This is a genomic window from Arthrobacter sp. CJL-S3 (genome assembly GCF_056711635.1).
Genome location: NZ_CM160046.1, coordinates 1,078,147 through 1,135,817 on the forward strand (window position 1 = coordinate 1,078,147; position 57,671 = coordinate 1,135,817).

Here is a 57,671-nt window from a genome sequence, read left to right on the forward strand (position 1 = left end):
AGTGACGCCCTGGCCGAACTCGGCAGCCTCGTCAAGAAGCCCGAAGCCAACATCATCAAGCTGCCCAACATCAGCGCCTCGACGCCGCAGTTGAAGGCCGCCATCGCGGAACTCCAGGGCCAGGGCTACGCCCTCCCGGACTACCCGGACAACCCCTCCTCGGACGAAGAGACGGACATCCGCTCCCGCTTCGACAAGATCAAGGGCTCCGCCGTCAACCCGGTGCTGCGTGAAGGCAACTCCGACCGCCGCGCACCGCTCTCGGTCAAGGCCTACGCCCGCCAGAACCCGCACAGCATGGGGGCCTGGACCGCCGAGTCCAAGACGAACGTCGCCACCATGGACGCCGATGACTTCCGCTCCAACGAGAAGTCCGTGGTCATCAAGGCTGACGGAAACGTCAAGATCCAGCTGGTCAAGGAAGACGGCACGGTCAAGGTCCTCAAGCGGGCCTTCCCCGTCCTCGCCGGCGAAATCATCGACGGCACCGTCATGCGCGCCGCCGCCCTGGACACCTTCCTCGCAGCCCAGGTGGCCCGCGCCAAGGAAGAGGGCGTGCTGTTCTCCGCCCACCTCAAGGCGACCATGATGAAGGTCTCGGACCCGATCATCTTCGGTCACGTCGTCAAGGCGTACTTCGCCGAGCTCTTCGACACCTACGGCGCCCAGATCGCCGCCGCCGGCCTGAGCCCGAACAACGGCCTGGCCTCCATCCTCAACGGCCTCGAGGACCTCCCCGAGGAGATCCGCGCCGACGTCGAGGCGGCCATCAAGAAGGGCCTGAACGACGGCCCCGAGCTGGCCATGGTCGATTCCGACAAGGGCATCACCAACCTGCACGTCCCCTCCGACGTGATTGTGGACGCCTCCATGCCGGCCATGATCCGCAGCTCCGGCCACATGTGGGGCCGCGACGGGCAGGAAGCCGACACGCTCGCCGTCCTCCCGGACAGCAGCTACGCCAGCATCTACCAGGTCGTCATCGACGACTGCCGCGCCCACGGCGCCTTCGACCCGACCACCATGGGCACCGTCCCGAACGTCGGCCTGATGGCGCAGGCCGCCGAGGAGTACGGCAGCCATGACAAGACCTTCGAGATCCAGTCAGCCGGCACCGTCCAGCTGGTCGACGACGCCGGCACCGTGCTGATCGAGCACCAGGTCGCCCCGGGCGACATCTGGCGCGCCTGCCAGACCAAGGATGTCCCGGTCCGCGACTGGGTCAAGCTGGCCGTCACCCGCGCCCGCGCCTCCGCCATGCCGGCCATCTTCTGGCTGGACAAGACCCGCGCCCACGACGCCCAGATGATCGCGAAGGTTGAGGAGTACCTCAAGGAGCACGACACCGAGGGCCTGCAGATCGGCATCATGTCCCCGGCGGAGGCCACGGCCTTCACGCTGGAGCGCATCCGCAAGGGCGAGGACACCATCTCGGTGACCGGCAACGTGCTGCGCGACTACCTCACCGACCTATTCCCAATCCTGGAACTGGGCACCAGCGCCAAGATGCTCTCGGTGGTTCCGCTGATCAACGGCGGCGGCCTCTTCGAAACCGGCGCCGGCGGCTCTGCCCCCAAGCACGTCCAGCAGCTGCTCAAGGAAAACCACCTGCGCTGGGACAGCCTGGGTGAGTTCCTGGCCCTCGCCGTCAGCTTCGAGCACCTGGCCACGTCCACCGGCAACGCCCGCGCGCAGATCCTTGCCGACACGCTGGACCGCGCCACCGGCACCTTCCTGCTCGAGGACAAGTCCCCGAAGCGCAAGGCCGGCGAGCTCGACAACCGCGGCAGCCACTTCTACCTGGCCAAGTTCTGGGCCCAGGAACTGTCCCGCCAGACCGACGACGCCGAGCTGGCCGCGGCGTTCGCCGCCGTCTCCGGAGCGCTGGACTCCGGCGAGGAGACCATCCTGGGCGAGCTCCTCGCCGTCCAGGGCTCCCCGGTGGACCTCGGCGGGTACTACCACCCGGACGAGGCCAAGGTCACCGCGGTCATGCGGCCCTCGGCGAAGTTCGGCGACGTGCTGTCCCTGCTGGGCTAGGTCCACGGGCCGGCGTCGTGCCGGCAGAGTCTTACCAAGACTGCGTTCCACCCCGAACGGCGTACCGGAGATTCCCGGTGCGCCGTTCGGCGTTTCCGGGGCCGGCCACCGGACGACTGTTGCCTGGGCCGGCGCCGTCATTTAGGGTACTAAGCACGCTTAGTTTCGGCTGGCGCGCCCCAGGGCCGCCAGTGCGGGGCCAAGGTTGCCTACCCTGAGGAGTCGTCGCATGCCAGCAGAGAGCAACATCCAGATCCCCGGTGCAGTGTCCGTGGAACCGCCCGCGCTGGAGGAGCCCACCACTCCGCGGGAACCGCTTCCACCCAAGCCTGACCAGCAGGGACCCGAGGCCGTCTCGCCGACCGGCACCCCCACGGGCGCCCCGGTGAACTCGCGGGCGCAGTCCGGCGCCTACCTCACCACGGCCCAGGGGCTCCGGCTCTCCGACACGGACCACTCGCTGAAGGCCGGCCGGCGCGGCCCGGTGCTGCTCCAGGACCACCACCTGCGCGAGAAGATCACCCACTTCGACCACGAGCGCATCCCGGAACGCGTGGTCCATGCCCGCGGCGCCGGAGCCCACGGCGTTTTCCGGTCCTACGGGTCGGCATCGAACATCACCCGCGCCGGGTTCCTGGCCAAGGACGTCGAGACGCCCGTCTTCGTCCGCTTCTCCACCGTCCTGGGTTCCCGCGGCTCGGCCGACACCGTCCGGGACACCCGCGGCTTCGCCACCAAGTTCTACACCGACGAGGGCACCTTCGACCTCGTCGGCAACAACATCCCGGTCTTCTTCATCCAGGACGGCATCAAGTTCCCGGACATCGTCCACGCCGCAAAACCGCACCCGGACCGCGAAATTCCGCAGGCCCAGAGCGCCCACGACACCTTCTGGGACTTCGTCTCACTGCACACCGAAGCCCAGGCCCACACCATGTGGAACATGTCCGACCGGGCCCTCCCGCGCTCCTACCGGACCATGGAGGGCTTCGGCGTCCACACCTTCCGCTTCGTCAACGGCGACGGCGCGACCAGCCTCGTGAAGTTCCACTGGAAGCCGAAGCAGGGTGTGCACTCACTGCTCTGGGAGGAGGCGCAGCTGATCAACGGCATGGACCCGGACTTCCACCGGCGGGACCTGGCCGACGCGATCGAGGCCGGCGCCTTCCCGCAGTGGGAACTGGGCGTGCAGGTCTTCCCGGACACGGAGGAGGAGTTTTTCGAGGGGATCGATCTGCTCGACCCCACGAAGTTCGTCCCGGAGGAACTGGCGCCCGTGCAGCCGATCGGCATCATGACCCTGAATGCCAACCCGGTGAACTACTTCGCCGAGACCGAGCAGGTCGCTTTCCACCCCGGCCACCTCGTCCCGGGCATCGACGTGACCAACGATCCGCTGCTGCAGGTCCGGCTGTTCTCCTACATCGACACCCAGATCAGCCGGCTCGGCGGCCCCAACTTCGGCCAGCTCCCGATCAACCGGCCGCACGCGCCCGTCAACGACATGCTGCGCGACGGCATGCACCAGACGGCCGTGCACGGCGGAGCGGCGCCGTACCACCCGAACTCGCTCGACGGCGGATGCCCCTTCCTGGCCGGCGCCGACCTCGGGGCGTTCATCGACGTCCCGGAAGAACTCGCCGCCGCTGTCAAGGAGCGGAAGTCGCCCGCATCCTTCGATGACCATTACAGCCAGGCGCGGCTGTTCTTCCGCAGCCTGGCCCCGGTGGAGCAGGACCATGTGATCCAGGCGTACACGTTTGAACTGGGGAAGTGCCGCGAGGAGAGCGTCCGCCAGCGCCAGCTGCTGGCGCTGGCCAACATCGACCCCGCCCTGTGCGCGGCGGTGGCCGCCGGGCTCGGTATGCCCGCCCCGCAGGCCAGCGAATCCGTGAAAGACGCCGCCCCGAGCCCGGCGGTCTCCCAACTGGGAGGCTCCTGGCCGGTGGCCGGCCGCGTGGTGGGAATCATCGCCGACGAGGACAGCGACCTGGACGCTGTCCGGGCTGCCCGGGCCGCCCTCGACGCAGCCGGGATCGTACCGCTCGTGATCGCTCCGGCCGGAGGCTACCTCGGCGGATCCGACGGCGGCATCCCGGTTCAGCGGACGTATCTCACCGCCCGCTCGACGGAGTTCGACGCGGTCCTGGTGGCCGCGTCGGGGGCCCCGGCGGCGGACGCCGCGCAGGGACGGGACGCGAAGGCCGGTGAGCCGGGGGCGTCGCTGGATCCCAGAGTCGTGCTGCTGCTGTCGGAGATGTTCCGGCACGCCAAGGCGATCGGCGGCTGGGGCCCGGCCGTCACGTGCCTGGACGGGGCGAGCATCCCGCCGGACGCCGCGGGCATCGCCCTCGGGGACGGGCCCGACGACGTCGTGGCGCAGCTCACCGGACTGCTCGCTGCCCACCGGGCCTGGGAACGCTTCCCGGCGGCCGGGGTCTAGCACCCGGCGGCCCTAGTCGTCGTCGTCCTTGCCCTTGCCCTTCCCCTTGTTACTGTCAGCCGGCGGCGCCGGCGCGACGGCGGGCGGGGGAGCCGCCGCTGCCGCTGCTGCCGCTGCCGCCGCCGCAGCGGCGGCGGCGTCGGCTTCGGCCTGGGCGGCGGCTGCGGCCTGCGCTGCCGCTTCCTGTTCGGCGGCAACCCGGGCGGCCTCGGCCTGACGGGCATTGAGGTCCACGCGGACGGCGTCAACGGACTTCCGGATGCTCTGGTGCCGGACAAAGGACACCTCGCCACGGGCGGCCGCTTCGTCCAGCTTCAGGACGAGCTCGTCGAGGTGTCTCAGCGACCCGGCCGGATCATTGGCTGCGGCGGCCTCGGTCACGGCAAGGACCTGGGATTGCAGTTCCCGGGCGGCAGCGCGGTCCAGCTCCGGCGCCGGGGCACAGCCGGCCAAGGCGCCGGTGAGCAGTGCCGTGCCGAGGAGCCAACCCGCAAGGAGCGGACGGGTGCGGCGCGGACGGAACGGGGACCGGGCACTGCGGTCCAGCCGGGTGCTCAGGTTCATGGCTCCACACTCTTCTGCAGCTCTTGGAGGTGCTGTCCCAGGTCCCCGGTCACGGCCGGATAGGGGACGACGGCGGGTGGTTCAGGCGCTGCCAGGGCAACGGCAGCCGTGACGGCACCCGTCACGAGCGCCAGGAGCGCGAGAGACAGCAGGACTTGGGTGCGGCGGCCGGCCCGCCGGAAGCGCGAGGCGGTCCGGGACCGCCAGGAGCCGCGGTTGGCCTCCGGGGTGGTGACGGCGTCCGGGTCCAGCAGGTACCCGGGCCGGGCGCCGGTGCTGGCACGGCCGCCCGTGCTGGCAACACCGCCGTCGCCGGTGGCGGTGGCGGCAACTGTGGTGGCGGCCGGGTCGCCAACGGGCATGGCAAGTGTCCCGTGGTTGGAGTCTGGTCCGGCCGGGGACAGCAGCGGGGGCCTGGCCGGCGGGGCCGGCAGCACGCGGGTGCGTTCTTGGGCGAGGAGCCCGGGGAGTGACTCGGGCGAGACCAGGGCATGTCGCAACGCCACTTCGAGGTCCGCGGCCGACGGACGTTCCAGGGGATCCAGCCCTGTCATGGCCCGGATCAGTTTGGTCCATTCGGCGGGCACGGAATCCGGGATTGCCGGGGCCCGGTGCAGTCTCGCGACGGCGGATTCCACCGCACTGCCGGGGTATTCGAGCTCACCCTTGATGCATTCCAGCAGGACCAGGCCCAGGGAGTAAATGTCGCTTGCCGGACCAAGGTCGGCGCCGCGGGATTGTTCAGGACTCAGGTACGCGGCGGTCCCCACCATGGTGCCGGTGGCCGTCAGCCGGGTCCCGTCCATCATGCGGGCAATCCCGAAGTCGGTGAGCTTCGGCCGCAGGGGCTCCCCGGGACGGACCGGAACGAGCAGAATGTTTGCAGGTTTGATGTCCCGATGGACGATGCCCAGCGAATGGACGTAGGCCAGGGCGTCCGACACACCGGCGCCGATGACCGCGATGTCAGCCAGCGGCAACGGACTGTGCCGGATCCGGGCCCGGAGGTCTTGCCCGTCCACCAGCTCCATGGTCAGGAACGGCCGGGGTTCCTCGGGGATGCGGGCGTCCGTGCCGGCGTCGAAGAGAGTGACCAGGCTCGGATGGTTGAGGGTGGCCAGGAGTTGAATTTCCGCTTCCTGACGCCTGAGTTCGTCAGGATCGGCGGATTGCGGGGCAAAGAGCTTGAGAGCCACGTCGCGGCCGAGGTTCACGTCCCTGGCGCTGTAGACGGACGCCATGCCGCCCCTGCCGATCAGTTCCCCCAGCCGGTAGCGGCCGCTCAGGAGCTCTGCCGCGGTGCTATCGGGCGAAGTACTGTCCACGTTGTCCCCGTTCCTTCTCCCCGTGCGCCACGGCGGCGCCCCTGAAGAATGATACCGGGATGGGTATCGGCTCCTCGCACTGCGGCCGCGGACCGACGGCCGCAGTGCGGTGGACTCGCGCATCCTGCGAGGCCGTTGAGTCCCCCAGCGGACCCAACGACGGATTTGCTTTTCCGGAGCCTGCAGCGTCGTTGAGTCCCCCAGCGGACCCAACGACGGAATGCCTTGCCGGAGCTGCGACGCCGTTGAGTCCCCCAGCGGACCCAACGACCTCACCCCGGCCTCACAAGACCTTAGCGGAGGCGGGAGCGGCCCCTAGGGCGGGCGTTCCTGGTAGTGCGGGGAGGGTTTGCGGCGCGCCGGGAATCCGGCGGGGCGGGGCGGGACAGTGTGCAGCGCGGGCGCTGACAGTGCCCGTTCCTTGGCGGGGGAAGCGAGGGGGCATAACGGTGCGCCGGAATACCGGCAGCGGACGGTGCCGTCCATTGGGGATCTCCTGAATGACTGTTGACGGGCGCCCAAGGCAGCCCGATTGGCCGTACTCTGTGGAGGGCAGAGACGGCTAACTAGTCAGGAGATGAACCGGGGTCAGCGGCGACGGCTGAGTGCACGTGCTGCAGCGGACCACGGATTGGATCAGCGCCGGCTGTGGGAATGACGAGATACGGGCTGGGAAGCCACGCGGCCCCACCGGCCGGTCCACCGGACGAAGCGGTATTGCCGGAGCCGGAGCCGGGCGCCGCGGGCAGGGCGTCGGGAGCGGGCAGACCTGTCCCGTTGGGCCACGGTGTGGGACTGTCATTGCCGGCCGGTGCTGGCGGCACAGTGCCTTCCGGGGTGGCGCCCGCCGGGGGCGCGCTGCCTGTCTGCTGGCCGTCCGCTCCCGGCCGGGCAGCAGTGTCCAGGGCCGGGAGGTACAGCGGGGTTCCGAAAACCTCGATGTCGGGTGCGGGCGCGGGTTCCTGCAGCGCGGTCAGGCGATCCTCGGTGACGTTGCAGTCCGCCGGGACGTCGGGTTCCGTGGTGGATACCGGGTCCGGGGCCGTCACGATCGGGAGAGCCGCGTCAAGGAGCGCCAGGTCAGGAACCGCCGGTTCAGTCGGTGGCACCGCGTCCGTGACCGTGGGCCCGTCCAGCAGCGGGTCCGTTGTCACCGCGTCGGCTGGTGCCGTTGCCGTGGGCGACGGGCTAGGTGCCGTTGTCGTGGGTGACGGAGTGGGTGCCGTTGTCGTGGGTGACGGAGTGGGTGACGAAGTGGGCGCCGTTGTCGTGGGCGACGGGCTGGGTGCCGTTGTCGTGGGTGACGGGCTGGGTGCCGTTGTCGTGGGTGACGGGCTGGGTGCCGTTGTCGTGGGCGACGGCGTGGGAGTGGTGGCCGGGTCAGTGGCGGGGATTGTTGGCTCGGGATCGGAGACGGGATCGGCCACGGGTGCGGTCGGATCAGGCGCGGGAGCCGGGTACGTGACGGCCGGGTCCGGAGCGGGCGAGGGCGTGGGGCCGGAATCAGTCCGCGTGGGGGTCGGCGTTGGATCGGTGACCGGCTCGGTGACCGGATCGGGTTCCGGCGGGGTCGTCGGCAGGGCGGTGGTCTCCGCTGCCGGTGCCGACGTGTTGGTCGGCAGGACGGTGGCCTCCGCTGCCGGTGCCGTCGTGTTGGTCGGCAGGACGGTGGCCTCCGGCGCGGGTGCCGGCGCGGGCTCGGTGGGCAGTACAGAAGTCGCCGGGACGGCGGGGTCCGGCGTCGGCTCCCCGGTGGGGGCCGGGGCCGGAACAGTCGCCCATGACGTTCCTTCGGGCGTGACGCCAGCCGCCACGGTGGCTTCAACCGTCGCCGGGGCGGGGGACGCGGAAAGTGTCGGAGTGGGGACGACAGCAGTGAGGGTGATGGTTCCGGCGACGGTGACGTCGGCGGTTGGAGTGGGGTCCGGGGCATCGTGCGCGCTGGCAGCCGTCGCAGAGAGGGCAATCCACGCGAGTCCGGCGGCGCCGCCTAGGATGACCCTCCGGAGTGGACGGCGCGAGCGTAACGGGACTGTTGCTGGGTCCACTCGCACACCCCATTTCCCGGATAGGTCGACGGTTCCCTATAGGGTAAGTCCGCGCGCGGGGGCGAGTCCAGAGCCCAAAGTAACACGGGGCGGGTTTACCGGGCGGAAACGGCCGTCACCGCGTGTCATTCGGGTAGCTGACACCCAGTTGGGCGCGCACGCCGTCGAACAGCCGCATGGTGTTCAGGGAGTCCTCGAGCGGCATCACGGGGCTCTCGGTGAGTCCGTGCTGGATGCACCGCGTCACCTCGCGCAGTTCATAGCAGTAGCCCCGGCCGACGACGTCGAAGGACTCGCTGCGGGTCTCGTCGAAGCCGACCCGTACTTGGAGTTCCTTGGGGTTGTTGATCGATCCGATGGCCTGCAGGAACCCCTGGCTGCCGGCCACGGTCGCCGTCCGGGGGCCGTGCGCCAGCAGGGATGAGGTCAGTTGCGCCTGGGCGCCGTGGTGGTAGCCGAGGGTCAGGGCGTTCTGGGCGTCCACGCCGTCGTCGTTAAGCCAGCCGGTGGCGCTGACGGTCTGCGGGAAGCCCAGGGTGCCCAGGGCCCAGAGCAGCGGGTACACCGTGATATCCAGCAGCGCGCCGCCGCCGTCCTTCGGGGCCCACAGGCGGGAGGTGGGCGAATACGGCGCCGGGAAGCCCAGGTCCGCTCCCACCCACTTGACCTCGCCGATCTCACCGGAAGCGGCGATCTCGAAGGCCCGCTGCATGCTCGGCAGGAACCGGCTCCACATCGCCTCCATCAGGAACAGGCCCTTGTCCCGCGCCAGCGAGACCAGCTCGGAGGCCTCCCGCGCGTTGACGGTGAGCGCCTTCTCGCACAACACGTGCTTGCCGGCGTTCAGGGCCGCCAGCGCGATTTCGTGGTGGTGGGCGTGCGGCGTGGCGACATACACGACGTCGACGTCGTCATTGGCGAGCAACCGAGCATAGCCGGTCTGCCCGTTGAGGTCACCGTATGCCCGGGCGAAGCCGAAGTCCGCGGCGAACGCATCCGCTGCCGCCTGGGTGCGCGAACTGACCGCGTACAGCTCGGCGTCGGGGAGGAGTTCCAGGTCGCGGGTCACGGACGCCGCGATGCCCCCCGTGGCGATGACGCCCCAGCGCAGCCTGGCGCCGGTGGCTGTGCGGGGATCGGGGTCCGGCTGGCTGAACAGCCAGGGTGTGGCGATGTGGGCGGTCATGGAGTCATCCTCTCACCCGGCGGGGGAGGTCCTGGGTTGCGCACGCCGGAGGTGAGGGAGGTCCCGGGTTGCGCACGCCGGAGGTGAGGGAGCGTCGGGGTTGCGCACGCCGGAGCTGAGGGAGCGTCGGGTTGTGGGCCGCGGAGGCCGGCGACGGGATGGGGGGTCCCGCCTCCGGCGTCCGCGGCGGCTGTGGGGGAGTGCCGGGCGGGGCGCTACGCGGGAGCGCCCGCTGCGACCCGGCTGCGCGCTGCCTCCTCGGTCAGCCGGCCCTGCTGGAGCCGGAACCGCCGGTCGGTCTTGTTGGCCAGCGAGCGGTCATGGGTGACCACGAGGATGGTGGTGTTGTGGTCCCGGCTGAGTGAGCTGAGGAGCTCGATGATGTGTTCGCCGGTCTGCTCGTCCAGGTTGCCCGTGGGCTCGTCCGCGAGGATCAGCCTGGGGGAGTTGGCCAGCGCGCGGGCAATCGCCACCCGCTGCTGCTCGCCGCCGGAGAGCCGGTTGATGCGGCGCCCGTGCTTGTCCGGGTCGAGCTGCACCCGTTCCAGCAGCTCCCGGGCCCGTTCCCGGCGGGCGGCCTTCCGGATCCCGGCAAATTCCATCGGCAGCATGACGTTGTCCACCGCGGAGAGGTTGGGGATCAGGTTGAACTGCTGGAACACAAAGCCGATGTCCCGCCGGCGGTACTCGGTGAGCTTGCCGTCGGGCATGCCGGCCAGGCTCACGCCGTTGACCAGCACATCCCCGCTCGTGGGTTTGTCGAGGGCGCCGAGCAGGGACAGCAGGGTGCTCTTGCCGCTGCCGCTCTTGCCCACAATCGAGGCCAGAGTCCCCTGCTCGAGCATGAAGCTGACATCGTTGACCGGCTTGATGGTGCGGTCGCCGGACTTGAACGTGCGGACCAGGTTCTTGACTTCGATCATGGCTACTCTCCTCGGAGGACTTCGATGGGGCGGATGCGGGCGGTGAGCAGGGCAGGTACCAGGGCCCCGATGACGGCGACGCCAAACACGGCGGCAATGCCCGCGGCGATGACGCCGGGGGAGGCGCTCGCGGTGACGGAGGTCAGCAGCTGGCCGGCCCCGCCGAGGGGATTCGCGCCGGGCATCCCGCCGGGCATCCCGCCGGGAAGTCCCGGGCCCCCGCGCTGGCCGGCCATGGTGGTGGCGGTGGCCGTGGCGGTGTTGGAACTGATCAGCGCGGAGGCGATGCCGCCGCTGGCGAAGGACGCGACGGCGGCACCCACCACACTGCCCAGGGCCACGAGGACCAGCGCCTCCAGCACGAACTGCAGGCCGATGGTGCGGTTGGGGGCGCCGATTGCCTTCAGCACCCCGATTTCCCGGCGGCGCTCGCGGACCAGCATGACCATGATCAGCAGGATGATCAGGCCCGCGGTGGCCAGGGCCGCCACGAAGGCGATGAAGGAGATGTTCTTGACGCTGCCGAGTGAGCTGACCGCGGTTTCGAGGTTCCGCTCGCCCTGGCTGACATCCGCCGCGCCGGTGCCGAGCGCGGCCTGGAGGGCCGTCTTGGCGGCGTCGACGTTCTCCAGGGAATTGACCGTGACGATCATCGTGGACAGCTCGCCGGGGAGTTCCGCGAGCGTCTGGGCCGTGGGGAGCGTGAGGTAGAGGGCGTTGTTGCCGAAGGCCGTGCCGGCGTCGAACAGGCCCACCACGGTGAAGCTCTGGTCCTTGACGGTGAACGTCGAGCCGACGGTCAGACCGTTCTTCTCGGCCAGGGTGGTGCCCAGCAGGGCGCCGGCGGAGGCCACCGTGTAGTCGCCCAGGCCGGTGCCCTGCGTCAGCGCCAGGGCCTTGCCGGTGGTGTCCACCTCGGCTCCGATGCCGGTGGCAGTGACGGGTACGGAGAAGGCGGGTGCAGCGGTGGCGGTGCCGGACGCTCCCGTTGCGCCCTCCGCGGCCTGGTTGCGGGTGCCGAGTGTTCCGGCGTCGACGGCGGCCGTGAGGCTCGTGGTCACGGTGGTGGCGGACTGGCCGCCGGGACCGCCCTGGCTGCCTGGACCTCCCTGCCCGCCGGCCCCGGTCTGGGCGGCGGCCGCCGCGGCGTTGCGCAGCCTCAGCGCCTTGGTGCCGACGACGGTGCTCACGTCGGGCACGGCGGCCGCCGTCGCGGCCTGTTCGGCGGTCAGCGGCTCGCCGCCGCCTTCGAAGCCCTGCCCGCCGGCGGGATTGACGGTCAGCACGGTGCCCACCGAGGCGTTGAGCTCCGCGACCTTCCCCGCGACGGCCTGGTTGGCCACCAGCATGGCCAGCGCGAGTCCGATGGCAACCGCCAGCACGGCCACCACGGCCGCTGTTCTGACCTTGTTTCTGAAGGCGTTGCCTATACTCCGGGCAAGGACGCTCACGTGACTCCTAGGGATCTTGGGCCGGCCGGAAGGGCCGGCGGCTGATCCCACACTGGTACGGGCTGCTGTGCGGACCGCCATGCGGAGCTATGGATCCGCTGTGAGGGGCCGAGCAGGAAGATTTCGGGCAGCAAAAAGCCCCGGCCCGCCAGGAGGCGGAACCGGGGCTCTTTGAGGTGCTGTTCGGACAGGAACTACTGCTTGGTGATCGGTCCGAGCACCGGATCGTTGACGTATTCCGTGTAGACGTTTTCCTGCGTCACGATGACCGGCTCCAGCAGGTACGCCGGAACAACCTTGACCGTGTTGTTGTAGGACTTGTCATCGTTGATCTCGGGCGTCTTGCCGGCCTGGAGGTCCTTGACCATGGTGATGGCGTGATCCACGAGCTTGCTGGTGTCCTTGTTGATGGTGGAGTACTGCTCTCCGGCCATGATGGACTTCACAGACTCAACTTCGGAGTCCTGCCCGGTGACGACCGGAATCGGCTTGCCGGCAGCCTTGACCGAGGTGATGATCGCCCGGGCCAGGGTGTCGTTCGGGGACAGCACACCGTCGAGCGGTGCGGTGCTGTAGGTACCGGCGAGCAGGGTGTCCATGCGGCGCTGGGCGTTCTCTGCCTTCCAGCCCTGGGTGACGGCCTGCTCGAACGTCGTCTGGCCGGACAGCACCTTGAGGGTGCCGTCGTCCATCTTCGGCTTCAGGACGCTCATGGCGCCGTCGAAGAAGACCTTCGCGTTGGCGTCATCCGGGGAGCCGGCGAAGAGCTCGATGTTGTACGGGCCCTCCGGCTTCTTGGCCTTCATGCCCTCCAGCAGCGCCTGGCCCTGGAGTTCACCGACCTTGAAGTTGTCGTAGGCCACGTAGTAGTCGACGTTGGCGGTGTTCAGGAGCAGACGGTCATACGCGATGACCGTGGCGCCGGATTCCTTGGCCTGCTGGAGCTGGGTGCCCAGCTGTGCACCGTCGATGGCGCCGACGATGATGACCTTGGCGCCCTTGGTGATCATGGCGCTGATCTGGTTCTGCTGTTCCGAAACGCCGCCATTGGCGAACTGCACATCCGGCTTGAAGCCGGCGGCGGTGAGGCCGTCGTTGAAGAGCGTCTCCGCCAGGACCCAGTTTTCACTGGTCTTCTGGGGGAGCGCGACGCCGATCAGGGAGTCTTTGGGGAATGCTTCCCCGCCGGTGGTGGACCCGCCGGTGGTCCCGGTGTCGGTGCGGCCGCAGGCTGTCAGCGCCAGTGCCGCAATAGCAGCGATCGCTGCTGCCTTTCCTGCTTTACCAATCAGTCGCATTGTTTGGTTCACTTTCTTTAGATGGTGTGCGGAGAATCGTGATGGAACGGATCAGGGAGTGGATTAGATGCCCCTGGAGATGACCTCTTTGGTGGAGGTCGTCTCGTCGGGCTTCAGCTCGCTGCTGCGGCCGAAGTTCTTGAACATCAGGCCGATGATGGACTTCTTGCCCTGGGACTTGTTGTAGACGTCGAAGGCGACGGCGATCAGGAGCACGAGGCCCTTGATGATCTGGGTCAGGTCGGCGCCGACGCCGAGCAGCTGCAGGCCGTTGTTCAGCACGGCCATCACCAGGCCACCGACGATCGAGCCGATCACGGTGCCGACGCCGCCGGTCACCGCGGCGCCGCCGATGAACACGGCCGCGATGGCGTCCAGTTCCCAGCCGACGCCGTCGAACGGGCCCGAGGCGGTGGAACGGCCGACGAAGATCATGCCGGCGAGGCCGGCCAGGACGGACATGTTCATCATCACCAGGAAGTTGACCTTCTTGGACTGCACGCCGGAGAGCTCGGCGGCGTGCCGGTTGCCGCCGACCGCGTAGATGTGGCGGCCGATGACGGTCTTGGAGGAGATGAACCCGTAGATGATCACCAGCGCAGCCAGGATCAGGCCCGGGATCGGGAAGGACGTGCCCGGCCGGCCGGTGGCGAACAGGTACGTCGCGTAGAGGATGGCGCCGCAGATCAGGATCAGTTTGACGATGCTGACCCAGGCTTCGGGCACCTCGGCGCCGAGGGCCTTGGCGTTGCGGCGGGAGCGGATCTCACTGAAGACCACAAACGCGACGCCGAGCAGGCCCAGCAGCAGGGTGAGGTTGTTGTAGCCGACGTTCGGCCCGACCTCGGGCAGGTAGCCCGAACCGATCTTCTGGAAGTCGGCCGGTACCGGGATGGTGTTGGACTTGCCGACGTACTGGTTGGCGCCGCGGAAGATGAGCATGCCGGACAGCGTGACGATGAACGCCGGGATGCCGACATACGCCGTCCAGAACCCCTGCCAGGCGCCGATCAGCACTCCCAGCCCCAGCCCCATCAGGATGCCCAGGTACCAGGGGATGCCCCAGTCCCGGATGAAGAGGGCCACGCAAACGCCCACGAACGCCGCAACCGAGCCGACGGAGAGGTCGATGTGGCCGGCAATGATCACCAGGACCATGCCAATGGCCAGGATCAGGATGTAGGAGTTGCCGTTGAAGAGGTTGATGACGTTGCCCGGGGTGAGCGTCCGGCCGTCGGTTGCAATCTGGAAGAAGATGATCAGGGCCACCAGGGCGAAGATCATGCCGAATTGGCGGGTGTTGCCGCCAAAGAGCTTCTTGAGCGCGTTCATTGTTTCAGTCCTTGTTTCCGGAGGGTACGGAGCAGTTGGCCACAGCGGGTCAGGCGGTCTTGCGGGCCGAAGTCATGAGTTTCATGAGCGTTTCCTGGCTGGCTTCGTCCTTGTTGAGCACGCCGGTGATGGCGCCTTCGAAAATGGTGTAGATGCGGTCCGAGAGGCCCAGCAGCTCGGGCAGCTCCGAGGAAATCACAATGATGCCCTTCCCCTGGTTCGCCAGCTGCTGGATGATGCCGTAGATCTCGTACTTGGCGCCGACGTCGATCCCTCGGGTGGGCTCATCCAGGATCAGGAGCTCGGGGTCGGTGAACATCCACTTCGCCAGCACCACCTTCTGCTGGTTGCCGCCGGAGAGCTTGGCGACGCCCTCCTCGACCGACGGGGCCTTGGTCCGCAGGGACTTGCGGTACTGCTCGGCGACGGTGAACACCTTGTTGGCGTCAATCACGTTGTGCTTGCTGACCTTCTTGAGGTTGGCCGAGACCGTGGTGGCCTTGATGTCATCCAGCAGGTTCAGCCCCAGGGACTTGCGGTCCTCGGTGACGTAGCCCAGTCCCGCGTCGATCGCCTGCTTGACGCTCTTGAGTTCGACGTCCTTGCCGTCCATGTGGATCTGTCCGGAGAGGAACCGGCCGTAGGACCGGCCGAACACGGAGCGGGCGAGCTCGGTGCGCCCGGCGCCCATCAGCCCCGCGAAGCCGACGATCTCGCCCCGGCGGACGAAGAAGTTGGAGTTCTTGCAGACCATGCGGTCCTGGACCTGCGGGTGGCCCACATTCCAGTTCTTGACCTCGAAGAAGACCTCGCCGATCTTCGGCTCGTGCTCCGGGAAGCGGGATTCCAGGGTCCGGCCAACCATGCCCTTGATGATGCGGTCCTCGTCGACGCCGTCGGCCTTGACGTCCAGCGTCTCGATCGACTTGCCGTCACGGATGATGGTGATCGAGTCCGCGATCTGCTCGATCTCGTTCAGCTTGTGGGAAATGATGATGGACGTGATGCCGCGGCCCTTCAGGCCGAGCATGAGGTCCAGCAGGTGCTGGGAATCGGATTCGTTCAGGGCGGCCGTGGGCTCGTCGAGGATGAGCAGCTTCACCGACTTGTTCAGGGCCTTGGCGATTTCGACGAGCTGCTGCTTGCCGACGCCGATTTCCTTGATCGGGGTCTCCGGGTCCTCCCGGAGTCCGACGCGGGCCAGCAGTTCGGTGGAGCGGATCCGGGCCTCGGCCCAGTCGATCACACCGCGCTTGGTGGGTTCGTTGCCCAGGAAGATGTTCTCCATGATGGACAGCTCGGGGATCAGCGCGAGCTCCTGGTGGATGATCACGATGCCGGCGTGCTCGCTGGCCCGGATGTCCTTGAACTGCTGGACTTCGCTCTGGTAGACGATGTCGCCGTCGTAGCTGCCGTAGGGGTAGACCCCCGAGAGTACCTTCATCAGGGTGGACTTGCCGGCGCCGTTCTCGCCGCAGATCGCGTGGATCTCGCCGGCCTTTACCCGCAGGTTCACCTCGGACAATGCTTTAACGCCGGGGAACTCTTTGGTGATGGAGCGCATCTCGAGAATAATCGGATCGCTGTGCGTGTTGAGGGACGTCATCTGCCCTTACGCCTCCAATGCATGACTTCGTTGTCCGCCCCTGCAAACCGCAGGGTCGTCTGATGGAAAAGTAAACTGGATCACGGGCCTTGTCGTCAAGTCTTTAACGCAACAGCCCGATAACGAAAAGCTCAGCCGCGCCGGATTCCGGCGTGCTGGAAGACCAGGGCGGTCGCGCCCAAGGCCTCGGCGCGGTCCCCCAGGGAGGACATCGTGAGCGTCGTCGTCTCCCCGATCACGGGCACGGCGTGCCGGACCAGGCCCCGCCGGATCGGGTCCAGCAGCAGCTCGCCGAGGCCCGCCAGCGGGCCGCCCACCACGATCACTTCGGGGTTGATCAGGTTGGCCACATTGCCCAGCGCGCGGCCGACGGCGAGCCCGGCGTCGTCCACCACACGCAGGGTCGCGGAGTCCCGGGCGAGGGCCTTGCGGACGATGTCCTCCGGGGTGAGCGGCGCGTCCTCCCCGCGGCCCAGGAGCTCGATCATGGTGGTGGTGGAGGCGATGGTCTCCAGGCAGCCGCGGTTCCCGCAGCGGCAGACCAGCCCGTGCTCGTGGATGGTGGCGTGGCCGATTTCGCCGGTGATCCCCACGTTGCCGTAGTAGGGCATCCCGTTCAGGATCAGCCCCGCGCCGATGCCGGATCCGATCTTGAGGAACAGCAGGTTGCTGATGCCGGTGTGCGGCCCCCAGGTCACCTCCGATAGGGCCCCGAGGTTGGCGTCGTTGTCGAGGAAAACCGGGAGATCCAGCGCCTCCTCGAGGCGTTGCAGGATGTTGATACCCACCCATTCGGGCAGGATGGCGCCCTGCGCCACCGTCCCGGTGCGGCGGTCGATGGGTCCCGGGATGCCGACGCCGGCGCCCACGACCGCGCTGCGCTCCACGCCGCTGCTGGCCAGGAGCCGGTCCAGGAGTCCGACGGCGGCGGTGATGCCTTCCTCGGCGTGGTGGCCCAGGGGGAGCAGGACCGATTCCTCGGCGATCACGTGGTAGCTCAGGGAGGCGAGGACGACGCGCAGGTGACGGCGGCCGAAGTCGATCCCGACGGCGACGGCCCCGTTGCTGTTGAGCCGGACGTTCAGGGCCCGCCGGCCGGAGCTGGTGATCGGTTCGGTGGAGGCCAGTCCGGCGTCCTGCATGATCTTGACGATGTTCGAGACCGTGGCCGTGGAGAGGCCGGTCTGCCGTGCCAGTTCCGCCTGCGTGGAGGGCCCGGCGAGAAGGCATTCAATGATCCGCTGTTGGTTCAGATGCCGGAGCGCGGATTGCGATCCGGGGTTTTTGGTTCGGCTCCTCGTTGAGCGCGTTGGTGAGGGCATGCAATGAAGATTGCCCCATCCGCGTCTTGTAGTCAAGAAGTTAACGCATGATAGCTCCGGAAGTAGGCTGGCGGGGCCGGTGCGCAGCTTGGCGCCCGTGTCGGACGGGGCCCCTGGCGGGGCCGGCGCGGGGCGCGGCGCCGTGTCCGGCGGGGCCCCTGCCGGGGCGGAAAGGGCATTCCGTCCCGCTTCCCGGACGGCCGGGCGGAAATGCACCGAAGCGGCGATGCCTGCGGATGGCTACGCTGGAGGAGCGGGAGTCCGCCGCCAAGGGCGGACCCTAAGGACGCTGAGGTGGTAATGGTGCTACTGGCCCTGATGCAGGCGAACGCCGCCGTGCTGGACGTTGATGCCAATTGCGCTGCGGTGGATGCCGCCGCCGGGAGGGCCGCTGCGGCGGGCGCCCGGCTGCTCCTCACCCCGGAGCTCTTTCCGGTGGGCTATGCGCCCCTCCGGCTGCGGGCGGAGCTTGACCCGGCGACGCTGCCCTCCCTTCGGACGGCCCTGGCGGAGATTGCCCGCCGGAACGGCATTGCGCTGGTCTACAGCCTCCCCGCCGTCACCGTGGCGGGGGCATGGCAGATCACGGCCACCCTCGTCGATCACACCGGCGAGGAGCTCCTCAGCTACGCCAAGGTCCACCTCTTCGGGCCGGAGGAGCGCCAGGCGTTTGTCCCCGCCGCGGCCAGTCCCGGCGTCGTTGACTTCCTCGGGGTCAGGACCTCACTGGTGATCTGCTACGACGTGGAATTCCCTGAAGCCGTCCGTGCCGCCGCGGTGCGCGGCGCCGAACTGCTGCTGGTGCCGACCGCCCTCGCGGAGGGATTCGATGCCGTGCCGCAGGTGCTGATCAGGGCGCGGGCCCTGGAGAACCATCTGACGGTGGCCTACGCCAACCACTCCGGAACGGAGGACGGCTGCGACTTCCTGGGCGGCAGTGTCATCGCAGCCCCGGACGGCAGGCTCCTGGCCGCGGCCGGCACCGGCGCCGAGCTGCTGTTCGCCGAGCTGCCGGAGCCGGGCGCGGCCGGGCACGAGGTGGCGTACCTGGAAGATCTCCGGCCGGAGCTCTACCGCTCCTGGGGCAGCTGACCGGAACCGGGCTCCGGGGCATCCGGCGCGGCAGGTGCATCCGGCGCGGCAGGGACGTCGGGCGCGGCAGGGGCGTCCGCCGCCGCCGCCATCCCCGGCAGCTCGTCCGTGTACTGCAGGGCGATCCAGAGCTCGGCCCGGGCCTGGGCCTGGTTGAGATCCAGTTCCAGCAGCTCCGCGAGCAGGCCGATCTGCCGGCGGATGCTGTTGCGGTGCAGGCCGGTGGCTTTGGCCGTGGCATCCCAGCTGCCGTTCTCGCCGAGCCAGGCGCGGAGGATCCCAAGCAGGGCGTCCCGCCGCTCCGGTGCCAGCGCCAGCACGGGTGCCAGCAGCCGGGCGGCCAGCATGGCGCCGGCCTCCTTGCCGAGCAGCCCGGCCACGGACCACGTCACGTCATCCACCCGGACGCTGCGTCCGGTGGTCGCGACGCGGCCGCGGAGGGACCAGGCCCGCTGGTAGGTTTCCGCGAGCCCGGACAGCTCGGTGGCGCTGCCGACCACGAGGCGCCAGCCGAGCCGTTCCACACCGGCGAGCAGGGCGTCGTCGACCTTCAGCCGGGTGATGGCGGCAAAACCGGAGTCGGTGAGCTCCACCAGCTTGGTATCAAACATCCGGCGCCATTCCAGCAGCTCCCGCACGGGACTCTCGACGGGGCGGCCGGCGCGGCCCGGAGCGGCGGCCGCCCCTGCCGGCGCGGCGGTGCCGGCCGGGACCGCGGTGCCGGCCGGCGGAACGGTGACTGCGGAGGCCGCCGGGGCGTCGGGAGTTCCGGGCGCCTCCGGGCGGAGGCCCAGGACCACGCGCAGCTGCCCGGACCGGGTGGAGGAGACGCTCTGCGCCAGCAGGTCCTTGAGCGCGTTGAGGTGGCGGGTGCCTCCGGAGACCAGACTGTCCGGATGCAGCAGCAGCGCGGTGGCCAGCTGGCTGGGGGCCAGAGAGCCGCTGGTGCGCTGGCGCACCAGCAGTTCCAGCAGCCCGACGGCGGTGGAGACGACGCTGTTCTGGGCCGGGGTGAGCGGGGCGTCGGTGCCGAGGACCAGGGCGCCCAGGTTGGCGTCCCGAGTGCTGCGCAGGGGATACCCGAACACCAGCGCCGAACCTGCCGTGCCGAACGAGTCCAGTTCCACGCGCGGGCCGCTGCCGGAGAGCAGCCTCGCCAGCAGGGGCTGCAGCGTTGCCGTGTCCACGCCCGGCGTGGCGGGGGCTCCCGCTGCGCCGGCGGTTCCGCGGGCACGCACCCGCCCGTCGGCGCCCACCAGGACCGCCCAGACCGGAACCCGCTGCACGAGGGCGGCCAGGAGTTCGTGTTCCGGCCGTGCCGACAGCACCGCGCGCATGAGCTGCCGGTTCGTGTCCGCGAGCTGCCGGAACGTCGTGGCGTTGTCCGATTCCAGCAATTGCGAGAAAGCCAGGCCGACGGCGGCGAAGGGAACGGTCTTCGGGACGGCCACGAGGGTCAGGTTGTGCCGCCGGCAGGCCTGCACCACGGCGTCGGGCACCGCGTCGAAGTACGGCTCCAGGCCGAAGCCCAGGGCGGAGACGCGCGCCTCGACCAGCCGCCGCACGTAGGTGTCCACGAGTTCCGCGGCGCCGCCCCCTCCCAGGAACGGGAGGCCGGCGGTGAGCAGGAACTCGCCGTCGAGCAGGTACGGGGTGGGGTCCTCCAGCTCGCTCGGCTCCACCCAGCGCAGCCGCTCGGCCCCGTTGCCGCCGTCGTGCAGGACCGTCAGCTCCGGCGGCAGCTGGCGCAGGAACTGCGCCAGCGTGACGAAACCCAGCCGCTCGGCACCGTCAGCAGGGTTGCCGTGGAGGTCCAGGGCTGAGTGCTTCGGTGCATTAAGTCTCATGACTGAAGACTATAGGTCATTCTGCACAACCGTGAGAGCTGGCTCACAAGCCTAGGCTGGACCGGGGAAAAGACCACTACTGAAGAACGGACGTCAACGATGACTGTGCCAACTCTTATTGGAGAACGGCCGCCGGCCACCACGGGCCGTCCCGGACTGACCGCGCAGCTGCTTCGCCGCAAGCCGATCGGACAGCTCGTCAGCGAAGCCGAAAACGGCCACGGCGGCACGCGGCTGGTCCGCAGCTTCGGCGTGCTGCAGCTGACGATGATCAGCGTCGGCGCCACCCTCGGCACCGGCATCCTGGTGATCCTGGGTGAATCCGTGCCGCTGGCGGGTCCGGCCATCTGGGTCTCCTTCGCCATCGCCGGAGTCGCCGCGCTGCTCTCCGCCGTCTCGTACGCCGAGATGGCCGGGATGGTGCCCGCGGCAGGATCGAGCTACTCCTACACGTACGCGACGATGGGCGAAGGCATGGCCTGGATCTGCGGCTGGTGCCTGGTGCTCGAATACGCCGTCTCCGTGGCCGCCGTCGCCGTCGGCGCGGGCCAGTACGTCAACGAAGCCCTCCACGTCTTCGGCCTGGCGCTGCCGGACGCCCTCTCGCAGCCGCCCGGGGACGGCGGAGTGCTGAACGCGCCTGCGATCGTGATCGTGGTCCTGGCCATGGCGCTGCTGGTCCGCGGCGCCAAGGAAAGCGCCTGGATCAACACGGCCATTGTGGTGGTCAAGGTCGGCATCCTGGTGTTCTTCTGCGCCGTGGCGTTCACCGCCTTCAACGCCGCACACTTCGAACCGCTGCTGCCGATGGGCGCCGCCGGCGTCTCCGCCGCCGCCTCCCGGGTGTTCTTCTCCTACATCGGGTTCGACGCCGCCTCCACGGCCGGCGAGGAAGCCCGCAACCCGAAGCGCGACCTGCCCCGGGCCATCCTGCTCTCCATGCTGATCGTCACCACCATCTACGTGCTCGTCGCGGTCGCCGCGATCGGCGCGCGGCCCTGGGGCTGGTTCGACGGCACCGAAGCCGCCCTCGTGAAGATCCTGGAGGAGACCACCGGGCAGCCCTGGATTGCGCTGGTGTTCGCCGTCGGGGCCGTGCTGGCCATCGCCAGCATCGTGCTGACGGTCCTCTACGGCCAGACCCGCATCCTGCTGTCGATGTCACGCGACGGCATGGTGCCCAAAATCTTCGGCCGCGTCTCGCCCCGCACCGGAACCCCGGTGGCCGGGACCCTGATCGTGGGCACCGCCGTCGCCCTCACCGCGGGCCTCGTCCCGCTCGGGGCGCTGGCGGACGCCACCAGCATCGGCACACTCTTCGCCTTCGCCCTGGTCAACGTCGCCGTCATCCACCTGCGGCGCCGCCGGCCCGAACTCACCCGGAGCTTCCGCGTCCCGCTGTTTCCGCTGACCCCCATCCTCGGCGCCGCCATGTGCGGATACCTCATGCTCAACCTCGGCGCCGACACGTGGGTGGTCTTCGGACTGTGGATGCTGGTGGGACTGGCCGTCTACTTCGGCTACGGCCGCCGGCACTCCCGGGTAGCGGCGCTCAGCCACGAGGAATACCGTGAACTATCCGGCGCAGCCCCCTCCGACACCCCGCCCACGCCCGAACCGATGAAAGCACACCACTCATGACAACCGCCACAGAACTCCCGGCCCCCCGGCCGGCAGCGCCCGGCGCCGGCGACCAGGCCCCCATCACCATGCTGAATCCCGACTTCCCGTTCAGCTACGACCACTACCTGGCCCACCCGGACGGCCTGGGCGCCATCCCGGCCGGGCTCCACGGAGCCGAAGTGGCCGTCGTCGGCGCCGGTCTCTCCGGGCTGGTGGCCGCCTACGAGCTGATGAAACTGGGCCTGCGCCCGGTCCTCTACGAGGCGGACCAGATCGGCGGCCGGCTGCGGACCGCGAGCTTCCCCTCCGCCGCCGGCATCGTGGCCGACCTCGGCGGGATGCGCTTCCCCGTCTCCGGCAAGGCGTTCTACCACTACGTCGAGATGCTCGGGCTGGAAACCCAGGAGTTCCCCAACCCGCTGGCGGCGGCGACCTCCAGCACGGTAATCGAGCTCGCCGGGCAGAAACACTACGCGCGCACCCCGGCAGACCTGCCGCCGTTCTTCCGGGAGGTCGCGGAGGCCTGGAAGGCTGCCGTGAACGACGGTGCCAAGTTCGCCGAGATGCAGGACGCCATCCGCGCCCGGGACACCGCCCGGATCAAGGAGCTGTGGAACGCGCTGCTGCCGCTGCTGGATGAACAGACCTTCTACGGGTTCATCGCCGGCAGTGACTCGTTCAAGCAGGCCGGGTTCGCCCACCGCGAGGCGTTCGGGCAGGTGGGCTTCGGCACCGGCGGCTGGGACACGGACTTCCCCAACTCCATTCTGGAGATCCTGCGCGTCGTCTACACCGACGCCGACGACGCGCACCGGCTCATCGCCGGCGGGGCGCAGCGGCTCCCCGAGGCACTCTGGCAGCACGCGCCGTCGGGCATGGTCCACTGGCCCGAGGGAACATCACTGGCCTCGCTGCACGCCGGCGCCCCGCGGGGCGCCGTGGACCGGATCGCCCGGGACGGCAGTGGCGACTTCCGCATCCGGGAGCGGTGGGGCCGCGAGGCGGCCTATCCGGCCGTGATCACCACCTGCCAGTCGTGGCTGCTCTCGACGCGGATCCACACCGAGGAAACCCTGTTCCCGGCGGAACTGTGGACCGCGATCGAACGCTCCCACTACATGCAGTCCTCCAAAACCTTCGTGATGGTCGACCGGCCCTTCTGGAAGGACATCGACCCGGCGACGGGCCGGGAGGTCATGTCCATGACGCTGACCGACCGGCTGAACCGGGCCACTTACCTGCTGGACAACGGGCCCGAGCAGCCCGCGGTGATCCTGCTCTCCTACACCTGGAACGATGACGCGCTGAAATGGCTGTCCCTGGACGCGGACCAGCGGGTCGAGCTGATGCTGCACTCGCTCGAGCAGATCTACCCGGGCGTGGACATCGCCGGCCACATCGTCGGCCAGCCCATCACCGTCTCCTGGGAAGCGGACCCCAACTTCATGGGGGCCTTCAAGGCCAACCTGCCCGGACAGTACCGCTACCAGCAGCGCCTCTTCAGCCACTTCAAGCAGGACCGGCTCCCGGAGGGGCAGCGCGGAATCTTCCTAGCCGGCGACGACGTGTCCTTCACCGCCGGGTGGGCCGAGGGCGCCGTGACCACCGGACTGAACGCCGTCTGGGGCGTTGTCAACCACCTGGGCGGTTCGGCGGCGGCCGGGAACCCGGGACCGGGCGATCTGCTCGACGAACTGGGCCCGATCTCGCTGGACTAGGTCCGCAGCCGTCCTCAGCCGTCCTCAGCCGTGCAGTTCGCGGTGCGCCCGGGCCAGCTCCTGGTAGTGCACCGCGTTCTGCTGCACGCCCGAGAACTCCTCGTCGGTCAGCTCACGGCGGACCTTGGCCGGCACCCCGGCCACCAGCGAACGGGGCGGAACCACAGTGCCTTCCAGCACGACGGCGCCGGCGGCCACAAGCGAGCCGGCGCCGATCACGGCGCCGTTGAGGATGGTGGCGCTCATGCCGATCAGGCAGTCGTCCTCGACCGTGCAGCCGTGCACGACGGCGCTGTGCCCGACGCTGACCCGGGCGCCGACCGTGCAGGGGAAGCCCGGGTCGGCGTGCAGCACCACGTTGTCCTGCAGGTTGCTGCCGGCGCCCACGCTGATCGCGGCGGTGTCGGCCCGGACGGAGACGCCGTAGAAGGCGCTGGAGTTCTCGGCGAGCGTTGCCCTGCCGATCACCGAGGCGCTCGGTGCGATGAAGGCGGATTCGTGGACGGCCGGGGTGTCCCCGGCGAAAGCGTAAATGGGAGCCATGCCTCCAGCCTAGGACACACCCCCTCCCCGTTGCGCTATCACTTGTGGTGGTTCTCAGGGCTGAGAACCACCACAAGTGATAGGTCAACCGGGGTTGAACGGGCGTAGGATCGGGGCCATCAAAGGCCCTGTCCGGGAGGTGGTCCGTGATGACGGAAAACGGGAAGTTCCGACGACTGATGCGGCGGCTGGAGGGGTGGGACCGCCTCGACCCGGCGGTCCGGGTGGCGGAGCCGCTCGCGGGCCGGCTGGTGGCCAACCCCAGGCTGCGCAGTTTCTTCCGGGGTGACGCCACCGGCAGTATCCCGCATGCGGTCGCCACCGATGTGCCGTTCGGGGCCTGGTTCATGGCGATCTTCCTGGACCTCTTCCCCGACGAGGGGACCCGCCGGGCCGCCGCACGGCTCGTGGCCCTCGGCGTCGTCGCGGCCGGCCCCACCGGAATCACCGGCTGGGCCGAATGGGCCCGGGCGGACCGCGCCACCCGGCGTGTCGGCGTCGTCCACGCCGCGGCAAACGGCACGGCGACGCTGATCTTCCTGGCCTCCTGGGCCGCCCGTTCCCGCGGCCGGCACGACCTGGGCGTTGGGCTGGCCCGGCTGGGCGGCGTCCTGCTGATCGTCGGCGGATTCCTGGGCGGCTACATGCGCAGCGTGCGCCGCCCCTGACCCCGTTGAGCTATCACCTATGGTCACTATGAGCGCTGGGAACGACCAAAAGTGATAGCTCAACGGTGTTTTCAGTTGGGCGGGGCGGGGGAGCGGAGCACGGTGAAGCCCGGGCCCTGTTCGTTGAGGTCCTGTTCGTTGAGGTCCTCTTCGGGGAGGCGGCCTTCGGGGAGGACGACGGCGATCGGCGCCCCGGGCGCGGCCACCCGCTCCAGTTCCCGGACGACGTCGTCCCATTCCGCCGGGGGCAGTCCCGCGAGGGCGTCAACCGCCCACACCGAGGGGAAGACCGAGTCGGGGAAGGGCAGCGAGCCGGCCGGAGCGACGGAGGCTTCCAGGCCCCGGGCCCGCGCCGCATGGATGTTCTCCTCGGACGGGTCGACGCCGGTGAAGTGGATGCCGGACTGGACAAAGCGCAGCCCGTCGGAGCCCTGGCCGCAGTCCAGGCCCAGCACACCCCGGCGGTCCTCAGCCTTGAGCAGGGCCACGAACTCGGTCAGCGGGTCTTCCGGGGAAAGTGCCATACCCCTATTCAATGACCGCCGTCTGCGAAAAACAACCGGTCTCAGTTGAAAACAACCGTCCGGTTCCCGTCCAGCAGGACCCGGTGCTCGGCATGCCACTGCACGGCCTGGGCCAGCGTGCGGCCCTCCACGTCGCGGCCCATCTGGACGAACTGCTCGGGCGTGCGGCGGTGGTCCACCCGGATGACTTCCTGTTCGATGATCGGCCCCTCGTCCAGGGCCGCCGTCACGTAGTGCGCGGTGGCGCCGATGAGTTTCACGCCCCGGGCGTGCGCCTGGTGGTACGGCTTGGCGCCCTTGAAGGACGGCAGGAAGGAGTGGTGGATGTTGATGGCCTTGCCGGTCAGCTGCTGGCACAGTTCGTCGGAGATGATCTGCATGTAGCGGGCGAGGACCGTGAGCTCGATGTCATGCTCGGCCATCAGCGCCCGCAGCTCGTCCTCGGCCTGGACCTTGGTGTCCGGGGTGACCGGGATGTGGTGGAAGGGGATGCCGTAGAACTCCGCGAGGCCGGCCAGGTCCTTGTGGTTGGAGACGATGGCCGGGATCTCGATGGGCAGGGTGCCGGAGCGCTGTAGGAACAGCAGGTCATTGAGGCAGTGCGCTGATGTGCTGGCCATCAACAGGGTGCGGATCTTCCGTCCGGCCGGGTTGAGGCTCCACTGCATCCCGAAGGCCTGGGCCACGGGCTCCAGGGCGGCCTGGAGCTCCAGCTGGGAGGACGGCGTCGTGGCCTCGACGCGCATAAAGAACGTGCCGGTGCTCTGGCTGCCGTACTGCTGCGAGTCCGTAATATTGCAGCCCGCGACGAGCAGGGCGCCGGCCACGGCGTGCACGATTCCGGGGCGGTCCGGGCAGGAGAGGGTCAGGATATAGGAAGCAGTCAGCTGGTCGTCAGTCACGGAAGACAAGCCTACCCGCGGTCCGCCGGGGGCTGGGTCCGGCGGCTCGGTCCGGGCCGCCGGACTGGGGTACTCTGGAACGGTCGCAACTGGCGTTGGGTGGCTAACCACCAGGGAGCGGCACTCACGAAGACCACGGATCGTACGCCTGGGCCGAGGGTCATGTTTTTCCGGTTGGCAGCACACCGCTGCCGGCCCGCATCGGCGCCCCACTGCGGGTGCCGGCCCCTGTCACGTCCCCGGTTCCCGGGACCGTAATCTAGGGGCGCCGCCGCGGGCCAGCCGGTAACCTGACCTTAAGCAGTGCCCGTTGCCTAGCCAGGAGTTCCCCCCGTGACCACCTCTCTTAGCCTTTCCTCAGCCGCCGTGAGCAACCAGCCGCTGGCCGACCTTGACCCCGAAATCGCCGCAGTCCTTGCCCAGGAGCTGGGCCGCCAGCGCGGCACCTTGGAAATGATCGCCTCCGAGAACTTCGCCCCGCGCGCCGTGATGGAAGCCCAGGGCTCGGTCCTGACCAACAAGTACGCCGAGGGTTACCCCGGCCGCCGCTACTATGGCGGCTGCGAGTACGTCGACATCGCCGAGCAGCTCGCGATCGACCGGGTCAAGGAGCTCTTCGGCGCCGAATACGCCAACGTCCAGCCGCACTCCGGCGCCCAGGCCAACGCCGCGGCGCTCTCCGCGATGATCACCCCGGGGGACAAGATCCTGGGCCTGTCCCTGGCCCACGGCGGCCACCTGACCCACGGCATGAAGCTCAACTTCTCCGGCAAGCTCTACGAGGTCGCCGCGTACCAGGTCGAGCAGGACAACTTCCGCATCGACATGGACAAGCTCCGCGCGCAGGCCATCGCCGAGAAGCCGCAGGTGATCATCGCCGGCTGGTCCGCCTACCCGCGCCACCTCGACTTCGAGGCCTTCCGCTCGATCGCCGACGAGGTCGGCGCCCTGCTCTGGACCGACATGGCGCACTTCGCCGGCCTCGTGGCCGCCGGCCTGCACCCGAGCCCGGTCCCGTACTCCGACGTCGTCACCTCCACCGTGCACAAGACCCTCGCCGGTCCCCGCTCCGGCGTGATCCTGGCCAAGAAGGAGTGGGCCAAGAAGATCAACTCCAACGTCTTCCCGGGCCAGCAGGGCGGCCCGCTCATGCACGTGATCGCCGCCAAGGCCGTCGCGTTCAAGATCGCCGGCACGGAGGAATTCAAGGAGCGCCAGGAGCGCGTCCTCGAGGGCGCCCGGATCATCGCCGACCGCCTCAACCAGTCCGACGTGTCCGACGCCGGCGTGTCCGTCCTGACCGGCGGCACCGACGTGCACCTGGTCCTGGTGGACCTGCGCAACTCCCAGCTCGACGGCCAGCAGGCCGAAGACCTCCTGCACTCGGTCGGCATCACGGTCAACCGCAACGCCGTGCCGTTCGACCCGCGCCCGCCGATGGTCACCTCCGGCCTGCGGATCGGCACCCCGGCCCTGGCCACCCGCGGCTTCGGAGCCGAGGAGTTCACCGAGGTCGCCGAGATCATCGCGACCGCGCTGAAGGCCGGTGCCGCCACCGACATCGAGGCGCTCCAGTCCCGCGTGGACAAGCTCGCCGCCGACTTCCCGCTGTACCCGCAGCACGAGCAGTGGTAGGCCATGACTTCTGCTGAGACGGCCCACACGGCTGAAACCGCCCGGATCCTCGACGGCAAGGCCACCGCCGCCACGATCAAGGCCGAACTGACCGAACGCGTGGCGGCGCTCAAGACCCGCGGGATCGTCCCGGGCCTGGGCACCATCCTGGTCGGCTCCGACCCGGGCAGCACCTGGTACGTCGGCGGCAAGCACAAGGACTGCGCCGAGGTGGGCATCACCTCCATCCGCCGCGACCTGCCGGAGGAGACCAGCCAGGAGGAGCTGCTGGCCGTGGTCCGGGAGCTCAACGAGAACCCGGAATGCACCGGCTACATCGTCCAGCTCCCGCTGCCCAAGCACATCGACCAGGACGTCATCCTGGAGGCCATGGACCCCGACAAGGACGCCGACGGCCTGCACCCGATGAACCTGGGCCGGCTCGTGGCGAACGTCAGCGGTCCGATGAAGTCCCCGCTGCCGTGCACCCCCAAGGGGTGTGTGGAGCTGCTTACCCGGCACGGCATCAGCCTCAGCGGCAAGCGCGTGCTGGTGGTGGGCCGCGGGGTCACGATCGGCCGCCCGGTGGGGCTGCTGCTCACCCGCAAGGACGTCAACGCCACGGTGATCCTGGCCCACACGGGCACGGTCGACCTGCCCGCCGAACTCCGGCAGGCCGACGTCGTGATTGCCGCGGCCGGCCAGCCGCACATGATCAAGGCCGGCGACCTCAAGCCGGGCGCCATCGTGCTCGACGTCGGCGTCAGCCGCGTCGACGACGGCTCGGGCAAGGCGGTGGTCACCGGAGACGTGGACCCCGCCGCGGCCGACGTCGCCGCCTGGTTGTCCCCGAACCCCGGGGGAGTGGGCCCGATGACCCGCGCCATGCTGCTGGCGAACGTGGTGGAAACCGCGGAACGCCACCTGGCCGAGGCGGACCACTCCGGCACCGCCTGAGCCAACCGCTCCGCCTGTCCCAGGGCGCCCCCTCCCACCCGGAGGTGGCGCCCTGGGTGCTTAACGCCCCGGACATCACGGAATGGCAAACGTCTGGATTTTTTACGAAAAGACTCTTTCATAGTTCGGCGGGATCCACTACCGTGATTCGGGTGCCTGAACTAGTCTCCGAAGAAGAATCCTCAGCCCAGGAAGCCTCCCAAAAGGACGCCCCAGTGAGCAGCCCCGCCGAATCCGGCCCGCCGCAGTATGTGATCACCGCCGAAAACCTGACGAAGCGCTACGGCGACGTCGTCGCCGTCGACGGCATCTCCTTCTCCGTGCCCGCCGGTGAGGCCTTTGGCCTGCTGGGCCCCAACGGCGCCGGTAAGTCCACCACCATGAAGATGATCGGCGGCGTGTCCCAGCGGACCTCCGGGAGCCTGAGCATCATGGGGCTGGACCCGGACCAGAACGGGCCGGAGGTCCGCGCGCACCTGGGCGTCGTCCCGCAGCAGGACAACCTGGACGAGGAACTCAAGGTCCGGGACAACCTCCTGGTCTACGGGCGCTACTTCGGGCTGCCCATGAGCTACCTCAGGCCCAAGGCCGACGAGCTGCTGGAGTTCGCGCAGCTCACGGACAAGGCCAAATCCAAGGTCGACGCGCTCTCCGGCGGCATGAAGCGCCGCCTCACGATCGCCCGCTCCCTCATCAACGAACCCCGGATCCTGCTCCTGGACGAGCCCACCACCGGGCTGGACCCGCAGGCCCGGCACATCCTCTGGGACCGGCTGTTCCGGCTCAAGGAGCAGGGCGTCACGCTGATCCTGACCACCCACTACATGGACGAGGCCGAGCAGCTCTGCGACCGCCTGATCGTGGTGGACAAGGGCAGGATCATGGCCGAGGGATCACCCGCCAGCCTGATCCGCGAGTACTCCACCCGCGAGGTCCTTGAGCTGCGCTTCGGCTCGGAACGCAACGCCACCGTCGGCGCCGAACTCGAAGGCATCGGCGAACGGCTGGAAACCCTGCCCGACCGCGTCCTGATCTACGCCCACGACGGCGAGGCAGCCCTCGAAGAGGTCTCCGCCCGCGGACTGCGCCCGGTGACCTCGCTGGTGCGCCGGTCCTCGCTCGAGGACGTTTTCCTGCGCCTGACCGGACGGAGCCTCGTTGACTAGGAAAGCCGGGCTGCCCGAACAGCCGGCCGCGACCGGTCCGGCGGCCGGCGCGGCCCCGGGCGCCACGGCCCCTGCCGCCCTGCGCGCCCACTCGCCGGAGGTCTCGGCCGCCAGGGCCCGGCGCTGGGGGTCCTTCTACTTCGCCGAGCACGTCCTGCGCGTGATGAAGAGCTACGGCTGGACCATCGTGATGTCCGGCGTCGGTCAGCCCGTCGCGTACCTCTTCGCCATGGGCGTGGGGCTGGCGACGCTGGTCGACACCAACAGCGAGGCCGCCTTCGGCGGGGTCAGCTACCTGACCTTCATCGCGCCGGCGCTGTTGATCTCGGCAGCGGTCATGACGGCGGCGAACGAATTCACCTTCCCTGTGATGGATGGTTTCAAGTGGCGCCGGGTCTATTACGGTCCGCACGCCTCGCCGCTGACCCCGGAGCAGATCGCGCTCGGGCAGGTCATCGCCGTGACGGTGCGCTTCCTGGTGCAGTCAGCCATCTATTTCGTCGTGGTGGCGCTGTTCGGGGCGTCGCCCAGCGGCTGGGGCTGGGTCTCCATCCTGGTCGCCTGCCTCGCCGGGCTGGCCTTCGGGCTGCCGCTGATGGCCTACGCCGCCTCCATCAAGAACGACAAAGGCCAGTTCGCCATGGTGATGCGCTTCATCGTGATGCCGCTGTTCCTGTTTTCCGGCACCTTCTTCCCGCTGGACACCCTTCCCCTCGCAGTGCGCTGGATCGGCTGGATCTCGCCGATCTGGCACGGCACCGAGCTGGGCAGGGTGTTCAGCTACGGCTACCAGGAGCCCCCGCTGCTGACTATCACACACCTCGTCTTCCTGCTGGTCCTCACGGTGGTCGGCTGGGTCCTGACCAAGCGCCAGTTCATCAAGAGGATGGGCGGATGAGCGCCGTCACCACCAACAACAGCGCCACCGAGGCCGCCCGCAACCGGAAGTTCGGGCCGCTGTACTCAGGCAACGTCCGCGCCGTCGTCGCCCGCGGGCTGATGGCCACCAAGAGCGGCAACTGGCTGGTCATGCTCTCCGGCTTCTTCGAGCCCGTGCTGTACCTGATCTCGATGGGGGTCGGGCTGGGCGCGATCGTCGGCTCGGTGCAGGGGCCCGGCGGCGGGGAGATCTCCTACGCCGCCTACATCGCCCCGGCGCTGCTGGCCGTGTCCGCGATGAACGGCGCGGTCTACGACTCGACCTGGAATGTCTTCTTCAAGATGAACTTCGCCAAGCTCTACCAGGGCATGCTTTACACCTCCCTGGGACCGCTCGACGTCGCCATGGGGGAGATCTTCCTGGCCCTGCTGCGGGGCCTGATGTACGCCACGGGGTTCACCGCGGTGATGGGGCTGATGGGGCTGATCACGACGCCGTGGGCCATCCTGATGATCCCGGCCGCGGTGCTGATCGCCTTCGGCTTCGCGAGTTTCGGCATGGGCATCACCAGCTTCATGAAGACGTTCCAGCAGATGGAGTGGATCAACTTTCTGATGCTGCCGATGTTCCTCTTCAGCGCCACCTTCTACCCGCTCAGCGTCTACCCGCAGTACATCCAGTGGCTCATCCAGGCCATGCCGCTGTGGCACGGCGTGGAATTGCTCCGCCAGATCAGCGTGGGCATCTTCACGCCGGCGACGGCGGTGCACATCGGCTACTACCTCGTGATGATCGCCTTCGGCGTGCTGCTCACCACCGGCCGGCTGCGCCGGCTGTTCCTCAAATAGGGCCCGGGCCCGACGTCGGCCCGGGCACCCCCCCGTTCGCCCCCGGTGGAAGCGGCCCGGGCCGATGCGAGGGTTTGCCATAATAGGCTCATGCAATCTCTGGGCAACCCCGCGTCTTCCAAGCCGTCCGCGAACACCGCCGCCGCAGGCAAGTTCTCCATGTTCCGCATCAGCGGACCCGGGATGATGGTCTTTATCATCGCCTTCGTCGTCGCGGTCATCTTCGCCGCGAACCAGAACGACGTCGTCGGCTGGATCGTGGCGATCATCGCCGGCTTCTGGCTCGCCCTGGCCTCGTTCGTGGTCTTCAGCATCCAGAAGGCGGCCCGGAAGGCCGGCGCCAGGCTGACCGAGGCGCAGAACGCCTTCAACGCGGCCGCCGGCCGGGCGCCGTCGTCGGGCAGTGTCGACCACGGCGGCACGCGCCTGGTGCAGGGCCGCGGCGAAGCCGATGAGGTCCGGGACCTGAAACTCGACCACTCGTTCAAGATTGTCCAGGTGCAGGTCCGCGTCGTCGAGCAGGAACGGGCGAAGGGCGCCGCCTCGGACCAGGACACGATCAGCCGGGCGCTCGAGACCATCGAGATCACCGCCACCAACGCGCGGGACATGATCAAGTCCTCCGGCGGCACCGACGAACCTGTCGCCGGAACCATTGTCGACTAGAGTGGATCGGGTGAGTTCGGCATTGAAGAAGGACAACCTTCGCATCGCATCAGTCAACGTCAACGGCCTCCGTGCCGCCTACCGGAACGGCATGGCGGAATGGCTTGAGCCCCGCGAAGTGGACATCCTCTGCCTGCAGGAGGTCCGCGCGCCTGACGCGATCGTCCGCGAGCTGCTCGGCGAGGGCTGGTACATCCTGCACGCGGAAGCCGAAGCCAAGGGCCGCGCCGGCGTCGCCATCGCCTCCCGGACCGAACCCCTGCAGACCCGGGCGGGCATCGGGGACGACTACTTCGCCACCGCCGGCCGCTGGGTCGAGGCCGACTACATCGTCCGCAACGCGGCGGGGGAGGCCTCGCAGCTGACCGTCGCCAGCGCCTACGTGCACTCCGGCGAGGCGGGCACGCCGAAGCAGGACGACAAGTTCCGCTTTCTCGACGTGATGGTCGACCGGCTTCCCGAGCTGGCCAAGCACAGCGACCACGCCCTCGTGGTGGGCGACCTCAATGTCGGCCACACGGAACTGGACATCAAGAACTGGAAGGGCAACGTCAAACGTGCCGGCTTCCTGCCGGAGGAGCGGGCCTACTTCGACCGTTTCTTTGGCGAGGATATCGGCTGGAAGGATGTGCACCGGGGCCTGGCGGGTAACGTCGACGGCCCCTACACCTGGTGGTCGCAGCGGGGACAGGCCTTCGACAACGACACCGGCTGGCGCATTGACTACCACATGGCCACGCCCGCTCTCGCTGCAGCGGCAGTGTCAGCCGTTGTTGACCGGGCGCCGTCCTGGGACACACGCTTCTCCGACCACGCCCCGCTGGTAGTGGACTACCGGCTCTAGTCTTAAGGCTCCCACGAATGACTTCTCCTTCCACTGTGACCCCGGTCAACGACGCTGCCGCCGACGCCGCCACAGCCGCCGAAGCTGGCTCCGCCGTCCCCCTGGGGGTCCGGCAGCGCATCCTCTCGGGCATGCAGCCGTCGGCGGATTCCCTGCACCTGGGCAACTACCTCGGCGCCCTGGTGAACTGGGTCCGGATGCAGGATGAGTTTGACGCCATCTTCTTCATCCCGGATCTGCACGCCATCACGGTTCCGCAGGATCCGGCCGAACTGGCCCACCGCACCCGGGTCACGGCCGCGCAGTACATTGCCGGCGGTGTGGATGTGAACAAGTGCACCCTCTTCGTCCAGTCCCAGGTGCCCGAGCACGCCCAGCTGGCCTGGGTCCTGAACTGCATCACCGGCTTCGGCGAGGCCTCCCGGATGACCCAGTTCAAGGACAAGGCCTCACGGCACGGCTCGGACCAGGCCAGCGTCGGCCTGTTCACCTACCCGGTCCTGCAGGCCGCGGACATCCTCCTCTACCAGCCGCACGGTGTGCCCGTGGGCGAGGACCAGCGGCAGCACGTGGAGCTCAGCCGCGACCTGGCCCAGCGCTTCAACTCCCGCTTCGGCGAGACCTTCAACGTTCCGGCGCCTTTTATCCAGAAGGAATCGGCGAAGATCTATGATCTGCAGCACCCCACCGCCAAGATGTCCAAATCGGCGGAATCGCCGGCGGGGCTGATCAACCTCCTGGACGATCCCAAGGTCATCGCCAAGCGGATCAAATCCGCGGTGACGGATGCGGAGACGGAGATCCGTTTCGACCGCGAGGCCAAGCCCGGGGTTTCCAACCTCCTGACCATCTACTCGGCGATCACCGGGCAGAGTGTGGAGTCCCTCGTCGCCGCCTACCAGGGCAAGATGTACGGCCACCTCAAGGTCGATCTCGCCGAGGTCGTGGCGGAGCGGCTGACCCCCATCCGGGACCGGGCCAACGAACTCCTCGACGACCCCGCGGAGCTTGACCGGCTGCTGGCGCTTGGCGCCGACAAGGCCCGCGAGATCGCCTCGGTCACCCTGCGCGACGTCTACGCCAAGGTGGGGTTCCTGCCCTACGCCGGAACCCACGGAGTCCGCTAGCGCAATGTCCTCCGTCAGCAAAGTCACCGCCAACGCGCCGGCCCACACTACGGCGCGCGCCGGCAGCAGCAGCACGGCTCAAGGGAACCAGGATGCCGGGGGCGACGGGCAGCGCAGCGAAGGCATCAGCATCGGCGTGATCCTGGGGTTCCCGACGGAGATCGCCGAGGAGCTCCAGCGCTGGCGGGCGTCCTTCGGTGACCCCATGGCGGGCGTCATCCCCGCCCACATCACGCTGGTGACCACCACCATGACCCAGGACTGGGAAGCCACGCGCAACCATGTGCGTGACGTTGCCAGCAAGCAGGAGCCCTTCAATGTGACCATCGCCGGGACCGGATCCTTCCGGCCGGTCTCTCCCGTGGTCTTCCTCAACGTTGAGGACGGCTTCGGGGACTGCGTCAGCCTGCACGAGCAGTTGCAGGCGGGACCGCTGGAGCGGGATCTGCCGTTTGCGTACCACCCGCATGTTACCGTCGCCCACGACGTCGCCCCCGAGAGCCTCGATGAGGCCGAGACGGCGCTCAAGGATTACAGGGCCACGTTCCCGGTGGCTAGCATGGGACTCTACGAGCACGATGACAACGGCATCTGGCAGTTACGGGAAGAGCTTGATTTTGGGACCGAATCCGACAACGACCGAGGCGAGGACGGTGTCGCGGGCGCCCAGTGAGCCGCCCCTTCCCACCGATCTGGCCGGGCTGAAACTCGAGGTCATCCGGAAGCGGGTCGACTGGAGCAAGGTTCGACGCTCCGGCGGCGGGGGAATGGCGTCGCTGATGGCGATGGTGCCGTGGCTGCTGGCCCGGCTCAACACCGTCCGTCCCCTCCGCGCCTTCCAGCACTACAACCTCCAGCACGGCCCGCTGATGAGTGCCGGCATCGGATTCAGGATGTTCTTCTCCGTCACGGGCCTGCTGGCCACGGGATTCTCCCTGGCCGGTCTCTTCCTGAGCGGACAGCCCGCGCTGCTGGACCAGATCATCCGGAGCGTCAACATGACCGCGCCCGGCCTCCTGCAGGTCAACGGCAGCGAGGGACTGGTGGACCCTTATGAGCTGCTGAACCCCGCCAGCCTGGGCTGGGCAGCGGTGATCGCCGGCGTCATCACGGTCTTCACGGCCCTGGGCTGGATCAGCGGCATCCGGGACGGCGTGCGGGGCATGATGCAGCTGGGCCCGCGGGGGATAAACCCGGTCCTGCAGATCCTGCGCGACGCCGGCACCCTGGTCCTGCTCGGCGTTGCGCTCGTGACCAGCGCCGCGGTCTCACTGGTGTTCGGCACGGCCGCGGACTGGGTGACCGCCCAGCTGAGCCTCGATCCGCTGCTGGCCGGGCCCCTGACGACCTCCGTGACGATCCTCGTGCCGCTGCTGCTCGGCTGGGGCACCGCGCTGATCATGTTCCGGGTCGCCGCGGGGCTGAAGCTGGCCCGCCGCTCCCTGCTGGAAGGAACCCTCCTCGCCGCGGTGGGCACCACCGTGCTGCAGATCTTCAGCACCCAGCTGCTGGCCAGTGCCGGACGGAACCCCATCTTGGCGCCCTTCGCGATCATCATCGGCCTGCTGATCTGGTTCAACCTGGTCAGCCAGGTCTACGTCGTCTGCGCCGCGTGGGTGGCGGTCCGGGAGAAGGACCTCAGTCTGGCGCCGGCCGGCAAAAAGACCGGGTGGGGTGCCCGCCGCGTCCAGCCCGGCAAGACCCCCGTCGAACCAGGTGAGAGCCCCCGCGCCACCGCGGCTACGCGGTGGCGTCGAGGTACTGGTCGGCCCAGGCTGAAATAATCTTCGCGGCGCGGGCCGCCTGGCCCTTGGCCGTCAACAGGTGGTCGCTGCCCTCCAGCGACACGAAGCTGCGCGGATGCCGGGCCGTCTGGAAGATGGTGCTGGCATTCTCGATGCCGACCGTGTTGTCGGTGGGGGAGTGCAGCACCAGCAGCGGCTTCCCCAGCCGCCGGATGCAGTCCGTTAGGTCAGCTTTCTCCAGGTCCTCCACGAAGTGCCGGCGGATCTCCACCCGCTTGCCACCCAGATCCACCTCGGCGCTGCCCTCGCTGAGGATCCGGTCCAGGGCCGCGTCAAAGACGTGGGCCACATGCTTCGGCGAAAACGGCGCACCCACGGTGGCGACGGCGTCGAGCTCCGGGATCTCCTGCGCGGCCGCCAGGACGGCAGCCCCGCCAAAGGAATGGCCAACAAGCAGCGAGACCGGCCGGCCGGAGTCGCGCATGAATTCGGCCGCCTTCACGGTGTCCGCGACTTTGTGGCTGAAGGAGCCCTCCGACCAGAGTCCGGCGGATTCGCCGAGGCCCAGGTTGTCGAAGCGGAGCATGCCCACCCCGTTGTCCGCCAGCGCCTTGCACATCCGCGAGGCCGAGGGGCTGTCCTTGCCCAGCGTGAAGCCGTGCGAGAACACGCCCCAGCCCTTCACCGGCCCCTCGGGGACGTCGACGATGCCGGAGAGGAGTTCGCCGGTGGAACCCTGGAAGGAGACTTTTTCGGAGCGGGACACGGGGACCTTTCGTTCAGCGGTACGACGACGGCGCCCCCACCCGAAAAGGTGAGAGGCGCCGTCGTCGTGATTCTCTTGGTTCTAGCTCAGCAAGTTTGCTAGATCTTGCGGGACAGGATGGCCTGCTTGACCTCAGCGATTGCCTGCGTGACCTGGATGCCGCGGGGGCATGCCTCGGTGCAGTTGAAGGTGGTGCGGCAGCGCCACACGCCTTCCTTGTCGTTGAGGATCTCCAGGCGCATGTCGCCGGCATCATCACGGGAATCGAAGATGAAGCGGTGCGCGTTGACGATCGCCGCCGGGCCGAAGTACTGCCCGTCGGTCCAGAACACCGGGCAGGACGAGGTGCACGCGGCGCAGAGGATGCACTTGGTGGTGTCGTCGAAGCGTTCGCGGTCCTCGGCGGACTGCAGGCGTTCCTTGGTGGGCTCGTGGCCGCGGTTGATCAGGAACGGCATGACCTCGCGGAAGGACTGGAAGAACGGCTCCATGTCCACGATCAGGTCCTTCTCCACCGGGAGGCCCTTGATCGGCTCGACCGTGATGGGCTTGGACGTGTCCAGGTCCTTCAGCAGGGTCTTGCAGGCGAGGCGGTTGCGGCCGTTGATGCGCATGGCATCGGAACCGCAGACACCGTGCGCACAGGAACGGCGGAAGGAGACGCTGCCGTCGATTTCCCACTTGACCTTGTGCAGGGCGTCGAGGACACGGTCCGTGCCGTACATGGTCACGTGGAAGTCATCCCAGGTGGACTCGTCGGAGACCTCCGGGTTGTACCGGCGCACGCGCAGGTGGACGTCGAAGGACGGGATGTCCCCGCCGCCACCGATGTGGGCGGGCAGTTCGATCTTGGAGGCTGGCTCAGCAAGTTCAGCGGTCATCTTAGTACTTCCTCACCATCGGCTCGTAGCGCGTAAAGACCACCGGTTTGGTGGCAAGCCGGATGCCCGCAATCGCCTCCGCGGAACCGTCCGCGGGAGCCTGGTCATCCTTGTACGCCATGGAGTGCTTCATGAATTTGTCGTCGTCGCGCTCGGGGAAGTCCTCGCGGAAGTGTCCGCCGCGGGATTCCTCGCGGTGCAGGGCCGCCACGGTCATGACCTTGGCGAGCTCCAGCAGGAAGCCCAGCTCCACGGCCTCCAGGAGGTCCAGGTTGAAGCGCTTGCCCTTGTCCTGGACGCTGATGCGCTGGTACCGCTCCTCGAAGGACGCAATGTCCTTCAGGACCTGGTTCAGCGTCTCGGCGGTGCGGAACACCTGCATGTTGGCGTCCATGGTGTCCTGCAGTTCCTTGCGGATTGCAGCGACCTTCTCGGTGCCGTCGGAGGTGCGGACGTGGTCCAGCAGGTCCAGCGTGTAGGCCTCCGGATCCACCGGGAGCTCGACGAACTCGGCGGTCTTGGCGTACTCCGCGGCGGCAATGCCGGCGCGCTTGCCGAAGACGTTGATGTCCAGCAGCGAGTTGGTGCCCAGCCGGTTGGAACCGTGCACCGAGACGCAGGCAACCTCACCGGCGGCGTAAAGGCCCGGGACAACGGTGTCGTTGTCCTGGAGGACCTCGGCGGTGATGTTGGTGGGGATGCCGCCCATGGCGTAGTGCGCCGTCGGGAAGACCGGTACCGGCTCCGTGTAGGGCTCGACCCCGAGGTAGGTGCGGGCGAACTCCGTGATGTCCGGCAGTTTGGCGTCGATGTGCGCCGGTTCAAGGTGCGTCAGGTCCAGGAGAACGTAGTCCTTGTTCGGGCCGCAGCCGCGGCCCTCACGGACCTCGTTGGCCATGGAACGGGCCACGATGTCGCGGGGGGCGAGGTCCTTGATGGTCGGGGCGTAGCGCTCCATGAAGCGCTCACCCTCGGAGTTTCGCAGGATCGCGCCTTCGCCGCGGGCGGCCTCGGAGAGGAGGATGCCCAGGCCGGCGAGGCCTGTCGGGTGGAACTGGTAGAACTCCATGTCCTCCAGCGGGATGCCGCGGCGGAACGCGATGCCCATGCCGTCGCCGGTGAGGGTGTGGGCGTTGGACGTGGTTTTGAAGACCTTGCCGGCGCCGCCGGTGGCGAACACCACGGACTTGGCCTGGAAGACGTGCAGCTCGCCGGAGGCGAGGTCGTAGGACACGACGCCGGCCACGCGCTTCTGCTTGTACGGCGTGCCGTCCTCGCGGACAGCGTCTTCCTCGACCGTGAGCAGGTCCAGGACGTAGTACTCGTTGTAGAACTCGACGTTGTGCTTGACGCAGTTTTGGTACAGCGTCTGCAGGATCATGTGGCCGGTGCGGTCGGCGGCGTAGCAGGCACGGCGGACCGGGGCCTTGCCGTGGTCGCGGGTGTGGCCGCCGAAACGGCGCTGGTCAATCCGGCCCTCGGGCGTGCGATTGAACGGCAGGCCCATCTTTTCCAGGTCCAGGACGGCGTCGATCGCTTCCTTCGCCATGACCTCGGCGGCGTCCTGGTCAACCAGGTAGTCGCCGCCCTTGATGGTGTCGAAGGTGTGCCACTCCCAGTTGTCTTCCTCGACGTTGGCCAGGGCCGCACACATGCCGCCCTGCGCCGCGCCGGTGTGGGAGCGGGTGGGGTACAGCTTGGTCAGTACTGCTGTTCGGGCGCGCTGACCTGATTCGATCGCCGCGCGCATCCCGGCGCCACCGGCACCGACGATGACGACGTCGTACTTATGGACCTGCATACCAGACGCTCTTTCTCTCAAAATTCGCTAACAACACCGGCCGGCGGAGCCAGGACGGTGAAACCTCGTGGAAATCCCTTGCCCGCACCGGGCAGGCAAGGGATCGGGTGCCGCTGGGGCTGCGCCGCTACGGCGCGGGGCAGAACCCGCCGGGCAGCTGGACACCGTTGACCACGGGGCACGGGTCAAAGGTGAAGATGACCAGGGTGCCCAGGATGATGATGGCGGTGGTGGCCGCGTACAGCACGACCTTCAGCCACAGACGCGTGGCGTCCTTTTCGGCGTAGTCGTTGATGATGGTGCGCACGCCGTTGGTGCCGTGCAGCATGGCGAGCCACAGCATGGCGAGGTCCCAGATCTGCCAGAACGGATCGGCCCACTTGCCGGCCACAAAACCGAAGTCGATCGCGTGGATGCCTTCGCCCACCAGCAGGTTGACGGTCAGGTGCCCGAAGATCAGGACAACCAGGACAACGCCCGAGAGCCGCATGAAGAGCCATGCGAACATTTCGAAGTTCCCCTTGGAGCTGCCGTTGCGGCGGTACTGCGGCGCAATCCGGTTGCTGCCAACCTTGGCAGCGGCCTTGGGGCTGCGCGGGCTCTCAATCTGAGTTGCACTCATGGCTAGTGACCTCCAAGGGCGAGGGAAAGGTGGCGGATGGAGAAGCCCACCATGACGATTGCCCAGAGAATGAGCACCGCCCACAGCATCTGGCGCTGGTACTTCGCGCCCTTCTTCCAGAAGTCGACGGCGATGATCCGCAGGCCGTTGAAGGCGTGGAACACGATCGCTGCGACAAGGCCCGTTTCACCCAGGGCCATCAGGGGGTTCTTGTAGGCACCGATAACTGCGGTGTAGGCCTCCGGGGACACGCGCACCAATGAGGTGTCCAGAACGTGGACCAACAAGAAGAAAAAGATCACTACACCGGTAATGCGATGTCCAACCCAGGACCACATGCCTTCACGGCCGCGGTACAAGGTGCCAGCTGGTTTTGTCGGCACTGAATAAACCTCCCTGCAACACAGCGGCGCTGGCATGGGATCCACGCGGGGGGAACGCCTGCTGCGAGAGCACTCGTAAGCTCAAGCCTAAATCTAGGCTTCGCTAACAGCTTATTCAATTCAGCCACCCGTTGGTGACGGCGCCCGGCGGGGTTTTCGTCCAGTTTTGAGACGAACGCCACATTTCCCGCCCCGACCGGGGAGTGCCGTCGTAGGGCCGGGACTGCACCCGGGACGACGCATCACCGCCGTGTCCGGCCGTGATCGGGGACCCGCGCGGTACGTTCGGCTAAAGTAGCCGTGATGACTACAGACAAAGCGACAAGCCAGGACACACCCAACGACTCGGCCCTGAGCCGGTTTATTGCGGTGATTCCAGCAGGCGGTGTGGGGACCCGCCTCTGGCCTCTGTCGCGTGCAGCAGCCCCCAAGTTCCTGCACGACCTCACTGGGTCGGGCAGCACCCTGCTGAGATCCACGTACGACCGGCTGGAACCTCTCGCCGGCAAGCACATGCTCGTGGTGACCGGCAAGGCCCACCGCGACGCGGTCTGCCGCCAGCTGCCGGAGATCGACGACGCCGACCTGGTGCTGGAGAGCGAGCCCAAGGACTCCGGCGCCGCCATCGGCCTGGCCGCGGCCATCCTGCACGAGCGCGATCCGGACACCATCATGGGCTCCTTCGCCGCGGACCAGGTGATCAGCCCCGACGAGCTGTTCCATGACGCCGTGAGGGAGGCCATCCACGCGGCCGCGGCCGGAAAGATCGTCACGATCGGCATCAAGCCCACCCACCCTTCCACCGGCTTCGGTTACATCCGGGCCGGGAAGAACCTTGGCGTGGCCGGCGCCTCCAGTGCCCAGGCCGTCGTCGAGTTCGTGGAGAAGCCCAGCGAAGAGGTCGCCCAGGAATACGTCGACAGCGGCGAATATGTCTGGAACGCCGGAATGTTCGTGGCTCCCGTGTCGCTGATGCTCAAGCACCTCGAAGCCAACCAGCCCGAGCTCTTCGCCGGCGTGCAGGAAATCGCGAAGGCCTGGGACACCCCGCAGCGCGACGAGGTCCAGGCCCGCGTCTGGCCCACCCTGCCCAAGATCGCCATTGACTACGCCGTGGCCGAACCGGCTGCCGCCGCCGGCGACGTCGCCGTCGTTCCGGGTACGTTCCGGTGGGACGACGTCGGGGACTTCGCCTCCGTGGGCCGGCTCAACAGCGCCAAGGAAGTCAAGGACGTCACCGTGATCGGTGAGGGCGCCCGCGTCTTCACGGAGGACGCAAGCGGCGTGGTGGTCTCCGATACCAAACGCGTCATCGCGCTGATCGGGATCAAGGACGTCGTGGTGGTGGATACCCCGGACGCGCTGCTCGTCATGCACAAAGAGCACTCGCAGCGTGTGAAGCAGGCCGTCGACGCCCTCAAGGCCAGCGGCGACACCGACGTTCTCTAGCTTGCGGCGCTCTCGTTGCAGCGCTTTCCAGGGCCTTCCGCCCCTACCGGGGCGGAAGGCAAATGTTCGCCAATCCGTAACGCGCCGTACGCGATGCCGCTATTTTATGTGCGCTCGCTAGAGTTATTCCGTGCGTAACTACTCTACTGAAGCTGAGCCCACCACATTGGTGGGGCCGTGGCTCGAGCCCCTGCTGCCGGAGCTGATCGCGTTCCGCCGGGACCTGCATGCGCACCCGGAGCTGTCCTTCAAGGAGTTCCGCACCACGGACAAGCTGGCCAAGCGCCTGGAGGAAGCCGGGCTCAAGCCCCGGCGCCTCGAAGGGACCGGCCTGACGGTGGACATCGGCGACGGGCCGATCGCCACCGCCCTGCGCGGGGACATCGATGCCCTCCCGATCATCGAGGAGACGGGCCTGCCGTTCGCCTCGAAGCATCACGGCGTCACGCACGCCTGCGGTCACGATGTCCACACCGCCACCATGCTGGGCGCGGCCCTGGTCCTGCATCGGATGCACCAGGAGTCCCCGCTGCGCGGTACCGTCCGGATCATCTTCCAGCCGGCCGAGGAAACCATGCCCGGCGGGGCCCAGAGCTGCATCGAGCAGGGCGTCCTCGACGGTGTACCGCGGATCTTCGCCCTGCACTGCGATCCCCGGATCGAGGTGGGCAAGATCGGCACCCGGATCGGCGCCATCACCTCCGCCTCGGACACGATCAAGATCGAACTGACCGGCCGCGGCGGCCACACCTCACGCCCGCACCTGACTGAGGAACTCGTCTTCGCCCTGGCGCAGATCGCGGTCAACGTCCCGGCCGTGCTGTCCCGCCGCGTTGATGTCCGCAGCGGCGTGTCCGTCGTCTGGGGCCACATCTCCGCCGGGTCCGCCCCCAACGCGATCCCGGCCAGCGGGTACATGGCGGGCACCATGCGCTGCCTGGACCGCGACGCCTGGCACAACGCAGGCGAGATCCTCGACGAGGTCATCCAGCAGATCGCCGCACCGTACGGCGTCGACGTCCACTTGGAGCACACCCGCGGCGTGCCTCCCGTGGTGAACTCCGAACACGAGACCGCCCTGATCGAAGCCGCGGCCCGCGCCGAGATCGGCGAGGGCGCCGTGGTCCTGACCCCGCAGTCCATGGGCGGCGAGGACTTCGCCTGGTTCCTCGCGGACCTCCCCGGCGCCATGATGCGCCTGGGCACGAAGACCCCCGGCGGCGAGGAATACGACCTGCACCGCGGCGACTACATCCTGGACGAACGCGCCCTGGGCCTCGGCATCAAGGTCCTCACCGCCGCAGCACTGCGCACCCTCCGCGACCTCTAGCCGCGCCCCGGCCCGGACTCCGCACCCGGCCCCGATTCCGCCTTTCGGCCACCTCTTCCGCCACGCCGCCGCGCTTTCCGGCGTCTGGCCCCCCGCTGCGCGCCGAGGTGAGAGTTCGCGCCCGTCGCCAGCCGATTCATGGGCGCGAAGTCGCACCTCGGTGGCATGTAAGTTGTGCACAATCTAATTGTGCACTATCGTATTTGTATGACCGATGCGCCCCGCGACAACGCCCCCCGCCTGAACCGGCAGCTGTGCTTCGCCATGTACTCGGCCTCCCGGGCCGCCACGGCGGCGTACCGGCCGATGCTCGACGAGCTCGGCCTGACCTACCCGCAGTACCTCGTCATGATGGTGCTCTGGGAGGACGAACCGCGCAGTGTCCGCGAACTGGGGGAGGAGCTGGGCCTCGACTCCGGCACTCTCTCCCCGCTGCTCAAGCGGCTCGAGTCCCTGGGCCTCGTGGAACGGCGCCGGTCCGCCGCGGACGAGCGGAGGGTCGAGGTCCACCTGACCGACGCCGGCACCGCGCTCAGCGCCCGGGCCGCCGACATCCCGCAGCGCCTCGCCGATGCCGCCGGTCTCTCGCCCGCCGAACTCGACCAGCTCCGCGAGACCCTGACCCGGCTCACCGCCGCACTGCACGGCTCCCGCTGACTCCCTTACTTCCACTGACTTCCCTGCAACGCAACAGATTGGATCTCCCATGAAGACTCTCTACACAGCCGAGGCCCTGGCTTCGGGCGAAGGCCGCGACGGCACCGCCGTCACCAAGGACGGCAAGCTCAGCGTGGCCCTGGCCAGCCCGGTGGAACTCGGCGGCAGCGGCGAGGGCACCAACCCGGAACAGCTCTTCGCCGCCGGCTACGCGGCCTGCTTCCATTCCGCCCTGCGCCTCGTCGGACGCCAGCAGAAGGCCGACCTGACTGATTCCGCCGTCGCGGCCAGGATCCACCTGGGCGCCCTCGGCGACGGATCCGGCTACGGCATCGCCGCGGAACTCGAAATCGCCCTGCCCGCCGTGGACCGGGAAACGGCCGAGGCCCTCGTGGCCAAGGCGCATGAAGTCTGCCCGTATTCCAATGCCACCCGCGGCAACATCACTGTCGACATCACCATCCTGGAGGTTGCCGCATGAGCACCCGCACCGACACCATCACCCTGCCCACCGCCACCCGGGAGATCCAGCTGGCATCCCGTCCGCACGGGCGCCCGCTGCCCGAGAACTTCCGCCTGGCCGGGACGGAGCTGCCGGGACTCCAGGACGGCCAGGTCCTGGTCCGCAACCTCTTTATGTCCGTGGACCCCTACATGCGCGGCCGGATGAACGACGTCAAGTCCTACTCCGCGCCGTTTGCCCTGGACGCAGCGCTCGACGGCGGCGCCGTCGGCGAGGTCATCGCGTCCCGGTCCGCTGACCGCCAGGTGGGCGACGCCGTCGTCCACTCCCTGGGCTGGCGTGAACATGCCGTGCTCGACGCCGGGGCCACCACCCCGGCCCGCACCGATCTGGCCCCCGCGCCGGCGTTCCTCGGCGCGCTGGGCATGACGGGCCTGACGGCCTACGCAGGACTGATCAAGGTGGCCGGCTTCAAGGCCGGGGAAGTCGTCTTCGTCTCCGGCGCCGCGGGTGCCGTCGGCTCCCTGGTGGGGCAGATCGCCAAGGCCCTGGGCGCGTCCCGCGTCATCGGCAGCGCCGGATCCCCGGAGAAGGTGGCGCGGCTGCTGGAGCTCGGCTTCGACGCGGCATTCAACTACCACGACGCCCCCGTGGCCGAGCAGCTCGCCGCGGCCGCCGGCGACCGCGGCATCGATGTGTATTTCGACAACGTCGGCGGGGAACACCTCGAAGCGGCGCTGTCGGCGCTCACCGTCGGCGGCCGGGTGGCGATGTGCGGGGCGATCTCGCAGTACAACTCCACCGAGCCGACGCCTGCCCCGCGGAACCTCATGCAGGCCATCGGCAAGCAGCTGACCCTCAAGGGCTTCCTCGTCAGCGGCTACTGGCAGCACATGCCCGAGTTCGTCGAGACGATGTCCGGCTGGCTCGCGGACGGCACAGTGCGCTACGACGAGACCATCGTGGACGGACTGGAGAACGCGCCGCAGGCCTTTATGGACCTGCTGGACGGCGCCAACACCGGCAAGATGCTGGTCCGGCTCTAGGCTGGCCGCTCCTTCCGGCTGCTCGTCCTGGCAGCTCCTCCCGCCCGCCCGCAGAAAGCCCCGCACCGGAACCGCCCGGTGCGGGGCTTTCTGTGTGTCTACCGCTTGGTAACAAGTTCTCAACAATCTGTGGAATCGCTGTGAACCGTGCTACTTGGACGTGTCACAGGCCACTAAAGTGGCTTCCATCAGTGCGCCTCGGCGCAGTGCTGCGAAATCCATCAGTGAAAACAGCGTTTCAGCGGCAATCCCGCCAACAGACACTCATTGAGCTCCGTCGTAGCGCCTATCTCTTTCTTCCTGGAGGAAAATTGAAGAACTCTCTGCGTGCAACCTTCAAGCGCGGTTCAATGGCCGGAGTCGCCACCGCCGGTGCGGCTGCCCTTCTGCTGACCGGTTGCGGGGCCGCCCCGACGGCCAGCAGCACGGCCACCGCCACCGCCAGCGATTACACAGGCTGCATCGTGTCCGACTCGGGTGGATTCGACGACCAGTCATTCAACCAGTCCTCCTACGAGGGGCTGAAGAAGGCTGAGAAGGATCTGGGCATCAAGGTCAACGAGGCCGAGTCCAAGACCAACAACGACTTCGAGCCCAACCTGCGCGCCATGGTCACGGCCGGCTGCGACCTGACCGTCACGGTCGGCTTCCTGCTCGGCGACGCCACCAAGGCCCAGGCCGAGGCCAACCCGAACAGCCACTTCGCCATCGTCGACTTCGGTTACGATCCCGCCGTGAGCAACGTCAAGCCGATCATCTACGACACGGCGCAGGCCGCCTTCCTCGCCGGCTACGTCGCCGCGGGCACCACCAAGACCGGCACGGTCGCCACATTCGGCGGCATCAAGATCCCCACCGTCACCATCTTCATGGACGGCTACGCCGACGGCGTGAAGTACTACAACGAGAAGAAGGGCACGGACGTCAAGGTTCTTGGCTGGGACAAGGCCAAGCAGGACGGTTCCTTCACCGGTGACTTCGAAAAGCAGGACAAGGGCAAGCAGCTCACGCAGAACTTCCTGGACCAGGGCGCGGACATCGTCATGCCCGTCGCCGGTCCGGTCGGCAAGGGCGCGGGCGCGGCCCTGAAGGAAGCGAAGGCGGCAGGCAAGGACGTCAAGCTCATCTGGGTTGACTCCGACGGCTTCCTCACGGCACCGGATTACAAGGATCTGATGCTGACCTCCGTCATGAAGCTCATGGGCGAGGCCGTGGAGAACGTTGTGAAGGAAGACAAGGACGGCAAGTTCAGCAACACCCCGTACGTTGGCACCCTCGCGAACGAGGGCGTGCAGCTGGCTCCGTTCCACGACATGGACTCTGAGGTTCCCGCCGAACTGAAGACCGAGCTGGAACAGATCAAGAAGGACATCGCCGCCGGTACGCTGAAGGTTGAATCCGCAGCCAGCCCGAAGGTCTAACTCCCTCCGCCAAGCGCCACGGCCCGTCCGGTCATCCACCGCACGGGCCGTGGCGCTTTCCGTTGAGCGGACTGACTCCGCCTCCGGCTGCAGGCACTAGGCTGATCCTGCAGCCCCATCATCCGTCCGGGCCCCGGCTCCCGGACACTTCGAGATTGGTCAGAGTTTTGAAACTTGAACTCAAGGGGATCACCAAACGCTTCGGCTCCCTGGTAGCCAACGATCACATCGATGTGGTTGTTGAACCCGGGCAGATTCACTGTCTGCTCGGCGAAAACGGCGCGGGCAAGTCCACGCTGATGAATGTCCTCTACGGATTGTACGAGCCCACCGAGGGCGAAATCCTGATCGACGAAAAGCCGGTCACCTTCCGCGGCCCCGGCGACGCCATGGCCGCGGGCATCGGCATGGTGCACCAGCACTTCATGCTGGTCCCGGTCTTCACGGTCGCCGAAAACGTTGCCCTGGGAGCGGAAGCCACCAAGGCCGGCGGATTCCTGAACCTGGACGACACCCGGCGGAAGATCCAGGAGATCTCGGACCGGTACGGCTTCGACGTCGATCCCGACGCGATGGTCGAGGACCTCCCGGTCGGCGTGCAGCAGCGCGTGGAAATCATCAAGGCGCTCGTCCGCGACGCCAAGGTGCTCATCCTCGATGAGCCCACGGCGGTGCTGACCCCGCAGGACACCGATGAGCTGCTGGACATCATGCGCCAGCTCAAGAGCCACGGCACGTCAATCGTCTTCATTTCGCACAAGCTCCGCGAGGTCAAGGCAGTCTCGGACACCATCACGGTGATCCGGCGCGGCAAGGTCGTCGGCACCGCCGACCCCGGCGCCTCAACGACCGAACTGGCGTCCATGATGGTGGGCCGGGCCGTGAACCTGACGCTGGAGAAGGCCCCGGCCAAACCCCAGGAGAAGACCTTCCAGGTCAAGGACCTCACCGTGATCGCGCCCAGCGGCCAGCATGTGGTGGACGGCATCAGCTTCGACATCGCCCGCGGCGAGATCCTCGCCGTCGCCGGGGTCCAAGGCAACGGCCAGACGGAACTGACCGAGGCCATCCTGGGCCTCCAGGACCGCGTCCACGGCTCCATCCTGCTCGACGGCGAGGAACTCGTCGGGCGCAGCGTCAAGGAAGTCCTGAACTCCGGCGTCGGCTTCGTGCCCGAGGACCGCTCGGTCGACGGCCTCATCGGGACGTTTTCAATCGCCGAAAACCTCATTCTGGACCGCTATGACCAGGCTCCCTTCGCCAAGGGCATCAGCATGAGTCCGGCCAAGGTCCTGGAGAACGCCCAGACCCGGATCGACGAGTTCGACGTGCGTACCCCGTCAGGGTCGCTCGCGGCCGGCACCCTGTCCGGCGGCAACCAGCAGAAGGTGGTAATGGCCCGGGAGCTGTCCCGTCCGCTGCGGCTCTTCATCGCCTCCCAGCCCACCCGCGGCGTGGACGTCGGATCCATCGAGTTCCTGCACAAACGCATCGTGGCCGAGCGCGACCACGGCACCCCCGTGATGATCGTCTCCACCGAACTGGACGAGGTGATCGAGCTCGCCGACCGGATCGCGGTCCTTTATAAGGGCAAGCTCGTCGGGATTGTCCCCGCCGGCACCGGACGCGACGTCCTCGGCCTGATGATGGCCGGGCTGTCCCCGCAGGACGCCCACGCCGACACCGCGGGCAAGCACCCGGCACCGCTCCCCGCGGACAGCTCCACCGACAACACTGTCGCCAACCCTGCGGACAGCTCCGCCGACCACCCCGCCAACAGCCCCGCCGCAGAACCCCCAGCAACAACCCCGGCGCCCGCCGCCCACCCCGTGCAGGAGCCCCGCTCCGGCGCCGTAGGAGACGACCATGAGTGAAAATAACGAGCCGCGACGCTCGGCCGGACCGGATCCGGACCGTATACCGGCCCCGCAGTCCCCGGCCCCGCAGTCCCCGGCCCCGCAGTCTCCGGAAACCCGGGCCGCGGACGCGGATATCGAGACGCCCGATGAGGGCGACACCGCCTTTGCCACCTCGCTGGACACCGCCGGCGGGGCGATGAGGCCGTCGGCGGTTCCCGTCTCGGCGCAGAGCGGAACCCTCCCCGGCGCCGAGGACACGGACTCGGTGCTGCGCAAGATCTTCACCGGCAACGGCATCGTGACCATCCTGGCCGTCCTCCTGGCCCTGATCCTGGGCGGACTGCTCATTGCCAGCACCGACAAGGTGGTCGCCGCCACGTCGACCTACTTGTTCGCCCGCCCGACCGACTTCCTCGCCGCCGTCTGGTCCGCCGCCACGGGGTCCTACGTCGCACTCTTCCAGGGCTCGGTCTTCAACCCGCGCGGCAGCGGAGTGGGCGGCCAGTTCGCCCCGCTGATGGAGACCCTCACCATCGCCACGCCGCTGATTACCGCCGGCCTCGGCGTCGCCCTGGCCTTCCGCGCCGGCCTGTTCAACATCGGTGCGCAGGGCCAGATCATCATGGCCGGCATCTTCGCCGCCTGGGTCGGCTTCGCGCTGGACCTGCCGATGGGCCTCCACCTGCTGCTGGTCCTGCTCGCCGGCATCGTCGGCGGCGCCGTCTGGGGCGGCCTGGTGGGCCTGCTCAAGGCGAAGACCGGAGCCCATGAGGTCATCGTGACCATCATGTTCAACTACATCGCCCTGTACCTCGTGCGCTACCTCCTGGACACCCCGGCGTTCCAGCGGCCGGGGGAGACCACCCCGATTTCCCCGATCCTGGACGCGTCCGCCGTGTACCCGCAGATCTTCGGCAGCCAGTACCGGCTGCACATCGGCTTCCTGCTGGCCATCGCGGCGACGGTGTTTGTCTCGTGGCTGCTGAACCGCTCGACCATCGGCTTCGAGTTCCGCGCGGTGGGTGCCAACCCCAAGGCGGCCCTCACCGCCGGCATCAACGTGCCGCGCGCCACTATCCTGGTGATGACCATCGCCGGCGGCCTGGCCGGGCTGGCCGGCGTCGCGCAGGTGGCCGGCACCGAAAAGGTCCTGACCGACGGTGTCGCGGCAACCTACGGTTTTGACGCCATCACCGTCGCCCTGCTGGGACGTTCGACGCCGTGGGGCACCTTCGCCGCCGGCGTGCTGTTCGGCGCCTTCCGCGCCGGAGCGGTCCAGATGCAGATCCAGACCGGAACCCCTATCGACATCGTGCTGGTGGTCCAGTCCCTCATCGTGCTGTTCATCGCGGCCCCGCCGCTGGTCCGGGCGATCTTCGGACTCAACCCGCGCAAGAAGAAGGCCGCACCCGCCGGCAAGTCCCAGAAGGCAGTAGCCACCGGAGGTGCAGCATGAGCACAACAGCAACCTCGCCCGTCCCGGGAAAACCCGTCAAGCCCCAGCCGGGCACCCCGAACGCGCACCGCAAGCACACGGTGTCCGCCAAGCCCGTGACCTGGAAGCTGCCGGTCACACTGATGGCGCTGGCGGTCGTCGCGTTCATCTTCTTCGGCCTGATGGGCCCGCAAGCCACGGCCAGGTTCGGTGTTTCCTCCGGCGGTGACTTCTTCCAGCTCCCCGCGATCGAGGTGCCCGCCTTCCTGTCCGGCATTGTCCTCTCCATGATCCTGCTGGGCCTCGCGGGCTACGCCCTGGTACTGAAGGCGAAAAAGAACGCCCGGCCCCCGCGCTGGCTGCCGGCCGTCTTCACGGTCGTGTTCGTGGTGGCCTTCCTGATCTGGGTGGTCGGCGGCGCCCGGACCCCGAGCATCTCCCTGGCCGGACTCATCGCCGGGTCCGTGACCCTCGCGGTGCCGATCGTCTTCGGCTCCCTCTCCGGAGTCCTCTGCGAACGCGCCGGCGTCGTGAACATCGCCATCGAAGGCCAGCTCCTGGGCGGTGCCTTCACGGCCGCGATCGTCGCCAGCATGACCGACAACCCCTACCTGGGCCTGCTCGCTGCCGCCGTCGCCGGCGCCCTCGTCTCGATGGTGCTGGCGGTCTTCAGCATCAAGTACGTCGTCAACCAGATCATCGTCGGCGTCGTCCTCAACGTCCTGGTCTCCGGGCTCACCGGCTTCCTGTTCAGCACCGTGATGCAGTCGGATCCGGAGAAATTCAACTCCCCGGGCCGGCTTCCCATCATCGATATTCCGGTCCTGTCCAGCATCCCGGTGATCGGCCCCATCCTGTTCAAGCAGTCCGTGGTGGGCTACCTCATGTATGTGGCTGTGGCCGTGATCTGGATCGCGCTGTTCAAGACGAAGTGGGGCCTCCGGGTCCGCTCCGTGGGCGAACACCCGCAGGCCGCCGACACCCTGGGCATCAAGGTCAACGCGACCCGTTTCTGGAACGTCACCCTCGGCGGCGCCGTCGCCGGGATCGGCGGATCGTTCTTCACCCTCGTGGCGATCGACAGCTTCACGAAGGAAATCTCGGGCGGGCGCGGCTTCATCGCCCTCGCCGCCATGATCCTGGGCCGCTGGAACCCGATCGGGGCGTTCTTCGCCGCGCTGCTGTTCGGTTTCGCCGACAACCTGCAGAGCATCGTGACCATCATCGGCACCCCGGTGCCGAGCCAGTTCATGGCCATGCTGCCCTACCTCGTGACCGTGTTCGCCGTCGCCGGGCTGGTGGGCCGCTCCCGGCCGCCGGCCGCGAGCGGCATACCGTACGTCAAGGGTTGACCATGGACAGCACCAACGTCGACTGGGCCGCCCTGGAGGCCGCCGCGGTCGCCGCCATGAAAAACGCCTACGCACCGTATTCGAAGTTCGCGGTGGGGGCAGCAGCCCTCACCGCGGACGGCCGGATTGTGAGCGGGTGCAATGTCGAAAACGCCAGCTACGGGCTGACCCTGTGCGCCGAGTGCGCGCTCGTCGGCAACCTGCACATGACCGGCGGCGGCCTGCTCCGCGCCTTCTACTGCGTTGATGCCGCCGGCAACGTCCTTATGCCCTGCGGGCGCTGCCGGCAGCTGCTCTACGAATTCCGCGCTCCCGACATGGAGCTCATGACCACGCAGGGAATCAGGACCATGGACCAGGTCCTTCCCGATGCCTTTGGCCCCCAACACCTGGAGCAAGCCCAATGACCCAACCGACACAAACCCCCAAGCTGACCGAAGCGTTCGACGCCGTCGACATCATCCGCATCAAGCGGGACAAGGGCGTGCTCAGCCCCGCCCAGATTGACTGGACGATCGACGCGTACACCCGCGGCGCGATCGCCGACGAGCAGATGGCCGCCCTGAACATGGCGATCCTGCTCAACGGCATGGACCGGGCCGAAATCTCGCGCTGGACGGCGGCCATGATCGCCTCCGGCGAGCGGATGGACTTCTCCAGCCTGCGGCGCCCCGACGGCAGCGTGAAGCCCACCTCCGACAAGCACTCCACCGGCGGAGTGGGGGACAAGATCACCCTGCCACTGGCACCGCTGGTCGCGGTCTTCGGGGTGGCCGTGCCGCAGCTCTCCGGCCGCGGACTGGGCCACACCGGCGGCACCCTGGACAAGCTCGAATCGATCCCGGGCTGGCGCGCCGCGCTGAGCAACGAGGAGATGCTGGCCCAGCTCCAGGAGGTCGGAGCGGTCATCTGCGCCGCCGGCGCCGGGCTGGCCCCGGCCGACAAGAAGCTCTACGCCCTGCGGGACGTCACCGGCACGGTTGAGGCCATCCCGCTGATTGCGTCCTCGATCATGAGCAAGAAGATCGCCGAAGGCACCGGGTCGCTGGTGCTGGACGTCAAGGTCGGCAGCGGCGCCTTTATGAAGGACGAGGCCCGCGCCCGTGAACTGGCCGAGACCATGGTGGCGCTGGGCAAGGACGCCGGCGTCAACACGGTGGCGCTGCTGACCAACATGAACACGCCGCTGGGCCTCACCGCGGGCAACGCCATCGAGGTCGAGGAATCGGTGGAGGTGCTGGCCGGGGGCGGGCCGGAAGACGTCGTCGAACTCACCGTCCGGCTCGCGGAGGAAATGCTCGCCTGCGCGGGCGTCCACGACGCCGACCCCCGGGCCGCGCTCCGGGACGGGCGGGCCATGGACGTCTGGAACCGCATGATCGAGGCGCAGGGCGGGGACCCGCGCGCCAAGCTTCCCGTGGCGAGGGAGTCCGAGGTCATCTACGCCCCGGCCGACGGTGTGCTGGTGGAACTCGATGCGATGGCCGTCGGCGTCGCCGCCTGGCGCCTCGGTGCCGGGCGGGCCCGCAAGGAGGACCAGGTCCAGGCGGGCGCCGGGGTGCGGATGCACGCCAAGCCAGGCGCCCTGGTCAAGGCCGGCGAACCGCTGATGACGCTCCTGACGGACACCCCGGAGAAGTTCGAACGGGCCCGGGAAGCCCTCGAACACGCCGTGGTGATTGCCCCGGAAGGCTCACGCCCGGCCCAGCAGCTCATCATCGACCGCATCGCCTGATTCCCCGTTGCCCTATCACTTGTGGTCCCCAACCTTCAGGGTTAGCCGCCACAAGTGGTAGGGCAAACCCCCGGGGCGGCCCCGCAGTACACTGGCACGACAGCCGTCCCCCGTTGTTTGTAAGGAAACCGTGCAGGCAATCAACGACTTCATCCTGGCCGCAGCGGGGCAACCCTGGGTCCTCGTCCTTGTTTTCGCCTGCTGTGTGATCGACGGCTTCTTTCCGCCCATTCCGAGCGAATCGGTGGTCGTCGGGCTCGCCGCGGTCGCCGCCACCGCCGACATCCCCAACCCGGTGCTCCTGGCCGCGACCGCCGCCGCAGGAGCGTTCCTGGGCGACAACATCGCCTACCTGATCGGCCGCGGCACCGGCACCCGGCGCTGGGCCTGGATGCGAGGCCACCGCATGCAGCGGGCCTTCCGCTGGGCCGGCAGCGAGCTCCGGAAACGGCCGGCGTCGCTGATCCTCGTGGCGCGCTTCGTGCCGATCGGCCGGGTCGCGGTCAACCTGACCGCGGGCGCCACCCACTTCCCGCAGCCACGGTTCGTGGGCATGACGGGGCTCTCCGCGGTGTTGTGGGGCGCCTATTCCGTGGCGATCGGCCTCTTTTTCGGGCAGTGGTTTGAAGAGAACCACCTGCTCGGCGTCATCGTCGCCGTCATCTGCGCGATCGGCCTGGGCATCCTCGTGGACCTCGCGATCAGCAGGTTGCGCGGCAGGCTCCCCGAGGACGCCGAACACCCGGTCCCGCCGTCGGAACCCTCCTGAAACCGGAGCCATTGGATACAGCAGATTTATCCGGATGGAACCGTAGCGAATCCTTGCCGGTCATGGGACACTAAAGAGCGCTTTTCGTCACTTTCCTAGGAGCAAAGCCCGCGTGGAATTCATCAATGAGGCTATTCTCCATGCCGCGGGACAATGGTGGATTTATCCGATCCTCACGATCTTCTGTTTCATCGACGGTTTCGTTCCGATTCTGCCCAGTGAAACCCTGATCGTGGCCTTGGGTGCACTGTCCGTCACGTCTGGCGAGCCGAACATGTGGTTCGTGATGGCCGCCGCCGCCGTCGGGGCCATCGCCGGTGACAACATGGCATACCTGCTAGGCCGCCACGTCGGCGTCGAGCGCTTCCGCTGGATGCGCAAACCCAAGGTCCACCGTGCCCTGAACTGGGCGCGCTATGAACTGGACAAGCGCGGCGCCATGCTGATCTTCACGGCCCGGTACATTCCGGTGGGCCGCGTGGCCGTGAACTGGATCGCCGGCACCACCGCGTACCCGCGGCGCCGCTTCGTCATCCTCGACATTTTCGCCTCCATCACCTGGGTCGCGTACTCGGCCGGCGTCGGCATCATCGCCGGCAACTGGGTCCACGAACACCCGCTGCTGGGGGTCGGCATTGCCATCGCCTTCGCCATCGTGCTCGGCATCGTGATCGACCATGCGCTGACCTGGCTGCACCGCTGGCGCGACACCCGGGGCGCCGCCGCGGCAGCGAGCCGGGCCGCCAGCATGGCGGCAGAAGCGAAGGCCGCGCTCGCCACGAACATGCAGGCCCCGCCCGCCGCCACGACCGCGCAGGCCGCGCCCGCTCCGTCCGCGCCCCGTCCGGCTCCCGGCAGCCTCCCGATGCCTGCGCAGCTGGCGGCACCGGCCGACGTCGAAGCCTGATTCAGCCGTCCGGCGCGGCCGCCGGCGGACCGGCTGGTATTGCCGGGCCTCCAACCCTAAGGTTGGAGCGTGACTGAGATAATTCTTGACGCTGCCCCTGACCTCGACTTCGACCTGAAGGGCCTCCCCAAGGTCTCCCTTCACGACCACCTGGACGGCGGACTCCGTCCGGCCACCATCATCGAACTGGCCGAGGCCGCAGGACACACCCTGCCCTCCACCGACCCCGTCGCGCTGGGGGAGTGGTTCCGTGAATCCGCCGACTCCGGCTCTCTGGTCCGCTACCTCGAGACCTTCGACCACACCATCGCCGTGATGCAGACCAGGGAAGGCCTCTTCCGCGTCGCCAAGGAATTCGTCGAGGACCTTGCCGACGACGGCGTGGTCTACGGCGAAGTGCGCTGGGCGCCCGAACAGCACCTCCAGCAGGGCCTGAGCCTGGACGACGCCGTCGAGGCCGTACAGGCAGGCCTGGAGGCCGGCGTCGACGCCGTCGCCGAGACCGGCCGCGACATCCAGGTCGGCCAGCTGATCACCGCCATGCGGCACGCCGACCGCGGCCAGGAAATCGCCGAACTGGCGGTCCGCCACCGCAACAACGGCGCCGTCGGCTTCGACATTGCCGGCGCCGAGGACGGCTTCCCGCCATCCCGGTTCAAGGACGCCTTCACCTACCTGGCCCAGCACAACTTCCCGGCCACGGTTCACGCCGGGGAAGCCGCCGGACTCGACAGCATCCAGTCCGCCCTGGTCGACGGACGCGCCCTGCGCCTGGGCCACGGCGTCCGGATCGCCGAGGACGTCACCGTTGAATTCGACGACGAGGACGCCGACGGCGACGAGTCCAACGACAACATTGGCATGGTCACCCTGGGCGAGCTCGCCAGCTGGGTCCGTGACCGCGGCATCGCCCTGGAGATCTGCCCCTCCTCCAACCTGCAGACCGGCGCCGTCTCCGGCTTTGGCGAGGGCATTGAAAGCCACCCGCTGGACATGCTCTACCAGCTCGGCTTCAACGTCACCATCAACACCGACAACCGGCTGATGAGCGGCGTGACCCTCACCGACGAGTTCGAACTGCTGGTCGAGACCTTCGACTACGACCTCGACGACCTGCTGGAGCTGACGCTGAACGCCGCCGAGGCCGCCTTCCTGCCGCTTGAGGAGAAGGAAGCCCTCGTCGAATACATCAACGAGGCTTACGCCGACCTTGGCTAACCAAGACTCCACCGCGGTGGGCGCGCTGGTCGATGCCATGGCTGAGCTGCGCGTCCACTGCCCCTGGATGGGCGCCCTCACCCATGAGTCCCTCGTGGAGTACCTCCTCGAGGAGGCCTATGAGGTGGCGGAGACCATCGAGACGGACGGCGGCGACGCCGAGCTGAAGGCCGAGCTCGGCGACGTCCTGCTCCAGGTGGTCCTGCACGCCAGGCTCGCCCAGGAGCGCGGCGCCTTCGACCTCGACGACGTCGCCCGCGGCCTGACAGCCAAAATGATCCGGCGCAACCCGCATGTGTTCCGTCCCGACGGCTCACTGCAGGAGTCCTTCCCGGCGACGGTGGAGGAAATCGTCCAGACATGGGACGCCGTCAAACGCTCCGAACAGGTCCTGCATTCCGGGGCCGCCGGCACCGGCGAACCCTCCCGCGCTGATCCTTCCCGGCCGGGGGCCCTCGGGGGCGTCCCGGCAGCCCTTCCGGCGCTGGCCCGTGCCCAAAAGCTCCTCGACCGCGCCGAACGGGCCGGCCTTCCGGCCGCCACCGGGACGGTTGACGTCCCCTCCTCGGAAGAGGACCTCGGGGAGCTGCTTTTCGCCATCGCCGCCGCCGCCCGGGACCGGGGGCTCGACGCCGAACGGGCCCTCCGCGGCGCGAACCGCCGCTTCCAGGAGGGCCCGCCCGCGCCGTCGTCCCCGTGATCCGCCACAATGACGTCCGGGGACTGGATAGGTTTCTGTAACTTATCCCACTCTCGACTAGGCTGGGTTGCGACGAGGACGTCGGTTTTTCAGCTTGATTCCCAGCTTGAGTTCCCATCAGATTCCCAGCAGATCGCTTCACCCAAAGGAGCCTATCCATGGCGCTTATCGATGCCATCCACGCCCGCGAGATCCTCGATTCCCGTGGCAACCCCACCGTAGAAGTTGAAGTCCTGCTCTCGGACGGCCAGATCGGCCGCGCAGCAGTTCCCTCCGGAGCCTCCACCGGCGAGCACGAAGCCGTTGAACTCCGCGACGGCGACAAGGGCCGTTACCTCGGCAAGGGCGTCCAGAAGGCCGTCGACGCGGTCATCGACCAGATCGCCCCGGCCCTGATCGGTTTCGACGCCACCGACCAGCGCAGCATCGACCAGTCGATGATCGACCTGGACGGCACCGCCAACAAGAGCAAGCTCGGCGCCAACGCCATCCTGGGCGTGTCCCTGGCCGTCGCCAACGCAGCCGCGGCATCCGCCGACCTGCCGCTCTACAAGTACCTCGGTGGACCGAACGCC

The 57,671-nt window shown here is 68.2% G+C and carries 52 protein-coding genes and 1 riboswitch (2 of these 53 only partly in view); of the genes, 32 read left to right on the forward strand and 20 right to left on the reverse strand.

Features of this window, described 5'->3' with window-relative positions; genetic code table 11:
* Positions 1–2,040, forward strand: partial view of an NADP-dependent isocitrate dehydrogenase gene (locus tag AC06G6_RS04940; RefSeq protein ID WP_479826935.1) — the 3' portion only. 180 nt of this gene lie to the left of the window's left edge; the window shows 2,040 of its 2,220 coding nt (coding positions 181–2,220); its start codon lies off the left edge, out of view; its stop codon occupies positions 2,038–2,040.
* A 229-nt stretch (positions 2,041–2,269) separates the two neighbouring features.
* Positions 2,270–4,483 (forward strand): catalase, encoded by a 2,214-nt coding sequence (locus AC06G6_RS04945; protein ID WP_479826937.1) that lies wholly within the window; start codon positions 2,270–2,272, stop codon positions 4,481–4,483.
* 12 nt (positions 4,484–4,495) lie between these two features.
* Here the strand turns inward: AC06G6_RS04945 and AC06G6_RS04950 are convergent, their stop codons facing one another.
* The 11 genes from AC06G6_RS04950 to AC06G6_RS05000 form a co-directional block, all read right to left on the reverse strand.
* Entirely contained in the window at positions 4,496–5,047 is a 552-nt protein-coding gene (locus AC06G6_RS04950) for a mucin-associated surface protein (RefSeq protein ID WP_479826939.1), read from the reverse strand.
* Complete coding sequence (locus AC06G6_RS04955) at positions 5,044–6,372, reverse strand: serine/threonine-protein kinase (RefSeq protein WP_479826941.1); 1,329 nt, start codon at positions 6,370–6,372, stop codon at positions 5,044–5,046. The genes AC06G6_RS04950 and AC06G6_RS04955 overlap by 4 nt, the downstream gene beginning before the upstream one ends.
* 315 nt (positions 6,373–6,687) lie before the next feature.
* Positions 6,688–6,858 (reverse strand): hypothetical protein, encoded by a 171-nt coding sequence (locus AC06G6_RS04960; RefSeq protein WP_479826943.1) that lies wholly within the window; start codon positions 6,856–6,858, stop codon positions 6,688–6,690.
* Positions 6,859–6,938: 80 nt separating this feature from the next.
* Positions 6,939–8,420 carry a hypothetical protein gene (locus AC06G6_RS04965; RefSeq protein WP_479826945.1) on the reverse strand — a complete coding sequence of 494 codons (1,482 nt, stop codon included), beginning with the start codon at positions 8,418–8,420 and terminating at the stop codon, positions 6,939–6,941.
* 115 nt (positions 8,421–8,535) lie between these two features.
* Complete coding sequence (locus AC06G6_RS04970; RefSeq protein ID WP_479826947.1) at positions 8,536–9,606, reverse strand: Gfo/Idh/MocA family protein; 1,071 nt, start codon at positions 9,604–9,606, stop codon at positions 8,536–8,538.
* A gap of 215 nt (positions 9,607–9,821) precedes the next feature.
* Positions 9,822–10,529, reverse strand: coding sequence for an ABC transporter ATP-binding protein (locus tag AC06G6_RS04975; RefSeq protein ID WP_479826949.1), 708 nt, complete (start codon positions 10,527–10,529; stop codon positions 9,822–9,824).
* A gap of 2 nt (positions 10,530–10,531) precedes the next feature.
* Positions 10,532–11,980 carry an ABC transporter permease gene (locus AC06G6_RS04980; protein ID WP_479826951.1) on the reverse strand — a complete coding sequence of 483 codons (1,449 nt, stop codon included), beginning with the start codon at positions 11,978–11,980 and terminating at the stop codon, positions 10,532–10,534.
* 194 nt (positions 11,981–12,174) lie between these two features.
* Positions 12,175–13,278: a substrate-binding domain-containing protein gene (locus AC06G6_RS04985; protein ID WP_479826953.1), complete on the reverse strand. Its 1,104-nt coding sequence runs from the start codon at positions 13,276–13,278 to the stop codon at positions 12,175–12,177.
* Positions 13,279–13,341: 63 nt separating this feature from the next.
* On the reverse strand, positions 13,342–14,610 hold the full coding sequence (mmsB, locus tag AC06G6_RS04990; protein ID WP_479826955.1) for a multiple monosaccharide ABC transporter permease: 1,269 nt from the start codon (positions 14,608–14,610) through the stop codon (positions 13,342–13,344).
* 49 nt (positions 14,611–14,659) lie between these two features.
* Positions 14,660–16,216, reverse strand: coding sequence for a multiple monosaccharide ABC transporter ATP-binding protein (gene mmsA / locus AC06G6_RS04995; RefSeq protein WP_479826957.1), 1,557 nt, complete (start codon positions 16,214–16,216; stop codon positions 14,660–14,662).
* 131 nt (positions 16,217–16,347) lie between these two features.
* Positions 16,348–17,538 (reverse strand): ROK family transcriptional regulator, encoded by a 1,191-nt coding sequence (locus tag AC06G6_RS05000; protein WP_307459286.1) that lies wholly within the window; start codon positions 17,536–17,538, stop codon positions 16,348–16,350.
* Positions 17,539–17,838: 300 nt separating this feature from the next.
* Between AC06G6_RS05000 and AC06G6_RS05005 the strand changes: the two genes are divergently transcribed.
* On the forward strand, positions 17,839–18,630 hold the full coding sequence (locus AC06G6_RS05005) for a nitrilase-related carbon-nitrogen hydrolase (protein WP_479828537.1): 792 nt from the start codon (positions 17,839–17,841) through the stop codon (positions 18,628–18,630).
* Here the strand turns inward: AC06G6_RS05005 and AC06G6_RS05010 are convergent.
* On the reverse strand, positions 18,609–20,477 hold the full coding sequence (locus AC06G6_RS05010; protein ID WP_479826959.1) for a PucR family transcriptional regulator ligand-binding domain-containing protein: 1,869 nt from the start codon (positions 20,475–20,477) through the stop codon (positions 18,609–18,611). The genes AC06G6_RS05005 and AC06G6_RS05010 overlap by 22 nt on opposite strands.
* Positions 20,478–20,576: 99 nt before the next feature.
* On the opposite strand from AC06G6_RS05010, the gene AC06G6_RS05015 reads away from it, so the two are divergent.
* The gene (locus tag AC06G6_RS05015; protein WP_479826960.1) at positions 20,577–22,118 is read left to right on the forward strand and encodes an amino acid permease; all 1,542 of its coding nucleotides are present in this window, start codon (positions 20,577–20,579) and stop codon (positions 22,116–22,118) included.
* Positions 22,115–23,818, forward strand: a complete 1,704-nt coding sequence (locus AC06G6_RS05020; protein ID WP_479826962.1) for a flavin monoamine oxidase family protein — start codon at positions 22,115–22,117, stop codon at positions 23,816–23,818. The genes AC06G6_RS05015 and AC06G6_RS05020 overlap by 4 nt, the downstream gene beginning before the upstream one ends.
* 24 nt (positions 23,819–23,842) lie before the next feature.
* Here AC06G6_RS05020 and AC06G6_RS05025 read toward each other — a convergent pair whose 3' ends face one another.
* On the reverse strand, positions 23,843–24,361 hold the full coding sequence (locus tag AC06G6_RS05025) for a gamma carbonic anhydrase family protein (protein WP_479826964.1): 519 nt from the start codon (positions 24,359–24,361) through the stop codon (positions 23,843–23,845).
* Positions 24,362–24,510: 149 nt separating this feature from the next.
* Between AC06G6_RS05025 and AC06G6_RS05030 the strand changes: the two genes are divergently transcribed.
* On the forward strand, positions 24,511–25,029 hold the full coding sequence (locus AC06G6_RS05030; protein ID WP_479826966.1) for a DUF2231 domain-containing protein: 519 nt from the start codon (positions 24,511–24,513) through the stop codon (positions 25,027–25,029).
* A 71-nt stretch (positions 25,030–25,100) separates the two neighbouring features.
* Here AC06G6_RS05030 and AC06G6_RS05035 read toward each other — a convergent pair whose 3' ends face one another.
* Together AC06G6_RS05035 and purU are read right to left on the reverse strand one after the other, a co-directional pair.
* Positions 25,101–25,553: a class I SAM-dependent methyltransferase gene (locus AC06G6_RS05035; RefSeq protein WP_479826968.1), complete on the reverse strand. Its 453-nt coding sequence runs from the start codon at positions 25,551–25,553 to the stop codon at positions 25,101–25,103.
* 41 nt (positions 25,554–25,594) lie between these two features.
* The gene (gene purU / locus AC06G6_RS05040) at positions 25,595–26,455 is read right to left on the reverse strand and encodes a formyltetrahydrofolate deformylase (protein ID WP_479826970.1); all 861 of its coding nucleotides are present in this window, start codon (positions 26,453–26,455) and stop codon (positions 25,595–25,597) included.
* Positions 26,456–26,530: 75 nt separating this feature from the next.
* Positions 26,531–26,616, forward strand: a riboswitch (ZMP/ZTP riboswitch).
* Between the two features lie 172 nt (positions 26,617–26,788).
* Here purU and glyA point away from each other — a divergent pair.
* The 10 genes from glyA to AC06G6_RS05090 all read left to right on the forward strand — a co-directional run bounded on the left by glyA (position 26,789) and on the right by AC06G6_RS05090 (position 36,341).
* On the forward strand, positions 26,789–28,090 hold the full coding sequence (gene glyA, locus AC06G6_RS05045; RefSeq protein WP_479826971.1) for a serine hydroxymethyltransferase: 1,302 nt from the start codon (positions 26,789–26,791) through the stop codon (positions 28,088–28,090).
* Positions 28,091–28,093: 3 nt separating this feature from the next.
* On the forward strand, positions 28,094–29,026 hold the full coding sequence (locus AC06G6_RS05050; protein ID WP_479826973.1) for a bifunctional methylenetetrahydrofolate dehydrogenase/methenyltetrahydrofolate cyclohydrolase: 933 nt from the start codon (positions 28,094–28,096) through the stop codon (positions 29,024–29,026).
* Positions 29,027–29,241: 215 nt separating this feature from the next.
* Positions 29,242–30,192 carry an ABC transporter ATP-binding protein gene (locus AC06G6_RS05055; protein ID WP_479826974.1) on the forward strand — a complete coding sequence of 317 codons (951 nt, stop codon included), beginning with the start codon at positions 29,242–29,244 and terminating at the stop codon, positions 30,190–30,192.
* Positions 30,193–30,271: 79 nt separating this feature from the next.
* Positions 30,272–31,090: an ABC transporter permease gene (locus AC06G6_RS05060; protein ID WP_479828538.1), complete on the forward strand. Its 819-nt coding sequence runs from the start codon at positions 30,272–30,274 to the stop codon at positions 31,088–31,090.
* Positions 31,087–31,920 (forward strand): ABC transporter permease, encoded by an 834-nt coding sequence (locus AC06G6_RS05065; RefSeq protein ID WP_479826976.1) that lies wholly within the window; start codon positions 31,087–31,089, stop codon positions 31,918–31,920. Before AC06G6_RS05060 ends, AC06G6_RS05065 begins: the two co-directional genes overlap by 4 nt.
* A gap of 90 nt (positions 31,921–32,010) precedes the next feature.
* Complete coding sequence (locus AC06G6_RS05070; protein WP_479826978.1) at positions 32,011–32,586, forward strand: hypothetical protein; 576 nt, start codon at positions 32,011–32,013, stop codon at positions 32,584–32,586.
* Between the two features lie 10 nt (positions 32,587–32,596).
* Positions 32,597–33,430 carry an exodeoxyribonuclease III gene (locus AC06G6_RS05075; RefSeq protein ID WP_479826979.1) on the forward strand — a complete coding sequence of 278 codons (834 nt, stop codon included), beginning with the start codon at positions 32,597–32,599 and terminating at the stop codon, positions 33,428–33,430.
* A 17-nt stretch (positions 33,431–33,447) separates the two neighbouring features.
* The gene (gene trpS, locus AC06G6_RS05080) at positions 33,448–34,557 is read left to right on the forward strand and encodes a tryptophan--tRNA ligase (RefSeq protein ID WP_479826981.1); all 1,110 of its coding nucleotides are present in this window, start codon (positions 33,448–33,450) and stop codon (positions 34,555–34,557) included.
* A gap of 4 nt (positions 34,558–34,561) precedes the next feature.
* Entirely contained in the window at positions 34,562–35,230 is a 669-nt protein-coding gene (locus AC06G6_RS05085; protein ID WP_479826983.1) for a 2'-5' RNA ligase family protein, read from the forward strand.
* 106 nt (positions 35,231–35,336) lie between these two features.
* Positions 35,337–36,341 carry a YihY/virulence factor BrkB family protein gene (locus tag AC06G6_RS05090; protein WP_479828539.1) on the forward strand — a complete coding sequence of 335 codons (1,005 nt, stop codon included), beginning with the start codon at positions 35,337–35,339 and terminating at the stop codon, positions 36,339–36,341.
* Here AC06G6_RS05090 and AC06G6_RS05095 read toward each other — a convergent pair.
* The 5 genes from AC06G6_RS05095 to sdhC all read right to left on the reverse strand — a co-directional run bounded on the left by AC06G6_RS05095 (position 36,298) and on the right by sdhC (position 40,710).
* Entirely contained in the window at positions 36,298–37,068 is a 771-nt protein-coding gene (locus tag AC06G6_RS05095) for an alpha/beta hydrolase family protein (protein ID WP_479826985.1), read from the reverse strand. The genes AC06G6_RS05090 and AC06G6_RS05095 overlap by 44 nt on opposite strands.
* Before the next feature lie 98 nt (positions 37,069–37,166).
* Complete coding sequence (locus AC06G6_RS05100; protein ID WP_226774031.1) at positions 37,167–37,949, reverse strand: succinate dehydrogenase iron-sulfur subunit; 783 nt, start codon at positions 37,947–37,949, stop codon at positions 37,167–37,169.
* A 1-nt stretch (position 37,950) separates the two neighbouring features.
* The gene (gene sdhA / locus AC06G6_RS05105; protein WP_307459235.1) at positions 37,951–39,750 is read right to left on the reverse strand and encodes a succinate dehydrogenase flavoprotein subunit; all 1,800 of its coding nucleotides are present in this window, start codon (positions 39,748–39,750) and stop codon (positions 37,951–37,953) included.
* A 127-nt stretch (positions 39,751–39,877) separates the two neighbouring features.
* Positions 39,878–40,372, reverse strand: a complete 495-nt coding sequence (locus AC06G6_RS05110; RefSeq protein ID WP_479826987.1) for a succinate dehydrogenase hydrophobic membrane anchor subunit — start codon at positions 40,370–40,372, stop codon at positions 39,878–39,880.
* A gap of 2 nt (positions 40,373–40,374) precedes the next feature.
* On the reverse strand, positions 40,375–40,710 hold the full coding sequence (gene sdhC, locus AC06G6_RS05115) for a succinate dehydrogenase, cytochrome b556 subunit (RefSeq protein WP_479828540.1): 336 nt from the start codon (positions 40,708–40,710) through the stop codon (positions 40,375–40,377).
* Positions 40,711–41,058: 348 nt separating this feature from the next.
* Between sdhC and AC06G6_RS05120 the strand changes: the two genes are divergently transcribed.
* The 16 genes from AC06G6_RS05120 to eno form a co-directional block, all read left to right on the forward strand.
* Positions 41,059–42,204 (forward strand): mannose-1-phosphate guanylyltransferase, encoded by a 1,146-nt coding sequence (locus AC06G6_RS05120; RefSeq protein WP_479826988.1) that lies wholly within the window; start codon positions 41,059–41,061, stop codon positions 42,202–42,204.
* A gap of 130 nt (positions 42,205–42,334) precedes the next feature.
* A complete protein-coding gene (locus AC06G6_RS05125; RefSeq protein ID WP_479826990.1) occupies positions 42,335–43,534 on the forward strand; it encodes an amidohydrolase in 1,200 nt (399 codons plus the stop codon).
* A gap of 207 nt (positions 43,535–43,741) precedes the next feature.
* Positions 43,742–44,191, forward strand: a complete 450-nt coding sequence (locus tag AC06G6_RS05130) for a MarR family winged helix-turn-helix transcriptional regulator (RefSeq protein ID WP_479826992.1) — start codon at positions 43,742–43,744, stop codon at positions 44,189–44,191.
* 49 nt (positions 44,192–44,240) lie between these two features.
* Positions 44,241–44,672: an organic hydroperoxide resistance protein gene (locus AC06G6_RS05135; RefSeq protein WP_479826994.1), complete on the forward strand. Its 432-nt coding sequence runs from the start codon at positions 44,241–44,243 to the stop codon at positions 44,670–44,672.
* Positions 44,669–45,700, forward strand: a complete 1,032-nt coding sequence (locus AC06G6_RS05140; RefSeq protein ID WP_479826996.1) for an NADP-dependent oxidoreductase — start codon at positions 44,669–44,671, stop codon at positions 45,698–45,700. Before AC06G6_RS05135 ends, AC06G6_RS05140 begins: the two co-directional genes overlap by 4 nt.
* A 311-nt stretch (positions 45,701–46,011) precedes the next feature.
* Positions 46,012–47,121 (forward strand): BMP family lipoprotein, encoded by a 1,110-nt coding sequence (locus AC06G6_RS05145; RefSeq protein WP_479826998.1) that lies wholly within the window; start codon positions 46,012–46,014, stop codon positions 47,119–47,121.
* Between the two features lie 167 nt (positions 47,122–47,288).
* Positions 47,289–48,995, forward strand: a complete 1,707-nt coding sequence (locus AC06G6_RS05150) for an ABC transporter ATP-binding protein (protein ID WP_479827002.1) — start codon at positions 47,289–47,291, stop codon at positions 48,993–48,995.
* Positions 48,988–50,436 carry an ABC transporter permease gene (locus tag AC06G6_RS05155; RefSeq protein ID WP_479827004.1) on the forward strand — a complete coding sequence of 483 codons (1,449 nt, stop codon included), beginning with the start codon at positions 48,988–48,990 and terminating at the stop codon, positions 50,434–50,436. The genes AC06G6_RS05150 and AC06G6_RS05155 overlap by 8 nt, the downstream gene beginning before the upstream one ends.
* Complete coding sequence (locus tag AC06G6_RS05160) at positions 50,433–51,767, forward strand: ABC transporter permease (protein ID WP_479827007.1); 1,335 nt, start codon at positions 50,433–50,435, stop codon at positions 51,765–51,767. Before AC06G6_RS05155 ends, AC06G6_RS05160 begins: the two co-directional genes overlap by 4 nt.
* Before the next feature lie 2 nt (positions 51,768–51,769).
* Positions 51,770–52,174 (forward strand): cytidine deaminase, encoded by a 405-nt coding sequence (locus tag AC06G6_RS05165; RefSeq protein WP_479827009.1) that lies wholly within the window; start codon positions 51,770–51,772, stop codon positions 52,172–52,174.
* Positions 52,171–53,502, forward strand: coding sequence for a thymidine phosphorylase (locus AC06G6_RS05170; RefSeq protein WP_479827011.1), 1,332 nt, complete (start codon positions 52,171–52,173; stop codon positions 53,500–53,502). The genes AC06G6_RS05165 and AC06G6_RS05170 overlap by 4 nt, the downstream gene beginning before the upstream one ends.
* A gap of 130 nt (positions 53,503–53,632) precedes the next feature.
* Positions 53,633–54,271 carry a DedA family protein gene (locus AC06G6_RS05175; protein WP_479827013.1) on the forward strand — a complete coding sequence of 213 codons (639 nt, stop codon included), beginning with the start codon at positions 53,633–53,635 and terminating at the stop codon, positions 54,269–54,271.
* Between the two features lie 112 nt (positions 54,272–54,383).
* On the forward strand, positions 54,384–55,178 hold the full coding sequence (locus AC06G6_RS05180; protein WP_479827015.1) for a DedA family protein: 795 nt from the start codon (positions 54,384–54,386) through the stop codon (positions 55,176–55,178).
* A 69-nt stretch (positions 55,179–55,247) separates the two neighbouring features.
* Complete coding sequence (locus AC06G6_RS05185; protein ID WP_479827017.1) at positions 55,248–56,396, forward strand: adenosine deaminase; 1,149 nt, start codon at positions 55,248–55,250, stop codon at positions 56,394–56,396.
* A gap of 67 nt (positions 56,397–56,463) precedes the next feature.
* On the forward strand, positions 56,464–57,096 hold the full coding sequence (locus AC06G6_RS05190; RefSeq protein ID WP_479828541.1) for a MazG nucleotide pyrophosphohydrolase domain-containing protein: 633 nt from the start codon (positions 56,464–56,466) through the stop codon (positions 57,094–57,096).
* A 158-nt stretch (positions 57,097–57,254) separates the two neighbouring features.
* A protein-coding gene (gene eno / locus AC06G6_RS05195; protein ID WP_354350998.1) for a phosphopyruvate hydratase crosses the window boundary here: on the forward strand, positions 57,255–57,671 show its beginning. Its footprint extends 864 nt past the window's final position; 417 of the gene's 1,281 nt are visible here — the first part of the coding sequence; it begins with the start codon at positions 57,255–57,257; its stop codon lies beyond the right edge, outside the window.

Bases quoted from the DNA above. Each gene is read 5' to 3' on its own strand.
- AC06G6_RS04945 (WP_479826937.1), top strand. From the start codon at position 2,270: ATGCCAGCAGAGAGCAACATCCAGATCCCCGGTGCAGTGTCCGTGGAA.
- AC06G6_RS04950 (WP_479826939.1), bottom strand. From the start codon at position 5,047: ATGAACCTGAGCACCCGGCTGGACCGCAGTGCCCGGTCCCCGTTCCGT.
- AC06G6_RS04960 (WP_479826943.1), bottom strand. From the start codon at position 6,858: ATGGACGGCACCGTCCGCTGCCGGTATTCCGGCGCACCGTTATGCCCC.
- AC06G6_RS04970 (WP_479826947.1), bottom strand. From the start codon at position 9,606: ATGACCGCCCACATCGCCACACCCTGGCTGTTCAGCCAGCCGGACCCC.
- AC06G6_RS04975 (WP_479826949.1), bottom strand. From the start codon at position 10,529: ATGATCGAAGTCAAGAACCTGGTCCGCACGTTCAAGTCCGGCGACCGC.
- AC06G6_RS04985 (WP_479826953.1), bottom strand. From the start codon at position 13,278: ATGCGACTGATTGGTAAAGCAGGAAAGGCAGCAGCGATCGCTGCTATT.
- mmsB (WP_479826955.1), bottom strand. From the start codon at position 14,610: ATGAACGCGCTCAAGAAGCTCTTTGGCGGCAACACCCGCCAATTCGGC.
- mmsA (WP_479826957.1), bottom strand. From the start codon at position 16,216: ATGACGTCCCTCAACACGCACAGCGATCCGATTATTCTCGAGATGCGC.
- AC06G6_RS05000 (WP_307459286.1), bottom strand. From the start codon at position 17,538: ATGCCCTCACCAACGCGCTCAACGAGGAGCCGAACCAAAAACCCCGGA.
- AC06G6_RS05005 (WP_479828537.1), top strand. From the start codon at position 17,839: ATGGTGCTACTGGCCCTGATGCAGGCGAACGCCGCCGTGCTGGACGTT.
- AC06G6_RS05010 (WP_479826959.1), bottom strand. From the start codon at position 20,477: ATGAGACTTAATGCACCGAAGCACTCAGCCCTGGACCTCCACGGCAAC.
- AC06G6_RS05015 (WP_479826960.1), top strand. From the start codon at position 20,577: ATGACTGTGCCAACTCTTATTGGAGAACGGCCGCCGGCCACCACGGGC.
- AC06G6_RS05020 (WP_479826962.1), top strand. From the start codon at position 22,115: ATGACAACCGCCACAGAACTCCCGGCCCCCCGGCCGGCAGCGCCCGGC.
- AC06G6_RS05025 (WP_479826964.1), bottom strand. From the start codon at position 24,361: ATGGCTCCCATTTACGCTTTCGCCGGGGACACCCCGGCCGTCCACGAA.
- AC06G6_RS05030 (WP_479826966.1), top strand. From the start codon at position 24,511: ATGACGGAAAACGGGAAGTTCCGACGACTGATGCGGCGGCTGGAGGGG.
- AC06G6_RS05035 (WP_479826968.1), bottom strand. From the start codon at position 25,553: ATGGCACTTTCCCCGGAAGACCCGCTGACCGAGTTCGTGGCCCTGCTC.
- AC06G6_RS05050 (WP_479826973.1), top strand. From the start codon at position 28,094: ATGACTTCTGCTGAGACGGCCCACACGGCTGAAACCGCCCGGATCCTC.
- AC06G6_RS05065 (WP_479826976.1), top strand. From the start codon at position 31,087: ATGAGCGCCGTCACCACCAACAACAGCGCCACCGAGGCCGCCCGCAAC.
- AC06G6_RS05070 (WP_479826978.1), top strand. From the start codon at position 32,011: ATGCAATCTCTGGGCAACCCCGCGTCTTCCAAGCCGTCCGCGAACACC.
- trpS (WP_479826981.1), top strand. From the start codon at position 33,448: ATGACTTCTCCTTCCACTGTGACCCCGGTCAACGACGCTGCCGCCGAC.
- AC06G6_RS05085 (WP_479826983.1), top strand. From the start codon at position 34,562: ATGTCCTCCGTCAGCAAAGTCACCGCCAACGCGCCGGCCCACACTACG.
- AC06G6_RS05090 (WP_479828539.1), top strand. From the start codon at position 35,337: ATGGCGATGGTGCCGTGGCTGCTGGCCCGGCTCAACACCGTCCGTCCC.
- AC06G6_RS05100 (WP_226774031.1), bottom strand. From the start codon at position 37,949: ATGACCGCTGAACTTGCTGAGCCAGCCTCCAAGATCGAACTGCCCGCC.
- sdhA (WP_307459235.1), bottom strand. From the start codon at position 39,750: ATGCAGGTCCATAAGTACGACGTCGTCATCGTCGGTGCCGGTGGCGCC.
- AC06G6_RS05110 (WP_479826987.1), bottom strand. From the start codon at position 40,372: ATGAGTGCAACTCAGATTGAGAGCCCGCGCAGCCCCAAGGCCGCTGCC.
- sdhC (WP_479828540.1), bottom strand. From the start codon at position 40,710: ATGTGGTCCTGGGTTGGACATCGCATTACCGGTGTAGTGATCTTTTTC.
- AC06G6_RS05120 (WP_479826988.1), top strand. From the start codon at position 41,059: ATGACTACAGACAAAGCGACAAGCCAGGACACACCCAACGACTCGGCC.
- AC06G6_RS05130 (WP_479826992.1), top strand. From the start codon at position 43,742: ATGACCGATGCGCCCCGCGACAACGCCCCCCGCCTGAACCGGCAGCTG.
- AC06G6_RS05135 (WP_479826994.1), top strand. From the start codon at position 44,241: ATGAAGACTCTCTACACAGCCGAGGCCCTGGCTTCGGGCGAAGGCCGC.
- AC06G6_RS05140 (WP_479826996.1), top strand. From the start codon at position 44,669: ATGAGCACCCGCACCGACACCATCACCCTGCCCACCGCCACCCGGGAG.
- AC06G6_RS05155 (WP_479827004.1), top strand. From the start codon at position 48,988: ATGAGTGAAAATAACGAGCCGCGACGCTCGGCCGGACCGGATCCGGAC.
- AC06G6_RS05160 (WP_479827007.1), top strand. From the start codon at position 50,433: ATGAGCACAACAGCAACCTCGCCCGTCCCGGGAAAACCCGTCAAGCCC.
- AC06G6_RS05165 (WP_479827009.1), top strand. From the start codon at position 51,770: ATGGACAGCACCAACGTCGACTGGGCCGCCCTGGAGGCCGCCGCGGTC.
- AC06G6_RS05170 (WP_479827011.1), top strand. From the start codon at position 52,171: ATGACCCAACCGACACAAACCCCCAAGCTGACCGAAGCGTTCGACGCC.
- AC06G6_RS05190 (WP_479828541.1), top strand. From the start codon at position 56,464: ATGGGCGCCCTCACCCATGAGTCCCTCGTGGAGTACCTCCTCGAGGAG.